Source organism: Moorena sp. SIO4A1 (assembly GCF_010672065.1).
GTDB lineage: Bacteria > Cyanobacteriota > Cyanobacteriia > Cyanobacteriales > Coleofasciculaceae > Moorena.
Genome location: NZ_JAAHHX010000059.1, coordinates 1 through 41,772 on the forward strand (window position 1 = coordinate 1; position 41,772 = coordinate 41,772).

Annotated in this window: 35 protein-coding genes and 2 pseudogenes; 19 read left to right on the plus strand and 18 right to left on the minus strand. The window is 43.8% G+C overall.

Annotation, left to right across the window (positions count from 1 at the left end; all coding sequences use genetic code 11):
* Nucleotides 1-268: 268 nt before the first annotated feature.
* Nucleotides 269-895, plus strand: coding sequence for a class I SAM-dependent methyltransferase (locus F6K53_RS27815; RefSeq protein ID WP_293082881.1), 627 nt, complete (start codon nt 269-271; stop codon nt 893-895).
* Nucleotides 896-1,903: 1,008 nt separating this feature from the next.
* Here F6K53_RS27815 and F6K53_RS27820 read toward each other — a convergent pair.
* From F6K53_RS27820 to F6K53_RS27830, 3 genes and pseudogenes are all read right to left on the minus strand, one after another.
* Complete coding sequence (locus tag F6K53_RS27820) at nt 1,904-3,400, minus strand: radical SAM protein (protein WP_293082884.1); 1,497 nt, start codon at nt 3,398-3,400, stop codon at nt 1,904-1,906.
* 78 nt (nt 3,401-3,478) lie between these two features.
* Complete coding sequence (locus F6K53_RS27825) at nt 3,479-5,014, minus strand: radical SAM protein (protein ID WP_293082886.1); 1,536 nt, start codon at nt 5,012-5,014, stop codon at nt 3,479-3,481.
* A gap of 309 nt (nt 5,015-5,323) precedes the next feature.
* Nucleotides 5,324-5,540 (minus strand): annotated as a pseudogene (locus tag F6K53_RS27830) (IS4 family transposase); the annotation flags it as partial.
* A 405-nt stretch (nt 5,541-5,945) separates the two neighbouring features.
* Here F6K53_RS27830 and egtD point away from each other — a divergent pair.
* The gene (egtD, locus tag F6K53_RS27835; RefSeq protein WP_293082889.1) at nt 5,946-6,977 is read left to right on the plus strand and encodes an L-histidine N(alpha)-methyltransferase; all 1,032 of its coding nucleotides are present in this window, start codon (nt 5,946-5,948) and stop codon (nt 6,975-6,977) included.
* A 74-nt stretch (nt 6,978-7,051) separates the two neighbouring features.
* Here egtD and F6K53_RS27840 read toward each other — a convergent pair whose 3' ends face one another.
* On the minus strand, nt 7,052-7,168 hold the full coding sequence (locus F6K53_RS27840; RefSeq protein WP_366511371.1) for a hypothetical protein: 117 nt from the start codon (nt 7,166-7,168) through the stop codon (nt 7,052-7,054).
* Nucleotides 7,169-7,237: 69 nt separating this feature from the next.
* Here F6K53_RS27840 and ovoA point away from each other — a divergent pair, with 69 nt between their 5' ends.
* The 6 genes from ovoA (at nt 7,238) to F6K53_RS27870 (ending at nt 14,525) form a co-directional block, all read left to right on the plus strand.
* The gene (gene ovoA, locus F6K53_RS27845) at nt 7,238-8,590 is read left to right on the plus strand and encodes a 5-histidylcysteine sulfoxide synthase (protein WP_293082895.1); all 1,353 of its coding nucleotides are present in this window, start codon (nt 7,238-7,240) and stop codon (nt 8,588-8,590) included.
* Complete coding sequence (locus F6K53_RS27850) at nt 8,587-8,808, plus strand: hypothetical protein (protein WP_293082897.1); 222 nt, start codon at nt 8,587-8,589, stop codon at nt 8,806-8,808. The genes ovoA and F6K53_RS27850 overlap by 4 nt, the downstream gene beginning before the upstream one ends.
* 1,685 nt (nt 8,809-10,493) lie before the next feature.
* Nucleotides 10,494-11,642: a choloylglycine hydrolase family protein gene (locus F6K53_RS27855; RefSeq protein WP_293070945.1), complete on the plus strand. Its 1,149-nt coding sequence runs from the start codon at nt 10,494-10,496 to the stop codon at nt 11,640-11,642.
* A gap of 631 nt (nt 11,643-12,273) precedes the next feature.
* Nucleotides 12,274-12,654 carry a gamma-butyrobetaine hydroxylase-like domain-containing protein gene (locus F6K53_RS27860; RefSeq protein ID WP_293042374.1) on the plus strand — a complete coding sequence of 127 codons (381 nt, stop codon included), beginning with the start codon at nt 12,274-12,276 and terminating at the stop codon, nt 12,652-12,654.
* Nucleotides 12,655-12,666: 12 nt separating this feature from the next.
* Nucleotides 12,667-13,395: a TauD/TfdA family dioxygenase gene (locus F6K53_RS27865; RefSeq protein WP_293042407.1), complete on the plus strand. Its 729-nt coding sequence runs from the start codon at nt 12,667-12,669 to the stop codon at nt 13,393-13,395.
* A gap of 914 nt (nt 13,396-14,309) precedes the next feature.
* Nucleotides 14,310-14,525, plus strand: a complete 216-nt coding sequence (locus F6K53_RS27870) for a hypothetical protein (protein ID WP_293070943.1) — start codon at nt 14,310-14,312, stop codon at nt 14,523-14,525.
* Nucleotides 14,526-14,623: 98 nt separating this feature from the next.
* Here F6K53_RS27870 and F6K53_RS27875 read toward each other — a convergent pair whose 3' ends face one another.
* Nucleotides 14,624-15,214, minus strand: coding sequence for a DUF4126 domain-containing protein (locus tag F6K53_RS27875; protein WP_293042386.1), 591 nt, complete (start codon nt 15,212-15,214; stop codon nt 14,624-14,626).
* Nucleotides 15,215-15,356: 142 nt separating this feature from the next.
* On the opposite strand from F6K53_RS27875, the gene F6K53_RS27880 reads away from it, so the two are divergent.
* The 4 genes from F6K53_RS27880 to F6K53_RS27895 all read left to right on the plus strand — a co-directional run bounded on the left by F6K53_RS27880 (nt 15,357) and on the right by F6K53_RS27895 (nt 20,820).
* A complete protein-coding gene (locus F6K53_RS27880; RefSeq protein WP_293070953.1) occupies nt 15,357-16,640 on the plus strand; it encodes a Glu/Leu/Phe/Val dehydrogenase in 1,284 nt (427 codons plus the stop codon).
* A gap of 31 nt (nt 16,641-16,671) precedes the next feature.
* Nucleotides 16,672-16,794, plus strand: coding sequence for a hypothetical protein (locus tag F6K53_RS27885; RefSeq protein WP_293070941.1), 123 nt, complete (start codon nt 16,672-16,674; stop codon nt 16,792-16,794).
* Nucleotides 16,795-16,962: 168 nt separating this feature from the next.
* On the plus strand, nt 16,963-18,234 hold the full coding sequence (locus tag F6K53_RS27890) for a transposase (protein ID WP_293070939.1): 1,272 nt from the start codon (nt 16,963-16,965) through the stop codon (nt 18,232-18,234).
* Nucleotides 18,235-18,738: 504 nt separating this feature from the next.
* On the plus strand, nt 18,739-20,820 hold the full coding sequence (locus tag F6K53_RS27895; RefSeq protein ID WP_293070937.1) for an ABC transporter ATP-binding protein: 2,082 nt from the start codon (nt 18,739-18,741) through the stop codon (nt 20,818-20,820).
* Nucleotides 20,821-21,447: 627 nt separating this feature from the next.
* Here the strand turns inward: F6K53_RS27895 and F6K53_RS27900 are convergent.
* Nucleotides 21,448-22,074: a PD-(D/E)XK nuclease family transposase gene (locus F6K53_RS27900; protein WP_293023895.1), complete on the minus strand. Its 627-nt coding sequence runs from the start codon at nt 22,072-22,074 to the stop codon at nt 21,448-21,450.
* A gap of 367 nt (nt 22,075-22,441) precedes the next feature.
* Here F6K53_RS27900 and F6K53_RS27905 point away from each other — a divergent pair, with 367 nt between their 5' ends.
* Nucleotides 22,442-22,750 carry a hypothetical protein gene (locus F6K53_RS27905; protein ID WP_293070935.1) on the plus strand — a complete coding sequence of 103 codons (309 nt, stop codon included), beginning with the start codon at nt 22,442-22,444 and terminating at the stop codon, nt 22,748-22,750.
* Between the two features lie 38 nt (nt 22,751-22,788).
* Nucleotides 22,789-22,947, plus strand: a complete 159-nt coding sequence (locus F6K53_RS27910; protein WP_293023899.1) for a hypothetical protein — start codon at nt 22,789-22,791, stop codon at nt 22,945-22,947.
* A gap of 187 nt (nt 22,948-23,134) precedes the next feature.
* On the opposite strand, the gene F6K53_RS27915 is transcribed toward F6K53_RS27910, so the two are convergent.
* From F6K53_RS27915 to F6K53_RS27940, 6 genes are all read right to left on the minus strand, one after another.
* Nucleotides 23,135-23,725 carry a hypothetical protein gene (locus tag F6K53_RS27915; protein WP_293070933.1) on the minus strand — a complete coding sequence of 197 codons (591 nt, stop codon included), beginning with the start codon at nt 23,723-23,725 and terminating at the stop codon, nt 23,135-23,137.
* 258 nt (nt 23,726-23,983) lie between these two features.
* The gene (locus F6K53_RS27920) at nt 23,984-25,675 is read right to left on the minus strand and encodes an iron uptake porin (RefSeq protein WP_293042401.1); all 1,692 of its coding nucleotides are present in this window, start codon (nt 25,673-25,675) and stop codon (nt 23,984-23,986) included.
* Between the two features lie 368 nt (nt 25,676-26,043).
* Nucleotides 26,044-27,738, minus strand: a complete 1,695-nt coding sequence (locus tag F6K53_RS27925; RefSeq protein WP_293082900.1) for an iron uptake porin — start codon at nt 27,736-27,738, stop codon at nt 26,044-26,046.
* Between the two features lie 451 nt (nt 27,739-28,189).
* On the minus strand, nt 28,190-28,891 hold the full coding sequence (gene phoU, locus F6K53_RS27930) for a phosphate signaling complex protein PhoU (RefSeq protein WP_293023907.1): 702 nt from the start codon (nt 28,889-28,891) through the stop codon (nt 28,190-28,192).
* A gap of 475 nt (nt 28,892-29,366) precedes the next feature.
* Nucleotides 29,367-30,674, minus strand: a complete 1,308-nt coding sequence (locus F6K53_RS27935) for a PAS domain-containing sensor histidine kinase (protein ID WP_293070928.1) — start codon at nt 30,672-30,674, stop codon at nt 29,367-29,369.
* A 145-nt stretch (nt 30,675-30,819) separates the two neighbouring features.
* Complete coding sequence (locus F6K53_RS27940; protein WP_293023909.1) at nt 30,820-31,566, minus strand: response regulator transcription factor; 747 nt, start codon at nt 31,564-31,566, stop codon at nt 30,820-30,822.
* Nucleotides 31,567-31,878: 312 nt separating this feature from the next.
* On the opposite strand from F6K53_RS27940, the gene F6K53_RS27945 reads away from it, so the two are divergent.
* On the plus strand, nt 31,879-32,043 hold the full coding sequence (locus F6K53_RS27945) for a hypothetical protein (RefSeq protein ID WP_293023910.1): 165 nt from the start codon (nt 31,879-31,881) through the stop codon (nt 32,041-32,043).
* Nucleotides 32,044-32,054: 11 nt separating this feature from the next.
* The gene (locus F6K53_RS27950; RefSeq protein WP_293023911.1) at nt 32,055-32,801 is read left to right on the plus strand and encodes a creatininase family protein; all 747 of its coding nucleotides are present in this window, start codon (nt 32,055-32,057) and stop codon (nt 32,799-32,801) included.
* A gap of 87 nt (nt 32,802-32,888) precedes the next feature.
* Here F6K53_RS27950 and F6K53_RS27955 read toward each other — a convergent pair whose 3' ends face one another.
* The 3 genes from F6K53_RS27955 to radA are packed head-to-tail and all read right to left on the minus strand — an operon-like array spanning nt 32,889 to nt 36,227.
* On the minus strand, nt 32,889-34,091 hold the full coding sequence (locus F6K53_RS27955; RefSeq protein WP_293082904.1) for a transposase: 1,203 nt from the start codon (nt 34,089-34,091) through the stop codon (nt 32,889-32,891).
* A complete protein-coding gene (locus F6K53_RS27960) occupies nt 33,994-34,590 on the minus strand; it encodes an IS607 family transposase (protein WP_293073148.1) in 597 nt (198 codons plus the stop codon). The genes F6K53_RS27955 and F6K53_RS27960 overlap by 98 nt, the downstream gene beginning before the upstream one ends.
* Before the next feature lie 53 nt (nt 34,591-34,643).
* Entirely contained in the window at nt 34,644-36,227 is a 1,584-nt protein-coding gene (gene radA / locus F6K53_RS27965) for a DNA repair protein RadA (RefSeq protein ID WP_293073145.1), read from the minus strand.
* Between the two features lie 204 nt (nt 36,228-36,431).
* Between radA and rpaB the strand changes: the two genes are divergently transcribed.
* The 3 genes from rpaB to F6K53_RS27980 all read left to right on the plus strand — a co-directional run bounded on the left by rpaB (nt 36,432) and on the right by F6K53_RS27980 (nt 38,437).
* A complete protein-coding gene (gene rpaB / locus F6K53_RS27970; RefSeq protein ID WP_293023917.1) occupies nt 36,432-37,163 on the plus strand; it encodes a response regulator transcription factor RpaB in 732 nt (243 codons plus the stop codon).
* 61 nt (nt 37,164-37,224) lie between these two features.
* Nucleotides 37,225-37,869: a cofactor assembly of complex C subunit B gene (locus F6K53_RS27975; RefSeq protein ID WP_293023919.1), complete on the plus strand. Its 645-nt coding sequence runs from the start codon at nt 37,225-37,227 to the stop codon at nt 37,867-37,869.
* A 28-nt stretch (nt 37,870-37,897) separates the two neighbouring features.
* Entirely contained in the window at nt 37,898-38,437 is a 540-nt protein-coding gene (locus tag F6K53_RS27980) for a DUF456 family protein (protein WP_293074034.1), read from the plus strand.
* 72 nt (nt 38,438-38,509) lie between these two features.
* On the opposite strand, the gene F6K53_RS27985 is transcribed toward F6K53_RS27980, so the two are convergent.
* The 3 genes and pseudogenes from F6K53_RS27985 to F6K53_RS27995 form a co-directional block, all read right to left on the minus strand.
* The gene (locus tag F6K53_RS27985) at nt 38,510-39,760 is read right to left on the minus strand and encodes a competence/damage-inducible protein A (protein WP_293023922.1); all 1,251 of its coding nucleotides are present in this window, start codon (nt 39,758-39,760) and stop codon (nt 38,510-38,512) included.
* Nucleotides 39,761-40,053: 293 nt separating this feature from the next.
* Nucleotides 40,054-40,944 carry an EAL domain-containing protein gene (locus tag F6K53_RS27990; RefSeq protein ID WP_293074037.1) on the minus strand — a complete coding sequence of 297 codons (891 nt, stop codon included), beginning with the start codon at nt 40,942-40,944 and terminating at the stop codon, nt 40,054-40,056.
* A gap of 42 nt (nt 40,945-40,986) precedes the next feature.
* A pseudogene (locus tag F6K53_RS27995) lies at nt 40,987-41,400 on the minus strand (diguanylate cyclase); the annotation flags it as partial.
* Between the last annotated feature and the right edge of the window lie 372 nt (nt 41,401-41,772).

Here is a 41,772-nt window from a genome sequence, read left to right on the forward strand (position 1 = left end):
ACTTTTTTCAGAAACTTAAGCAATACAGGGCAATAGCAACTCGCGCTTGATAAAACTGCTCGTAATTTTTTGGGAGCCATTCATCTCGCCGCTTCTGTCATCTGGCTTAACTGACGACATGCCCTAGTTCGGTTGATTGGGTTCAGGGATTGCTCTAAGCAATCGCTATATGGGTGTTTACCTATTTTACAGCTTAAAGTGCGGAATTTAGGTTATGATTAAAGATAGGTGCAGTATTTGATTTTGCAAAAACTTATAATTGTTTAAAATGAACTTAGAAGATAGACAAAAAGAGATATATAGTTCTAACAATTGTCAAGAATTGACTGACTATTATAAGAAATGGGCAAAAGACTACGACCAAGACTTAGTAAATGAATGTAACTATGTAGCTCCCCAGAAAGTAGTGGAAGTATTATCGCCGTTGGTTTCCGAAGATGCCAGGATTTTGGATGCTGGTGCTGGTACAGGTTTGGTAGGAGAAATTTTATACCAGAATGGCTACTCTAATCTAGAGGGGATGGATATTTCAAGCGAAATGTTAGAGCAGGCACGTAAAAAGAATGTCTATACTGCGCTCTACCAAAAAGTTATGGGTGAACCCCTTGACTTTCCCTCAGACTCCTTTGATGCCATTATCAGTGTTGGTGTGTTTACCTATGGACATGCCCCCAGCAGCTCTTTTGACGAACTGGTCCGCATTACTAAGCCTGGAGGATACATTATTTTTACCTTGCGTCTTGATTTTTATCAGAACAGCGATTTTAAGCAAAAGTTGACTGCATTAGAAGAGTTGGGCCAGTGGAAGTTAGTAGAAATTGGTGATCAGTTCTCACCCCTATCCACAGCTAAACCTGATGGTTATTATCGGATCTGGGTATATCAGGTTAGGTAGTCATTTGTGCGATTCAAGCGTACCTAATAAACAGGGGAAACGCATCTAATCGCTAGAAACTAGCTCAAAAAAGCGTTTGAATGACTCTAAAATTTTAGCTGACCTTAAAATTTTGACGGGAACAGATAAAACTGGTATAATATTTGTATCGCTTATACAAAGAGTAAGTATTGTTTTAGATAATTAATATATATTGACAGCATAATATAAAGCTAGATATTTTAGTCTAAACCGATGGCAAATTGCCAAACGCCATTTAGTCAGTAAATTGACTTATTAACTAAAACTTAAACACCTAAAACTTTGAGGAGATAATCGTTATCCCATCCAGCTTTTTTTCATTTAGTTTTAATTCCCGTTGTTTCTGTACTTTCTTGTTTGAATAAATTCAGAGCTATGTCTTGATGCAGTCGCTCATGGTTTTGGGTCTGTGTGCGGAACCTGCGTCCGCACCTTGTAAGCCCCGTGGAAACCACGGCAGTCGCTTATTGGGGGGGGATCCCCAAGACCGCGCTGCATCGCTTTTATTAATTTATACTAATTTATCATAAGCTGTTGCGCATTTAAATTGGGGATTATTCAGTTATAAAAAAACGTCAAACCCTCTCCCCTGCTCCTCATAAGGGTAGGTTTTTTACAAAGACCTCAGGTGTGGGGTGTGGGGTGTGGGGTGTGGGGTGTGGGGGATAAGAAAATATACCATTATTGTCGTTAAAAATCATCATTGTCTTGATGGAACTGCCGGGTTTCCCCCACTCGCGCTCTGGATAAAGACAATATTTCCCCCACTCGTGCTCCGGATAAAGACAATAAAAGTACGTACTCGCCCCTTTGTAAAAAACCTACCCCTGTGAGCTCCCCTGCTCCCCTGCCCCCTTGCTCCCTTGCTGCCAGAACAATTCAATTTAAATGAAGACCAGCTTAGCCACCCTAGGAGAGCCCTAATAACTAGGAGAGCCCTAATAAATTATCTCCGTTAGACCTAGTAGCTGACAGACAGACCACTGGTTAACGAGGTGCTGTTCTGCCCTGAGGCATTGACTGTATTTCCCAAGCATCTGTAAGGTGGCGGAACATACTTGATTGAAAATCTGAAACTTCTTGATAGCTCATGTGATGAGTATCTGCACAACTCGTCCAGAAATTACCGCGAATCGTGGGATCTTCAAAACGCAATAATCCCGACTTTAACAGATTTTGCTCTTGCGGTGTTCCTGTAAGGGGAATTAGACAAAGAGGCATAACAAAAAGAACAAGAGAAGGGTTGATTGCTTTGAGTTTTTGTTTAAGTTCCGACACTGCTTCTTCAAGATAGAGTAAGCTATCGCGGTCATCATCAGGTAGCCCGATAATAAAACCATAGGAAATAATCGGGACACCAGCCCGTACAACAGCACTTACCATGTCACAGTGTTGCTGCCACGGTAACAACTTTTTGTAAGCTTGACGGTTGGCAAAGGGTCTTTCAGCGGGGATGTAAGTCATATAGCAGCCTGTCTTGCCATCCCAACCCCACATTGCTTCTACCAGTTCTTCATCTGGAAGTAAATCCTCTGGAGTGCGCTCCCGTCCACGTCCTCTTGTGGCTTTTTTCAGTTCAATACCATTGTCCCAGGAAACTGGCAAATTCATATCCCGCAATCCTTGGGTAATATCGAGAACTTCTTGCCGTCCTTCGTCTCCAAAGATCACCCGACCCAGGAATTGGTCGGAGTCAGAGACGACACTCCTTGCCCCAGCTTCTTTTTGACGGGCAGCCCATTCCAAGGCTCGTTGGGGAGTCATGCGCAAGTAACCTGAGCCATAGGTCGGGGTTTGGCAAAAGTCACAGGTGCGATCGCATCCGAGGTCAAACATAACAGCGCCGGTTGGCACTAGAGAGGAATTATTAAAGTCACCTCCCCCACCTAAACAAGCCTTGGCAATAGAAGGGGATGGAAGTGGCCAATCCTGTGGGTGCAAGGGATGACGGCGTCTAGGATATTGAGTACCATCAGCAAATAAGACTCCAGATAGTTCTTCTCGTTGGGGCTGTCCCAACACATAGTCAAAAATTGCCCAGTTTGCAGCGCCTGATTTATCTTTTACCACAGCCGTTGCACCAGCATCTAAATAGAGTCGGGGTTGAGCTATAACATCTGAACCTCCGACTATAATTGGTTTGCCTCCTTTTGCTAGATGCTTTATTACTGCAATAGCTAGCTCCCGATGGATGGTAAAATTACTGGTTACCCCCCAAGCATCACAAGTATAGGGATCGACCGAACTAATTTTTCCTCCATACGCAATCTTCCGCAGGGTCATCCCCTTCCAATTTACTTGTCCAAACTCTTCCTGATCAGTAGCATCTTTAAGATTCAACAATTCCACCTCAAATCCCCCTGCTTCTAGATTGGACATTAGGATTTGCTTGCTGATTAGAGGATGTTTGTTATGGTCTGTCCAATCAATGCCGTCAGGGTCTAATAATTTCAGGTGTGGTAACTCTACTAATCCTATTTTCATAATTTCAAATGAATTATAATTTCTTGAAAAAGTCGTGAAATAAAGCCGTTATCTTGAATCAACAATTGTCTTGATTAATTAACTGATAGAAGCCATCTTGGTCAAACCTCCATGATAGTTTATCAATTTAGATTCTGCTTTTCCAATTTGAACTAGACGAAATTGCCACTCAGAAATATCCTCGTAGCTCAGGAAGCGTGTGTCACAACTGGGTGTCCAGAACCCACCAACTATAGAAGGATCGTCAAAGCGCAATAAACCAGACTTGCGGATGTTTTCCCCTTGGGGTGTTCCTGGTATAGGGGAAATGGAATAGCAAGCAACTTGAAATTCCAGGTCTGGGTTAATTTCTCTGAGTTGTTGATGAAGTTCTAAGACTGCTTCCTCAAGGCGGAGTAAACTTTCGTGACTGTCATCGGGAAATCCAATGATCACACCATAGACAATAACGGGAAGACCAGCCCGAACGATCGCCTGCATCATCTCACAATGCTGTTGCCAGGGGAGAAGTTTGCTATAGGATTCTCTGCCAAAAACTGGACGTTCGGCGGGAATGTAACCTAGAAAACCGCCAACCTTGCCATCCCATCCCCAAAGGGCTTCTATCAGTTCTTCGTCAGGTGTGAGGTCTGTATGGTCATAGTTGCGTCCCCTGCCTAAAGTCGCTTTCCTCAGTTCCAAACCATTAGGCCACAAAAGTGGCATTCCCATCTCTCTTGCGCCTTTTGTAATCTCTAGAACCTCTTCTCGACCTCCTGGAAACAGAACGCGACCGAGGAATTGATCGGAACCCATAACTACACACTTTGCACCAGCTTCCTTCTGACGAGCAATCCAATTGAGGGTCGTTTGCGGTGACATTCGGCGATAGCCTGAGGTGTAAGTTGGAGTCTGGCAGAAGTCACATTTGCGATCGCATCCGATGTCAGGATATACGGACCCTATAGGTACGAGTTGTTCTACAAAAGGTTCTTCCGAGTATTCTTCCCCTAAACATTGCCTGGCTAATTCCACTGAGGGTAAGGCCCACTCCTCTGGACTCATCGCTTTAGTACGGGTTGGATGATAACTCCCATCCGCTAAGATTACACCCGTCAGCTTTTCTCGTGGAGTAAGTCCTAGTACATAGTCTAAAATCGGCCAATTGGCTGCACCAGATTTATCAATTACGATGGCTGTTGCACCTGCATCCAGGTAGTTACGGGGTTCGGCAATGGCATCGGAACCGCCAACTACAACTGGTTTTCCTTTACTGGCTAGATGGGCGATCGCCAGACAGCTGACTTGGCGCTCTTGAGTGTAGTTAACTGTCACCCCCCAAGCATCATAAGCTTCTGGATCTATATCCAGAATCCTCTGCCCGACATAGGTCTTAGTCAGATTCATGCCTTTCCAAGTCACCTCTCCAAATGGTTCTTGACAATCACCATCTTTGAGATTGACCAATTGAGCATCGAAACCCCCCGCTTGCAGATCGGCTATCAAAACCTGCTTGCTGATTAGAGTGTTCTTTCTGTATAAGGCAGTCCAATTATTGCCGTCTGGGTCATATAATCCCAGGGCAGGTACTTCTACCAGTCCAATTGTTGGGGCTTTGTCAGATGTTAATGTCATAACAGTCTCCTATTAATCTTTGATATTTTGAGTAATCTAGAATTGTCTGAAGCTTGATTGTTGAGTTCTCCTCTCCGTTCAAGTGTTCATGCCATCTATTTTTTTTAGGTATTTAGCAATCTCAAAACCAGCATTTTGATAAACCTTGCGGCGGAACCAGTTACGACAGGAGCCAGGGGCATAGGTTCCTGTGCTTGCCCCTGGCCCGCCATAGCATTATATTATGATTAGTATCAGATCATGTTGAATGGCGCAAAAAAACTTTACATTTTGAGTTAATATTAACCCTATAAACTATAAATTACTATTTTAGCTTAACCAAATTATTTTTATAAACCAATCTACATAGCTAATTGATTGAGACATATCTGACTGAATATAACGAATTTTATCTAATGCTGTTTTTCCAAACTATTCAGGTATTTATAATTAGTTTTCATATCAAATAAGCGATTAAACAGCCATAAATATGAATTCGGATACCATTTTCATTTTTCGTGATTAATCTATCTAATTTTAAGTTCATCAATACAAGGCTCCCCCATCCTGCGGTTATGTCTTACGGGGGTTTCACCCACTCGCGCTTTGCATTAAGACGCCGTTTTTCATTTGTCAGACAACTCAACTTCTCAAAATTAGTGATGAATTCATTATCTTATATTTCGTGATCAAGTTAACCTGGCTTGTCAATATCACACTATTGCTTATTTGTCAATCTAATTTAGATTAATTTAGATAGATGGGTTTGCCCTGCCCTCAGAATCGACAAAGTATAGCTAAATCCCTGGGTTCGCTGTCCAAAGTAAAAGCTATTCAAAACTGGTAAAAATTATGGTACTCTTAACCGGTGCTAATCAGATCATGTCTTAATCAGTATAAATGTACTGTTTTTAGCAAACTGTTTTTGGCAAACTAAATTTAAAAGAGTATTATGTCAACAACTTTTAAAGAGACCACAAAGAATCTGAGATTCAGTGAGGATCGCCTACGAATTAACTATCTCGGGAGTGCCAACCTGCCTACTGCAACAGATGATGGCAAAGATATCATTGGAGGATTAACCCAAAGGCCGAAATGTTTGCCACCTCGTTACTTTTACGATCAAAAAGGCTCCCAATTATTTGAGCAAATCTGCGAGTTACCGGAATATTATCCCACCCGCACAGAAGCAGAAATTTTACAACAGTATGCTGTAGACGTTGCTCAATTGACGGGAGCTTGCGAATTGGTGGAACTGGGTAGTGGGAGTTCTACCAAGACTCGCTTGTTGTTGGATGCCTATGAAAGTCAGGGATATCCCTTGCGCTATGTTCCTATTGATGTGAGTGGGGAGATTCTTGAGGACAGTGCCAAGCAGCTGTTGCTGGATTATCCCAAGTTAAAGGTTCAGGGTCAGGTGGGAACCTATGAACACGCCCTGAGCCAATTAACTCCAACACCATTACCTAAGCGGATGGTTTTCTTTTTGGGTAGTAGCTTGGGGAATTTTGCTCCTGAACAGTGCGATCGCTTTTTTGAGCAAATCACAGGTTTACTAGCACCAGGAGATTACTTTTTGTTGGGCATTGACTTACAAAAACCGAAGGAGATTCTGGAAGCTGCCTATAACGATAGTCAGGGGGTGACTGGGGCATTTAACCTGAATATGCTAGCACATCTGAACTGGCGTTTCCAAGGAAATTTTGACCTCGATCGCTTTACCCATCAGGCGATTTATAATCAATCAGAAAGTCAGATTGAGATGTATTTACATTGCCAGGAAACCCATGTTGTGCGCTTAGCCAGCCTGGATTTAACGGTTGAGTTTCAAGCAGGAGAAAGCATGCTTACAGAAATTTCTCGCAAATTCAATGTAGAGCAGATGCAGCACTATCTAAACGGTCGGGGACTAAACACAGTTCAGGCTTGGACTGATACCAAGCAATGGTTTGGTTTACTCCTGTGTCAGATACAGACTGTGTAATCGACGTGTAAGCGATCAGCTATCAGCTTAAGCGCTACGCGCACGCTACGCGAACAGCTATCAGTTATCAGCTCTCAGTTATCAGCTAAAGGCTGACGGCTGACCACTGACGGCTGACCACTGACCGCTGACCGCTGACCACTGACTGCTGACCGCTGACCGCTGACTACTGACCGCTGACCGCTGACCACTGACCACTGACCGCTGACCGCTGAATATAGACACCCCTAAGTTTAAGAATAATATTTGGCACTCAAACCATGGATACTCTCGAATCTACTCAATTCCCTCGCCTTGACAGCTGCAGTCGCGAAACCATTATCAATTACTTTAAGAATTCATGGGAACTCGAAGATGTTCTGATGAAAAGTCTGGTTGGGGAAGAAACATTCTATATCAGTCCCGACCCCTTAAGAAATCGTCTGATTTTCTATTTGGGTCACTCGGCTGTCTTCTACATCAATAAATTCCTTGGGGTTGGGTTATTAGATAAACCGATTAATGCTAACTATGAAATCCTGTTTGAGATTGGTGTGGACCCGGAAACTCCTGAAGAACTCGATCAAGCAACCAAAGATATCCACTGGCCGACAGTGGAAGAGGTTTGGCGCTATCGAGATCAAGTGTATGGGGTGGTTATAGAAACTATCGAAAAGACTCCTCTGAATCTGCCAATTCATCAAAATCACCCTCTTTGGGCGCTGATGATGGGAATTGAACACAGTCGCACGCACTTTGAAACCTCTTCGATGCTGATCCGACAACTGCCTGTAGAGCGGCTTGAACGTCCTGAGAGCTGGAATTATGCTGTTTCTAATGACAAGGTTTCCAAGAATGAAATGCTCCAAGTTTCTGGGGGTTCGGTAGAACTTGGTAAACCAGAAGATTATCCTACCTATGGCTGGGATAGTGAATATGGCAATCGTTCGGTGGAGGTTAAACCGTTTTTAGCCAGTGAGTATCTGATTACCAACGGAGAATTTCTGGAGTTTATTAATGATAATGGCTACGATAATCCAGATTACTGGGATAAAGAATCCTGGACGTGGAAGACAATCTATAATATCAAGCACCCTAAATTCTGGATACCTACTAATAGTGGCTACAAGTATCGAGCCATGTTTGACGAGATTGACCTTCCTCTCGATTGGCCCGTTGAAGTTAATCACCATGAAGCCATGGCTTACTGTCGTTGGAAGGGGCAAGGGATTCGTTTGATGAGTGAAGCGGAGTGGAATCTTGCCACTGCTGGCAGGGATGAAAGTAGCACAAATTTCCAACAAGACCCCTTTGCGATACAGGATTACAATCTAAATCTCAAGTTTGGCTCACCTAGCCCAGTGGGTATGTTACAAACTGCTAAAAGTCCTGCTGGACTCTATGACCTGCGGGGGAATGTATGGGAGTGGCTCAGTGATGACTTCAAGCCGCTACCAGGATTCAAGCCCCATCGGCTCTATGAAGATTATTCTGCTCCCTTCTTTGATACCCAACATAACATGATGCTTGGTGGTGCTTGGGTGACTACTGGAACAGAAGCATCCACATTCTATCGTAACTGGTTCCGTCCCTACTTCTACCAACATGCTGGGTTTAGAATTGCTGCTTCTTGACATCCTCCCTCGGTAAATCGCCAAATATCAAAAAAATAGGACTTTTTGGTGATAAAACCGCTATTTTGGCCATTTTCTGGAATTACCCAAGCCAAAACCCCGTGTTTTTAAACCGGGTCAGAAGTTACCGCAAAAATAACGCACCGTCAGTAAAGCGTGATCAACTTGATGGTATACCTGATTTTCCGGCGTTGCTGAACCCAAAAATGGTATACTAAAAATAAAACCATGGAATGCCCTAGATGTCATAGCAATAAAACTCATAAATATGGTCATCAAAGAGGAAAACAAAGATATAAATGCAACGAATGTGGACGACAATTTATAGAGGTTAAAACTGAGCGTGGTTACGATGAAAAAACTAAATTGCTATGCTTAAAAATGTATCTAAATGGCATGGGCTTTAGAGCCATAGAAAGAGTGACTGGTGTTCACCATACCACCATAATAGGTTGGGTAAAAAAAATTAGTTTACGCTTAAAAGATGTATGTTGTTTCACGCTCATAAATCCCTGAAATTACTGAAATAGATGTGCTACAAACCTTTGTTAAAAAAAAACAAGGTTTGGGTGTGAGACGAAACCTTAGAGAGTGGTTTGAAGTTACCGTAAGAATAAAGAAGCCTTATTCCATGAGTTTTATCCCTTTTACCCATAGCCTTTCGCCTATAAAGGCTTCTTTATTCTAAGGTTTCATCTCCGGCCTTATTTCAGATAACTTCAAACTATTACCCATAACCTGTCTCTATAAAGGCCGGAGCTGAATCCTTGAGAAGGGTAGCCTTACTAAACAAGACTTAACCCTTTTACTCACAGCCGACCAACTATAAAGGCTACCCTTCTCTACGGAAACTTCTAGCCACTCTCTTACGGTAACTTCAAAGGACCGCAGCTAACAAGCGCTATCCCGGAATTTTAAACTTTATAGTTGGTGACCGGAGTTCGGAAACTTTTAAAAAGCTTTGGAAGAGCGTAAAGCGATGCAGCGCGGTCTTGGGGGTTTCCCCCGGAGACAAAACCTTAGATAGTGGAGCCTTTATAGTTAGCAGGTTATGCAGAAAAGGGTTAAATATTTTTTAATAAGGCTCCACTATCTTACGGTAAATTCAAACCATGAGCGACTGCATCAAGACAATGTTGGCATAGCTTTTGGTATGTTACTGATAAATATGTTGTCTATAAAATATTTCTTGATGATATTGATCATTTAACTAAGACAACTTATATGACTAGAATATAAAATGAAAATATGAGATTAAAACATTATTTGGCTAGACTACATCGACGCACTCTTTGCTATTCTAAATCATTAGAAATGTTGGAATTATAAATTAGGCTTCTTATTTATTATTGAAAATATCATAAAATCCCCCTTTCAGGTGAAACCATTTCATGATTCAGCAACGCCGATTTTACCACGACTGAGCACCCTGATTCGAGTGGAGTGGTGAACGTCGAATCTATCGGGCTTCTCTGATTGAAGTTTCCCACGAAACTCGCGCTCTTTGTTGCCTCATTTATCGATACGGCTGACGCTTTTGCCAAACGGATTCGAGGCTATTGGGGAGTGGAGAACAAAGTGCATTATGTCCGTATCGGTAACTAAAGGGGAAGATGCTTCACGGATTCGTACCCCACCTAGGCTTACAAATTTGGGCACTGGCACGCAACTTTGCCTCTGAATTTATATCGGGACAATGGTTTTCAAAATATGGCTCAAGCCCAGCGTCGGGCTGGCTTTAGCCTTAACACACTCAAAAACCTATTTAGAATGAAATAGCCCTGGGGAAGTAGGTTAGTCTAAACTTCAGTAGAATGGAAAAATTAGGCATAATTACTCGTTGCCTTCTTCACAGGAAAAAAAGTATAACTTATTGTGTACAGCATCAAAAATTAGCTGAGTGATGAAAAACATAAAATCAAGAGTGCTGACATTGGCTTTAGCCTTTATGTTTTGTTTAATTAGCCTAATGCCTGTTGCTTATGCTTGCACAGGTATCACCCTAACAGCAGAAGACGGTGCTATGGTCTATGGTCGAACACTGGAATGGGGTGTCTTTGATATAGAATCTCGAATATTGATCCTGCCCAGAGGCCACGAGTTTGTTACGGAACTCTCTAACGATAAGAATGTCCATTTGCCTGGTATACAGTGGACTGGCAAATATGGAGTAGTAGGAATAGATGGTCTAAATCAGCCAATTGTCTTTGATGGTATGAATGAAAAGGGATTAACTGCCGGAGTCTTTTATCATCCAGGTTTCGCTGAATATATAGATTATGATTCAATCATCGCAGACAAGTCAATGGCACCGACCGATGTTGCCAACTATCTTCTTTCCACCTGTGCCACATTAGATGATGTTCGTCAGGCAATAAACCAGATCGTAGTGGTCAACGTTGTTGAACCAGCTCTTGAGATACCTGCACCAATTCACTTGATGGTCAGCGATCCTTCGGGTGAACAGATCGTCATTGAATGGTTACAAGGCAAACCACAAATCTTTGATGCGGAACTAGGGGTTATTACTAACGCCCCAACATACGACTGGCATATCACTAATTTACGAAATTATGTCAATCTCTCTGCTGTAGCTCTTCCAGATCAGGAGATTGGCTCAATTAATTTTAGCCCATTAGGTAGCGGTAGTGGAATGATTGGGCTTCCAGGAGATTTTACACCTCCATCACGTTTGATCCGTGCTGTTGCTTTTACTCAAACTGCAAGACCAACCAGTGACGGACTTGAGACGATGTATGAATTGTTTCGTATACTTGATAATTTTAATGTTCCGCTCGGAGCATCCGAGGGATCTGAAGGTGAAGATCTAGACAAATCAGGTATGCGGAGTTCAACCCTTTGGACAACGGCTCAGGATCTCACAAACAAGGTAACCTATTACCATACTCAACACAACCGTCAAGTCCGCAAGATTGATGTTGGCAGCTTAGACTTTGAAACTATTAGTGATGTGCAGACGTTCCCCCTTGATCTGCAGAAGGAACAGAATATCGAGGATCGGACTCCTGGAAAGGAGAGCGTTTCATCCTAACTAGAGTTTAGATTAACCTATCCCCAAGACTTGTCCCCTGGAAGAACTGCTGGTAGTCCTAAATTTGATGCAATCGCTTCTTTTATTCAAGATACTGCGATTGCCGTATCTTGACACTGGAGTTTAGTAAATAGCTCCCAGGCTGTCTAGATAGGGCTTGCTGATTAACTCTCAAAGCATTGACAGATAAAGGTTTTAGCCTTGTTGGGTCGAAAAAAGTGCCAGCTTTTCGGTCGAAAAAGCTCAATAACTTAGCCTTTTGGGCAGACAAGAGCAGAAAAATCATCGGACTTGTCTTCCGACTACCTCCTATATAATTCCCATTTCTCCTAACTCCTGACTCCTAACTCCTGACTCCTACCAATACCAAAAGACTTTTTCAGCAAACCCTAGATAATTTACAGAATCTACTGATGATTACAAAAACCCTTGAATTACCACGTACACCGGATTTTAATACTTAGAGCTGATTCGTAAACTCGCACTAAACCTTGTAGGATAAGGCTTGCGCTAAAATAGAACAATTGAACTATTTAATACCGAAAAGACAATCATAGCAAGGCTTTCAGACTTCTTAAGATTTACTTTACGAATCAGCTCTTACCCATCACATCAGCTCATCACCCAGGCAGTGCTTTTAACTAATGGGGTGGAAGTAACTTGGGATGATGGGTTGAAGAGTCGTTTTCATACCCTTTGGCTACGGGATAATTGTGCTTCCGAACACTCTATTAAACTATCTACCCGCGAACCAATCTTTGAAATCGATGAAGTTGCCAAAAATCTCTCGATTGAATCGGTTTCTGTTGACGACAGTGGGTCTCTAGTAATTCACTGGCAGCCAGAAGATTACATCAGTCGTTACCATCCCGGTTGGTTGCGCCACTATGCCTACGACCTAGAGGGAGAATTGACTCCACTAGTTCAATTTGAGCGCAAGCTTTGGGATCGGGAATCTTTGGGAGCAGTTTCTACCTTTGATGGTCCTACTGTGCTCACCAACCCAGAATAAAGCGCCGCCTGGATTCGAGCAATTTACACAACCGGATTGGGTTTACTGCGGAATCTGCCACCGGAACAACAATCGAGTGCTGACGTGGCTGCCCTAATTGGGTCACTACGCAATTCTAGTTTCGGTTTATTTTTCCATGTCCGTGCTGATATAAACAGACCTCTAGCTGATAGTGTAGCTTACACAAATATTGCCTTACCATTACATACCGATTTGGCAACTCGTGAGTTACAGCCAGGTGTACAAATGCTATTTTGCCTAACGAATGATGCTGAGGGTGAGAAGAATGTTTTTGTGGATGCATTTCGGGTGGCAGAGGATTTGCGTCAGTCAGAGCCAGAAGTCTTTCGCAATTTGTGTGAAACGATTTGGGAATGGAAGTATAGTACCAATGAAGAAGATTATCGTGTCGAAGGACCAATGATTGTCCTTGATCGCTATAATCAGATTCGTGAAGTACGGAGCATTACCTCCCAACGAGGTACGTTACAAGTGCCCTACAATCAGGTCGATGCCTGCTATAACGCTCTGCTTACCTGGTACCGACGTGTCAAAGAAAGTCGCTATCAAGTCCGCTTCAAACTACAACCAGGGGATTTAATCGCCTTTGACAATCGTCGTATCCTTCATTCCCGTACCCACTTTAATCTCAACAGTGGATCGCGGTATCTAATTGGCTGTTATGTAGATACAGATGACTTAATGTCTAAAATGCGAGTTCTCAGCCGAGGGCAAGGTTAAATGTTAAGATTTATTTTTAATAAAAAGCACAATACTATCAGCAATAAAAATGAGTATAACAGATAGAGTCAGTAAAGTTTACAGTTCTAAAAATAATCAATAAATTATCGCGAACTATGACATATGGGCTGAGGAGTATGATCATGATTTTACTGGTTATGGCGACTACGTATCACTACAAAAAATTGCCGAGATTGCTCTCAAGCGCATCCCTGTGCAAAAATTTTAGATGCTGCGGCAGGAACAGGCTTGGTTGGTCAAAGGCTCTACCAGGAAGGCTACCGTCACTTAGTTGCTATTGATCTGTCCCAGTAAATTTGAATAAAGCGCGTCAAAAAAATGTCTATAGGGAGTTATATCAGCAAGTTTTGGTAGAGCATTTAGACTTCTAATCGAATTCATTTGATGCCAATATCAATGTTGGATTATTTACTTATAATCATGCTCCCAGTCATGCTTTTGATGAGTTAATTCGCATTACTAAACCAGAAGGTTATATAATTTTAATGCGCCCTGATTTTTACGAAAGCAGCCAAGATTTTAAAGCAAAGATGGCTAACTTAGAGTCATCAGATCAATGGCAATTAATCGAGCGCGGGGATAAATATTATTCCCACCCTAATACTAAGCAGAAGACTCCTGTATAAATCTGGACCTATCAGGTTCAATAAATTTAAGCATTAATATAGCAATCCTAAATCATTCATTTGTCAACTAAGTGTACTTTTTAAAAACTAGCTCCAACTCTTTTCACTTCTGCCTTCTGCCTTCTGCCTTCTTCTTTAAAGCAGCCCATTTCTTTCACGAATCAGATAGGATTGCTATAGATACTGAAGTCCAGCCAATAAAACTTCATGGCAGCGGACGAGGACTATTAGAATAGAAAAGTACGCTCGACTTGACCGGAGTGTTTTATGGTTTCATCAGAACTAATCTCGACCTTGAGAGAACTGAGTCGCTCAGACAAGTTCTATATCATACAGATTCTGATTTCGGAACTAGCCCAACAAGAAACGGATTTAATTAAACCTGACCAGTCTTACCAAGTCTGGTCGCCTTATGATGCGGTTGAGGCAGCGGATACAATGTTAAAAGTGCTACAGGCTGTCAAAGCTCAAGATCATGGGTAATCCTGAACGATATCCAAAAGACCTAAAAACGGCTCTGCCAAGAGACCCTCACCAACCACGAATATAGCGCAGGAATTCTCGCCTAAAAGTTATCCGCGTCAGTCAGGATTCTGGTCATGGCTTTGATCACTGATACGGGAACGCTTACCTCGAAAATACCAACGATACCAATGCTTAGCACTGCGAATGGCTAACCACAGTAGCAGTAAAGCGATTAATCCTCCTTGTTCAGGAGCATCAAAAGCCAAAATTATCAAAACTACGCACAGAAAATCCTGAAGAAACACTACCCACAGAGGTAAGCCACGCAAACGGTAGAACCATCCCACTTGAACTAACTGGAGTACAAAGGCTAATAAGCCGCCGACAATACCCACCACCCAGACAAATCCCGTTAGTTCTTCAGCAAACTGAGTCACAGCAATACCAAGAATTGCCCCTACTAGAGGACTTAAAAGTAGCTGAACTATTTGCAAGACTCGCTGTCCTAATAGATTTTTGGAGGCAAATAGCTCCACCAATGACCAAATTGTCAAGATAGTCAGCAAGACTGGGGGATGAATCTGTGACAGTAACGGTACCTTCGACCAGAGTTGGTCACTGTGGAGCAAACCAATCACCAACAGGGGCAGGGCAATTCTCATTCCTGCCGCAGCGGAAGCTGAGAGGGCGGCGAGGAGTGCAATCATGAGCGTCGTGAGTTTGGCAAGAGGTTTAGTCTAAACCAGTAAAGCTTAGCATAATGTAACAAAATATACACTTTTTCTGTGATTAAATTAAATAACCAGGACTGGGTAAATGGTAAATTTTGTTAGCTGGAGAAATAAGGCCATGTCTGAGTCATTATTTGCTGATGCCAGTAAACGATTGCATAAATCACTGAAATATGTGTCAATTTCGGAGGATGCGATCGCACGCTTAAAATATCCCAAATCTAGTTTGAGCGTTTCCATCCCAGTCCGCATGGATGATGGCTCGTTACAGATGTTTCAGGGCTATCGGGTTCGCTATGACACCACCAGGGGACCAGCAAAAGGGGGAGTGCGCTACCATCCCAATGTTTGTTTAGATGAAGTCCAATCCTTAGCCTTTTGGATGACCTTTAAATGTGCTACCTTAAATTTGCCTTTCGGGGGTGGCAAAGGGGGAATTACTCTAAATCCTAAAGCCTTATCGAAGCTGGAGTTGGAACGGTTAAGTCGTGGTTACATCGATGCGATCGCAGATTTCATTGGGCCTGATATTGACATTCTCGCTCCCGACGTTTACACCAACTCCATGATTATGGGTTGGATGATGGATCAATACAGCGTCATTCGCCGTCAAATCAGTCCAGGGGTCGTCACAGGTAAACCCTTGGCCTTGGGAGGAAGTATTGGTCGCGATACCGCTACCGCCACTGGCGCGTTTTTTGTGATTGAATCCATTTTGCCCAAATTTGACCAACTGCCTCAAAATACCACCGTAGCCGTGCAAGGATTTGGTAATGCTGGTGCTGTGATAGCGCAACTGTTAGCTAAAGCTGGTTATAAAGTTGTGGCTGTCAGTGATTCTCAAGGGGGTATTTATGCCAAAAAAGGCTTAGATATTCCTAGTATTCGCCAATATAAAACATCGAGTCAAGGCATTAAAGCCGTTTACTGTAAAGGTAGCGTTTGCAATATTGTTGAGCATGAAGTCATTACTAATCAAGACCTTTTAGCCTTAGATGTGGATGTCTTGATTCCTGCTGCTTTGGAAAATCAAATCACTGAAGAAAACGTTGATAATATCAGAGCAAACTATATCTTTGAAGTAGCGAATGGACCAGTAACCTCGACAGCTGACAATCGTTTGGAAGAAAAAGGCATCTATGTTTTTCCTGACATTTTGGTTAATGCTGGAGGTGTCACCGTTAGCTATTTTGAATGGTTACAAAACCGGAGTGGACACTATTGGAAGCTCGATGAAGTCCATCAGCGTCTGAAAGAGAAAATGGTGGAAGAAACCGAAACAATTTGGTCACTTTCTCAGGAGCTAGCGGTTTCCATGCGCACAGCTGCTTATGTTCATGCTTTGAATCGCCTGGGAGACTCCCTGGATGCTAAAGGAACTAGAGATTATTATTGTAAATAAATCCGAAAGGGGTGCATCTCCTAAAAGCTGTTTGAGCTGGTGGGTGGAATGGGCATCTTGGTGGAACGGGCATCTTGGTGGAACGGGCATCTTGGTGGAACGGGCATCTTGCCCATTTCATTCCCGGACAGAATGTGCCAACACTGGCTACTAATAAAATCAGGGTGAGCGGCTTCCTAACCTACCCTACGCCACATTTACCTTAAATGTCGGAATTCATCTCCCGCCATAATCTCTGATTTGGCGGTGAGATGAATTCCGACCAATAAAAAAGAATGCAGTATCTATGTTTATCAGGGTTTGTTTATGATAAAATTTTATCATGATTGTACGCGAAGCTAAATTATTAAACGGTTCTCAGTCTCAATATGCAAGACTTGACTCAGCTATAAGGACTGCACAGTTCATTAGGAATAAGGCAGTTAGACTATGGCTAGACGAGCCAGATGTGGACAAATCTCGTATCTCTCGTTTATGCAAAGAGTTAGCCCAACAATTCCCTTTTGCTAAAAAGCTTAACTCAATGGCTCGTCAAGCTTCAGGAGAAAGGGCTTGGAATTCAATATCTAGCTTCTATCGTCGTTGTCGTGAAGGAGCCAAAAACAAAGGTTATCCTCAGTTCAAAAAGTATTCTCGATCAGTTGAGTATAAAACCTCTGGCTGGAAACTTTCAGAGGACTGTTTAACCATTAATTTCACTGATGGATTTAAAGCGGGTCGGTTTTCTCTATTCTGTAATCATCAAACCAGAGAGGACTTATTCAGACTTAAAATTAACCGGGTACGAGTGGTTAGACGGGCTGATGGATATTATGCTCAATTCTGCTTTGATGCCAGTCGCTTTGAAGCGGGAAACTATACTGGAAATGTTGTCGGTATTGACTTAGGGTTGAAGTATTTCTACAAAGACCAAAATGACAATTCTGCCATCTATCCCAAGTATTTAAGACAAGCTGAGAAGCGGATTAAGAAACTACAGCGGCGGCTGTCAAGAAAGTTTTTCAAAGGCAAGAAGCCTCAATCAAACAACTACCACAAAGCCAGAATTAGACTGGGTAAAGCACATTTGAAGGTTCAAAGGCAGCGTAAAGACTGGGCAGTGAAGTTAGCTCGGTGCGTAGTCCACTCTAACGATGTGGTTGTCTATGAAGACCTCAAGATACAAAACATGGTCAGAAATCATCACTTGGCTAAGTCAATTTCTGATGCTTCGTGGTATCAATTCACTCAATGGTTAGACTATTTTGGGAAAGTTTGGGATAAAACAGTGATTGCTGTTGCACCGAATTATACATCTCAAGATTGTTCACATTGTGGTCATCGAGTGAAGAAATCTCTCAGCACTAGAACTCATCAATGTCCTAAATGCCAGACAGAAATTTGCCGTGATACAAATGCAGCATTAAACATTTTAAAGAAGGGCATGAAGATTCTAGGCATTGAGTGGAATACAGGTACTGAAGGGCATTCAGGAACCTCCGAGTATTCGGGAACGCTTGAGGAGACTACCACCTCTGCTGTAGATGGGCAACCTGAAACAGTAAGTGGTGTCGCTGAGTCAAGAATCACTGTTTGTGAGAATCCCGCGCTGTAATCTCTGATTCAGCGCCGGGAGTATGTCAATATAGCATTTCCAAATATATCATAAAAACTTATCACCAATCTAGTGATAAATCATGATCAAATATTTAATGGTTTGCTAATTATAACGTTTGAGACTTTTATAATTTTAGGAAGGGCGTTATCTAGTTAGCGATCGCATACAGCCCAGCAGAGCATATCGCCAACTTTTACAGACAACGATCAAAGGTTAATTTTCCCTCTGGTAGAGAAATGCAAATTACCAAATAGCAATCACAGCAAGACCTTGGTGATTTAATTAAAAATTATCAACAAATCCTTGACAAACCTCTTTTATTCAAAAGCACCTCAAATACCGTGCGCTATGGACATAAGCTGAATACTTACTTCCCAGGTAGCAGCCAGATCGATCTGATTGAAGATAGAAAACAGCTGATAGCTGACGTAGGGAGTAAACCCTAGAGTCAAGTTTTGTATGATTTAAGTTAAGTCTGCTAACTTAATCCTCTTGAATGCCATGACTGACAATGTTCTTGACGTCCGTAATCTGAAAGTCCAATTCCAAACCGATGTAAAACAGGTCACAGCCGTTGACAGCATTGACTTTCAACTGCGTCGAGGACAAACCCTAGGAATTGTGGGGGAGTCAGGTTCTGGGAAATCAGTCACGTCTTTGGCCATAATGGGTTTGATCCCCTATCCTGGTAAGGTTACCAATGGCGAGATTTATTTCCGACCCTCAACTCGGGAAAAAGGGGTGGATTTACTAGGGGTGAGTCCTGATCAAAAACAGTCCTACCGGGGTGGTCAAATCTCGATGATTTTTCAAGAACCGATGACCTCCCTTAACCCAGTTTATACCTGTGGGTTTCAACTGACAGAAGCAATTCTGCAACACCAGGATGTTTCCCTAAAAGAAGCAAGGCGTCAAGCCATGGCTCGTCTTCAAGAGGTCAAGCTACTCCCTAGCGACCAACAATTGAGGGAGACTTTTCTAGAGGAATTCCGTCGGGAGAACCCTGGTCAAGCTATACCGGGGGAACGGCTAATTAATCGTCACATTAACCAGCAAAAACGGGAAATATTAAAGCGCTATCCCCATGAACTGTCTGGTGGTCAATTGCAGCGGGTCATGATTGCGATCGCAATTTCTTGTAACCCTGATGTGTTGATTGCTGATGAACCCACTACTGCTCTCGATGTTACCGTACAGGCAACCATTCTGGATTTGCTCAGGGAGTTACGGGATACCCGAGGGATGTCCATGATTTTTATTACCCACGACTTAGGCGTGATTGCGGAAATTGCTGACAGCGTAGCGGTGATGTACCAAGGCAAAATTGTGGAAAGGGGTGATGTCTGGAAAATTTTCTCTGAACCAAACCATCCCTACACCAAGGGATTATTAGCCTGTCGCCCAACTCTCGACCAAACTATAACATACCTACCGACTGTTTCTGACTTCATGGAGGTGGTAACTACTCCTAGTGGAGAACAGGTGATCCGAGAAAAATCAAAAGGGTTGAATGTTGACCGGTTCCAGCTTCAAACTTCCTCAGATAACCTACCCTACGGGAACGCTAAAGGCGAACAACCTTCAAGCTTCCAACCTTCAACCTCCCAACCTTCAACCAAACAACCTTCAACCAAACAACCTTGGCCAAAAGGCCACGCTACGCGAACAACCTTCAACCAAACAACTACACCACCATTAGTTTCGGTGCGTAACTTACAGGTAGGCTTTCCCATTCGAGGCGTATTTGGCGGGACGAAACGCTATCTGATGGCAGTGAATGGAGTATCCTTTGATGTTTATCCTAGTGAAACCTTGGGCTTAGTGGGAGAATCCGGTTGTGGCAAATCTACCTTAGCACGAACATTGCTGCGCTTGATTGAACCAATGGGTGGAGAAGTAAACTTTGATGGTCAAGAAATTACCAAAATCAAGGGTATGGGTTTGCGGCAACTACGCCGTGAAATGCAAATTGTGTTTCAGAATCCCTTTAGTTCCCTCGACCCACGACTGAAGATTGGAGAAGCAGTGATGGAACCCCTATTGATTCATGATGTTGGGGGTAATAGTAAGGAAAAACGCGATCGCGTGGCTGAGTTGTTGGAGCGAGTGGATTTAAATCCTGACTGGATGAATCGCTATCCTCACGAATTTTCTGGAGGTCAGCGCCAGCGGGTATGTATTGCTAGGGCACTCGCTCTTAATCCTAAGTTTATCATTTGTGATGAATCCGTTTCTGCTCTAGATGTTTCCGTACAGGCACAGGTTCTGAATTTGCTGAAACAATTGCAGGAGGATTTCGGCTTAACCTATATCTTCATTTCCCATGACTTGAGTGTAGTCAAATTCATGAGCGATCGCATTATGGTAATGAACCAGGGCAAAATTGAAGAAATTGGTCCCGCTGACAATATTTATCGAGAACCGAAACAGGATTATACTCGTCAGCTGATTGCTTCTATTCCCACTGGTACTCTTGATCGGATTCAACAGCAGCAACACAGACGACAAGCTATGGAAATACCTGAGATTAGTGATCCATGGTCTGTTAATTCTGAGATTAGTGATCCATGGTCTGTTAATTAAGGGAAAGGTGATTTTTTTTAATTCAAAATGCTAAATAAAAATTCAAAATTACATAAGCTATCAGCTATCAGCGTGTCGCGTATCAGCTATCAGTATCGAAGTCTGTGCCACGAGTCATGGAATTTTCCCCAGACTCTCAATTCTCATGAATCTGGAATTATTAAATTATCTCGTTCTAGGTTTATTTTAAGCACCTCAAGTAGCGTGAGCTAAAAGCTCACGGCTGACGGCTTACAAAATTACTAGCCTTATAATTTTGAATTGTTGACAACGGATACAAGCCCCTGAATTCATTTCGGGGGTATTTTTTAATTTTGAATTGATAATTTATGGAGTTTAGACTATAGCGGTTTTTAGCCTAATGAGGTACACATTATTTTTTACCTGTTCCCTCTTCACCTCCTGGGAGGGTTTAGGGGTGGGTTAATCTTCCCTGTTACCTGTTCCCTAAAACCAGTAAATCTGTACCTCACATAATTGAAAAACGCTATAAACTACTTCAAGGACTTGCCCCCTAGTTCATCAGCTTGTAGGGTGGGCAAAAACAGTTTGGTTATTTTGAGTATTTTAGATAATAGAACTTTGCACACCCTACTTTAATTAGTATTTTTTTGACTATAGCTACTTTTAGTTAGAGTGCTCTTGCAGCCAGTTGAGTAAGTCATCACTGGTCTGAAAATCCCAGATGGCTTCTGATAAACCTTCTAGGTCTTGGTGGGTCAAGGCTTCGATTAATGCCAAGGCATTAGTTGTGAGTTTACCAAAACGGCTCTCAAGCAGTCGCAATAGTAAATTTCTTTCCCCTTCTTCTCGTCCTTCTCTTTTCGCGAAACTCAATGCACCTCGCGCGTCCTCCAAAGCCATCTCCTGTTTGCGGAGTTTTTCCACTTCTGAGACATTCAACCCCGCTTGATTTGCTATAGTTAAGGCTTTTTCTAGCTGTGGGATTTCCCTGAGCTGGTCAGGAATAATTTCTAAGTTGGGCGCTTCTTTGATAAAATAGATCCACTTATCTATCACACTTTCCAACTCTTCCAGTTGCTTAGTAAATTTCGGAAGTTCCACAAACACCAGCTTGTCTTTTAAATCCACTACATCCCCAGCACTATAGGGGTCAATAATTTCTAAATCCTGGATGACCGAGTTACCGGAGTAGATCATGGCATTTAGGAAAGAAATCAGAATATCCTTACTCTGATCTGAGCCAAAGATTTTCTTGAAAGCAAAGTCAGTTTTCGGGCTGATGAATCTCATGGTTTTACCGGGTTACAAGGTTTATATAGGGAGGAGGGAGTAGGGAGGAGGGAGTAGGGAATAGGGGGAATATAGCGCTACGCGCAAGGCAATTCGTGTGTTCACAACCCAGATACAAACGCTAAGTACCTGGACAAAAATAAACCTCACTTCTTGATGCAAAGCGCGAGTGGGGGAAACCCCCTGTTCCGAAGCTGCATCGCTGTATTAACTTGTGTAAAGTTGCCAAAAGTCCGTCTGCTCCCTGCTCCGAAGTCCCTGCTCCCTATTTCAACAGTTAATTTTACTTGTGTCCTACTACTTATATATCATAGTAACATAGGTAAAAGAGTTTACATTATGGGTTTAACTCCAGGATAATCTGATCATGAACAAGCAATTATTTTCTATAATTAAAATAACATCTATTATTTTGATTACTTGCGCTTTATGTCTAGAAATTTGGTATATTTATTTACAGCTAAATGATGGCTCTATACCAAGTAACCTCTATTCTGCATTGTGGCTAGCAAGTATCGCTTTAATCTCCCATTTTATTGAAGGTTTAATCGCTGCTTTTAAAGCTGACAGTTGTGATAAAAATCCTATAACCTATGGCATTTATACGTTTTTTGTCGGGTTTGTTGGATTGTGGGAATTATTTAATCCAACTTCAGAAAGTTCTAGTTATAAATAAACCGTTGTACTGGCTTATTCCCCGATCTCAAGAAAAAAATGATTAGTGTAACTGACCACTTAGAATTAAGCGACCGTATTTTAGCAAGAGCCATATCCACAGGGCAAACGCATCTTAAGATATGGGATGATGCACCTTGGCTGCATCATCCCATATCTTACGAACTAGGGCGCTCTAGCGGACGCGATCGCGAATAGTGCCCTTTTTCCCGACAGGTGGTGCTCGCGCCGCTAAGCTTGAGGTGGTTATAGGTAAAGATCGGGTGTTGCTGAATCAAGAAATGCCTTATAATTATATATAAGATGGGGTTCTTATAGTAATCTTGCCCCCCACACTCCCGACTCCCGACTCCCGACTCCCGACTCCCTTCTTATTAATACTCACCTACCGTGCCCGTAATTCTGTTTCTAGTTTCCCTAAATCCTCTTTCAGGAAAACCGTAAGTTGTCCAATGAAAGCCTTGCCGCTATCATTTTGGGTTATTTCTATCCAATAGCCGTATTGTTCTCCTAACAAAAGTTGACCCTGTTCAGCTGACCACAGTGGTAGGTTTTTTCGCCGTGATAAATCTAAGATTTCAGGAGTTGGATAGGTATATACAAACTGAGCGCTATTGTAATCTCGATAAATCTGTGGACCATAGACAGTGCGCAGAGATTCCTCCAGGCGTTCGAGGGTTACCCCATTAACTTGGTCATGGATAGCAATGCGTTCACTGCGAATCGTACTCCGGTCTTTTGGATAAGAGATGGTACCAGGAGGCAAGACCGTGGCTTGAAAGGTAAATCGTTCCCCAGCCGTATCACTTTTGCGAACTACTAAGCCATCTCCAATACCAGGCCGTAGAGTGGGGTGACCGTTAATCCATGCAGCAACTTGATCAGTTCTCTGACCAGGCAGGGCATTAACCGGATTGCCAGTTAGTGCGAATATAATGCCCAGTGATAGAAATGATCCTATTTTAATAACATTCATTGAGAGCACCTGTTAGCTGAGTTTTGGGTAAATCCTAGCATTTTGATACTCAAACAGAAAAACCCCGACCTCCAAAAGAAGTCGGGATGATTGTTACTAAAGAAAGATGGCTTTTAGAGCTGGTGGTGCGTTACGGGACAAGCTATCCCAACCCTGACTACCGTGAAAATGATGGCTAGCAGGTCCCTAACGCACCCTACGCACTATCTGCTGATAACTAACAGCTAATAGCTAATAGCAAACCCTAGAATCTATTACCTAGAATCTAAAGGTGGTACGGATGGCTCCGACCCAAATCGTATCATTGTCATCATCGTGATTAGGATTAAAAATCACGTAGGCTCCTGGAGTAATCGTGATGTTCTTGCTAATCGGGAATTTGTACTGTGCTTCAATCAGGTAAGAAGTATCATTATCTTCATCAGCACCATCAATTTCCGTAGCCTTAGGTGGCACACCTCCCGCAAAACTCAGCACAGCTCCCTCTTTGCCTAAATCCAGGAAAGACAGGTTAGCTGACCAAGTTAAGATTTCAGCATTGTCACCTTCTTCCACCGCACCATTATCATCTTCTGCGATCGCATCAACATAACCAAACCAACCGCCTAGGTGAATTTGTGAGCTCAGGCGAAGACTAGCTTGTGCTCCAAAGCGATTAGCAGAGGTAGCCGTCTCCCCAAAGGGTTGCTTGGCCAGGTCACTACCAGTGCTACCGGAAAGGTTGACATCCTCTCCTGGCTGGTAGCTACGGACGTAGGTCAAAGATATCTCCAAGTTATCAATCGGGGAAATACCCAATTGAGCGCCAGCGCTATAGGCACCATTGAACAATCCATCTCCCTCAGCAGGACTAGGCGCATCGCCATCATCAGCTAGATAAAGTAGTGATAGATTCAAGGCATCACTAAATTCATAGGTTAAACCGGCACCAGCCCCCTCTGGTCCGCGATGGGTTACAGGGTTACGGCGGACAAACCGCGATAAGCCACCAGTGCCACTGCTTTCCAGGAAGGGGTTTATCGGGTCAAAAGGGTCATCCAAGGCAAGCCCAGATGTTCCCACATAAGCCGTGGTTTTTGTACCAATGGGGAAACGGTAGAACACGTCAGGAATTTCAACATCGTTGCCACTATCCGCATCATGACCCAAACGAGCCATGTCCGTACCGGTCACATCACTGAGTTGAGTAAAGTTTCCTGCCTCCAAACGAATTCTCAACCGGTCTTTCCCGGTGAAGCTGGTATTTAAGTTCAAACGTACCCGGTTGCTTAAGGTAATGTTTTCATCAATATCATTCCCACTACCATCAGCTTGTTCATCCCCAAAGGCACCAGCGAAGGTAAAGATCACCTCCCCTTGTAGTTTGGTGGTAGTTGAGAACTGATGGTCTTCTAGGAAAGCCACCCGACCTTCTAAGTTATCCACCCGTGCCCCTAGGGTAGCCAATTCGGATTCAAACTCTTGAATCAGCCGTTGCAGGGTTTCCAGGTCCTCCCGGGTAATAAAATCCGCCGTGCTCGCCGCAATTAACCGCTCAATCTGGTTCAAGCAAGCATTCAAACCAGCCGCAAATTCATAACGGGTAGTTGCCCGGTTTCCACGGAATGTGCGGTTAGGATAACCAGCGATACAACCATAGCGTTCTACCAGAGAGCGCAGAGCTTCATAGGCCCAGTCACCAGGAGATACGTCCCGCAGTTGGGAAACACTGGTGACCTGGTCGATGGAATCGACATCCGTGCCCTCGTTGTTGTAGATATTGATTTGTTTTAAAATTTCCGAGTTAGACTCACTGGTAGCCTGGGCAACGGTTAGATCTTGTGGAGCCAGTTGAGTTTCAGTAGAAGATGCCTCAAGGCTGGGAGCACCATAGGCACTGTTAGCGACCAGCAGTGAAGCCCCTAGCAAAGCGGGGCTATATTTGATCGTATTCCAAAAAATTGTTGACATGATTTCTCAATCAACCTCACACCTAGTAGACGACACGATTTGACTCAACTGAGTCCGCAATTTTTTCCTTATAACCACTAAAATTAGTTAGGTCTAAGACAACTCTGGATTAAGATATCATTTTTTGTGTGATTTTTCGAGAAAGATACTCATCCTCGATTTTAGTCACTTAAAATACCAATTTTCTTAAGCAACAGAGTAATGGGTTTCTGTGGGAAGTGCGATTATAGGGAGTAAGGTTGAAGGGGAGGTAAGGCTTTCTCTTAAACTAGTCCTAAACTAGTAAGGTATCTGCTGATCACTGACAGCAGATACCTTACTAGCAAACCTTAGAATTTTTACCTAGAATTTTTACCTACAATGTTTCCCTAGAACTTAAAAGTGGTACGGATTGCTCCAACCCAAATCGTATCATTGTCATCATCGTGATTAGGATTGAAAATCACGTAGGCTCCTGGAGTAATCAGGATGTTCTTGGTAATCGGGAATTTGTACTGTGCCTCAATCAGGTAGGAAGTATCATCATCGTCACTAGCACCATCAATGTCGGTAGCCTTAGGTGGCATACCCCCGGCAATACTGAACACAGCTCCCTCTTTGCCAAAATCGATGAAAGACAGGTTGGCTGCCCAAGTGACAATGTCAGCATTGTCACCCTCTTCCACCGTACCATTATCATCTTCCGCTTCAGCATCAATATAACCAAACCAACCGCCGAGATGAATTTGTTCGGTCAGGCGAAAACTGGCTTGTGCTCCTAAGCGATTAGCCGAGGTAGGCACGCCATTGCCGAAGGGGCGCTTAGCTAAGGGACTACCAGTGCTACCGGAAAGATTGATATCCCCTTCTCGCTGGTAGCTACGGACGTAGATCAAAGATAGATCCAAGTTATCAATCGGTGAAATAGCCAGTTCAGCACCAGCACTATAGGAACCATTGAACAATCCTAAGCCCTCACCGGGATTAGGCGCATCACCATCATCAGCTAGATAAAGTACTGATAGTTTCAAGGCATCACTAAATTTATAGCTGAAACCGGCACCAGCTCCCTCTGCTCCGCGAAGGGTTAGGGGGTTACGGCGGACAAACCGGGATAAGCCACCACTGCCACTGCTTCCCAGGAAGGGGTTGGTCGGGTTGAAAATGTTATTCAAGTCAAGGCCAGAGGTTCCCACATAACCCCTGAATTTCTTACCAATCGGGAAACGGTAGTACAAGTCATTAATCTCAACATCGTTACCACCACCGGCATCATGACCCAAGCGAGCCATGTCGGTACCAGTCACACCAGCGAGACTAGTAAAGTTTCCTGCCTGCAAACGAGTTCTCAACCGGTCTTTACCGGTGAAGCTGGTATCGAAGTTCAGACGTACCCGGTTACTTAAGGTAATGTTTTCATCAATACCATCTCCACTACCATCAGCTTTTTCATCCCCAAAGGCACCAGCGAAGGTAAACAGAACCTCCCCTTTGAGTTTGGTGGTGGTAGAGAACTGATGGTCTTCTAGGAAAGCCACCCGACCTTCTAGGTTATCCACCCGTGCCCCTAGGGTAGCCAATTCGGATTCAAACTCTTGAATCAGCCGTTGCAGGGTTTCCAGGTCCTCCCGGGTAATAAAGTCAGCGGTGCTAGCTGCAATTAACCGCTCAATCTGGTTCAAGCAAGCATTCAAACCAGCCGCAAACTCATAACGAGTAGTTGCCCGGTTTCCACGGAATGTGCGGTTAGGATAACCAGCAATACAGCCATACCGTTCTACCAGAGAGCGCAAAGCTTCATAGGCCCAGTCACCAGGAGATACGTCCCGCAGTTGGGAAACACTGGTGACCTGGTCGATCGAATCTACATTTGTGCCCTCGTTGTTGTAGATATTGATTTGTTGTAGAATTTCCGAGTTAGACTCACCAGTAGCCTGGGCAACGGTTAGCTCTTGTGGAGCCACTTGAGCTTCAGTAGAAGATTCCTCAAGGCTGGGAGCACCATAGGCGCTGTTAGCCACCAGCAGTGAAGCCCCTAGCACAGCGGGACTATATTTGATCGTATTCCAAAAAACTGTTGACATGATTTCTCAATCAACCTCACACCTAGTAGACAACACGATTGGACTCAACGCAGTCCGTCACTTTTTCCTACAACCACTAAAATTCGTTAGTTATAGGACAACTCTGGATTAGCATATCATTTTTTGTGTGCTCAGAGGAGCTAGCTTTTCGAGAAAAATACTCGATTGTAGTGACGTACGATACCAATGTTTTTAAGCAACAGAGCAATAGCTGTCTGTGCGCTCTAGATTTTACCGGTTGAGGTTGAAGAGGAGGTAAGGCTTTGGTAATACTCAGGTTAAGAAGGACGCTTTTATGTTTACGGCTAGCATATTATCTGGCTAGAATATGGTATAGCAATCCTAATTGCAACGTCAACAAGCAAGGGGAGCAAATTCTTACCCATTGTTGCCCTCTTGGTTTGTTATGGTATGTAAAAACTCAGATTGGATTGCTATCTAAGCAGTGAACCTAACGGCCAGGAGTAACTCCTGAACGTTGACCAGTGACAATATAAGAGACTCGTTGACCGATATTGGTAGCATGGTCAGCCATTCGTTCTAAATGGCGAATCACTAGTCCCAGTAAAAGAATTGGTTCAACAACACCCTTGATATCCCTTTGACTGGCCAAGGTTTGATAAACTTGGTCATAGGCATCATCGACTGTGTCGTCCAGCTTTTTGACGGTTTGCCCAGCAATGGCATCTAAATCCGCTAGGGCTTTTAAACTTGTTGCCAGCATAGCTTGGGCATGATGAGACATCAGTTCAACCTCTGGCATACAGGGATGGGGTGGATAAGGAAACAGCTTGATTGATAGTTCTCCCAGGTCTTCAGCATAATCACCAATGCGCTCTAAATCTCGTACTAGTTGCATAAAGGCACTCAGAAGCCGTAAATCTTGGGCAACGGGAGATTGCAGAGCCATTAGCGTGACACATTCCATCTCAATTTGGTGATAGTAGCCATCAATGCGCTTATCAAGAGAGGCAAGATGTTGGGCAGTCTCGAGATTGCGCTCAAAGAGCGCTTGATGGCTGAGTCGAAAAGATTGCTCTACCAGAGCCCCCATACGCAGAACATCTTGTGCCAAACGCTTCAGAGAGCGCTGGAAGTGGGAACGCTCAGACATGTTGCTGACAGAACTAGTAGGAGAAGATAAACTCACCATAAAATAGGGGTTGGTAAGGGAAGGCTGGAAGCCCCTGTCCTTTACATTTATGCATGGGTAAGAAAGCACTTAACATAAATAACTGCCCAACAGGACATCTTGATTAGATGCGTTCGCGTAGCGTGGCCAAAGGCCAATCGCGCTTAGCCATCCTTCCGGTGAACAAATTAACAGGCAGTATTTCAATGAAAGTTTTAGGGGTTACAGGTTAGCCGAATACAGGTTAGCTGGTTAGCTGGTTAGCTGGTTAGCTGGTTAGCTGGTTACAGGTTATTAAACCTTGGCCTATTGGCCACGCTACGGGAACAACCAAACAACTTTTAACCTTTAACCTTGGCCTTGGCCTTTGGGCTACGCTACGCGAATGGCCACGCTACGGGAACAACCTTTAACTTTCAACCTTTAACCTTTAACCAAACAACCTACCAGGGCGAGCAGGATAAGACACTATAACACTAAGTAATAGCAAATTGAATCAACCTTTGGTGGTATCTGGAAGTGCAATTTCTATACAGGCACCACCTGTTTCCCAGTGATTGCTGGCTAGGATAGAGCCACCGTGAGCTTCAATAATTTGCTGCACAATGGATAGTCCTAGACCACTGCCACCACGAACAGGTAAGGAGTCTCCATTACTATAATTAGTCTGCTCTCTGGCTCTTGACTGATCTCCCCGGTAAAGTCGCTCAAAGACACGGGGTAAATCTGACTCGGCAAAACCATCTCCTGCATCGATCACCTTAATTTGAATCCAAGTATCGCAAACAGCCGCCTTCTGGGAAGATATAGCATTAACCTCAACTCGAATGGCAGCCTGAGATGGGCTGTGTTTAATACTGTTGTCAAATAAATTCAGAAACACCTGAGTCAGGCGAGAGGGATCAGCTTGCAGATACACTTGATTAGGTCCATTATAGGCAAGGGTTAAGTCTTTCTGTTGGGCTAGGAGTTCTAAGGTTTGCCAGACCCTAAAAATTAAACTCTTTAGTTCTATGGATTGACAGTTAAGATGTAGAGTGGGGTCTTGCTTGAGTTTACTAATTTCCAGCCAATCTTCCACAAGCTGAATCAGCCGTTTGACTTCTGCGAGCATTTTCTCGACCCAGCGGCTTTCCTGAGGCTCCAGACGGCTCTGTAAGGTTTCCGCCACTAAACTAATGGAGGTTAAAGGGGTTCTTAGTTCGTGGGCTAAATCCCCAAACCACTGGTTGCGAGACTCAGCCAGTTCTACCAAAGGTTGTTGGTTTTCCAGAAACACACCAACTTGTTTATGGGGTAATGGCCAACTGGAAGCTCTTAGATAAAGCGATCGCATTTCACCCATGGCCTCCCCATTTAAGCAACTGGGGTGAAATACCCATTCACAGATCCCAGGTTGCTGCTGCTGACGGGTAGTTTGAATCAGCTGATCTAATTCGTAGGAACGCACCCACTCCAGGAATAACCGGATTTCTCCTGATTCCCAGTGATGAATATGTAATAACTGACGCGCTTGCTGGTTGCACCAGAGTAACTGGTTTTCTTCATCCACCAGAAAATAACCTAAGGGTGCTACCTGAACTACTCCCTGCCACGTTTGCAGTTCTTGCTCGATCTGTTCTCGTTGATGATTGGCTCTTGCGATCGCTTGCCGCAAACGAGAAACTGCCGACAACGAGTTGCTGGTAGCATCCGCCTGTAGTGTTCCCAGCATTTGCTGTAGCCGTCGTTTGAGTTGGTGCTGCTGCCACAGCCACAGCCCAATTCCCAAAGCCAGACCTAGTAAAAATGCTAGGATTATCATAACAAAAAAACAATATGAAGTATGAAGGACTTCGTACTTTATACTACTTTATCCTTTATCTATGCTTCATATTTCATTCATTATTTATCCTTGATTCTTGATATTTTCTCTATCCTTTCTCTATCCTTTCTCTATCCTTGATTATTTATCCAAACCGATAACCAAAACCGCGTACAGTGATCAGGTATTCTGGTTTACTAGGGTCTTCCTCTAATTTTTCCCGTAACCAGCGAATATGAACATCGACGGTTTTAGTATCTCCCACAAAATCCATTCCCCATACTTGATCAATTAATTGCTCCCGAGACCAAACTCGGCGGGGATTATTGATAAATAACTCCAAAAGTCGAAACTCTTTGGGAGATAAATTAACGTCTTCTCCCCGAACCATCACCCGACACTCTTGGGGGTACAGCTTGATCTCTCGGAATTGCTGCACTGGTGTTGGAGTCATACCATTCAAGTGTTGGCGACGAATTAAGGCTCGGCAACGAGCAATCAACTCCCGCATACTGAACGGTTTAGTGAGGTAGTCGTCTGCACCAACTTCCAAACCTAAAACCCGATCCGTTTCACTAGCTTTGGCACTCAGAATCAGGATAGGAATGGGATTTCCTCGATAACGTAGCAACCGACACAGATCTAAACCATTAACCTGAGGTAACATTAGGTCTAATATGAGCAAATCCACAGAGTAACCAGTTTGATCGGTATCCTGAAGCATACTCAAAGCTGTAGCACCGTCCGCAGCACTGAATACCTCGTAACCTTCTTCTTCCAGGGCTAGGACGATCATTTCTCGGATTAGTTCTTCGTCTTCCACCACTAAGACTTGTTTAGCCTTTGTCAGCTCAGAAGTGGAAGTACTGTGGGGTATGTCGAGAGCAAGCATAAAGTAAGAAAAGTTGGTAACTGAGGTTACACGTCAAGATATACAAGTAGTACCACGCATCTGTCAATCAGAATATTGACTTAATCATCAATTAACCTTATTTTTACCACAATCTTATCTGGCTGCGGATAGATTATGGAGCCATTTTGCCTAATTGAGAGAAAATTAACCGAAAATCCCAGGTAGTATAGCGCTACGCGCAAGTCAGCAAGGTTCTTGCGTCAGAAGTCAAAAGTAAGCTATGACTAAGTTTCGGAGTTTAGGAATGTCCTAATATTAATGGGTAGTGCTATATGATATGCAAACAAAACCTTGGCCTATTGGCCACGCAATCGCGTTCAACCTTATAACCTTCAACCTTATAACCTTGGCCTATTGGCCACGCAATCACGTTCAACCTTCAACCTTATAACCTTCAACCTCTACACCTACTTGAAACGAGAGGTTTGGCAGATATCACAACTACTAACCCTCTAAGAGGATTAACCATGCTGTTACACTTGAGTACTTGGACAGAAATTGAAGCTTACCTAAAGCAATCACCAGGGATTATTCTGCCCATTGGTTCAACGGAACAACATGGACCAACTGGTTTGATTGGCACCGACGCAATATGTGCAGAAGCGATCGCAAAAGGTGTCTCTGAAGCAACCAATGCCCTAGTTGCTCCAACCATTAATGTCGGGATGGCGCTACACCACACGGCTTTTCCCGGTAGCATCAGCTTGAAACCTAGTACATTAATTCAGGTGCTCAAAGACTACCTGACTTGCTTGACTAGAGCTGGGTTTACCAAGTTTTTCTTTATCAATGGTCATGGGGGTAATATCGCTACCCTTAAAGCAGCGTTTTCTGAAAGTTACGCCCACTTGAGTGATTTACAGATTCCTAATGGGGAAACGGTTCAGTGTCGGCTAGCTAATTGGTTTATGTGCCGTTCTGTATATAAATTAGCTAAGGAATTGTATGGGGATCAAGAAGGTTCCCATGCTACTCCTTCTGAGGTAGCACTTACCCAATATGTCTATCCCGAAGCGATTAAACAAGCACCCCTCTCAGAAACCGTTGCGTCTGGACACCCCATTTATGGAGCCGCAGATTTTCGTCGCCGTTATCCCGATGGTCGTATGGGGTCTAATCCAGCCTTAGCAACACCGCAACATGGTAAGCAGTTTTATGAGTTGGCAGTCAAGGAGTTGAGTGGTAGTTATTTGGAGTTTCTGGCTGCAGAGTGAATCGGAATTGGGAATCGGGAATCGGGAATCGGGAATCGGGAATCAGTTATATAACTGGACTTGATCTTAGATCTGATCCGATACTTTTTAGCTACCAGAATCTACCAAAAGTAAATCTTGGCTCACTAATGCAAGTTGATTTCTCAACCAGGGTGTATCTACCAAGGCTCGCAAGAATATCCCACGAGCGCCGTTAATGTCCCGATCCATCCTTCGGCCATCAACTAGTGATTTAATAATGCGACTTCCGCCTATATTTACCAATTCACCTGTCCAACTAACAGTCTTACTAGTATAGGCTTCACAGACATCCACCACCGTCTTCCCGGTCTCTTGAGCTTTGTGCTTCAAGAATTCCTTAAAGCGATAGTGGGCGAATGTCAGCATATTGCGGACAGTCTTAGATCTGATTTTTCTATTACCTTTTTTCGACATCTGAGAAGTCTCGAAGGTGGGAAGTAAGATTATATCAAAATTGTCAACTAAGAACCTAGCTGTCTTATGATGAAGCTCGTTGATTAGGTTTTGAATCTTGATTACCATCCTCCGAGCGGCCTTTCTCATCCGACGTTTTTGACCACCACAAGCTTGGCTTATTTTAGATAGCAAATTATCTAGATGTTGGCACAATCGTTGAATACCAGAAAAGTCTCCATTCCCAATCTTTCCTACAGATGTCTCACTAAAAAAGGTAATAAAAGTTCTGACCCCAGGGTCTAAAGCGACTACTCTACCTTGGTTTTCGGTTTTATTTTTAGTCTCTTGATAGGGGACGACCAAATAGTAATCCCCATTCCTGCTGGTCAGTCTACTGTCGCAAATATTGTCAGGAATGGTCTCGGAATAAGCTATCTTGCCCAGTTTAGTGTGATATACCCCCATAGCTGAAACTGCCGATTTAGGGATATAACAAGACTGGGTAGGATTTTTCCTCGATCTAAACCTTACCCTTTGAATTTGCGAAGTCTTTTTGTACTTCTTTTTGGCCTCTCTGACAGCGGTGCAAGCATCCTTAACCGCTATCGATTTTATCTGATAAGGTACTTCCTTACACCACTCGGGAAGGTCGTTTAAAATGCCAGTTTTAATGGCTTTCCAGTTGGCTTTTATTTCGCCATCCTGGAGGATTTTGATGGTTTTATTGAACACATACCGGGAAACCCCAAACCATTTACGGGCAAGGGATCGCTGCTCAGAGTTTAGGAACAGACGAATCTTCTTGGATTTTTTTACCGTATTTCCTGAGTCCGTGAACCCGGCATGAGAAGAGGTGAATGATGGAGAGAAGATCTGCGGTAAGTTCTGATTCTGGGCAGCTCTGAGGCTGGTCGAGAACCAGGATTTTTCCACCGTTGAGGCCGACCAAGTACTCAATGAGTTCAAACCCGAATCGGGTAAGTCGGTCTCTACAGGTAACAACAACCGTGAGCTTATCTCCCGACACAACTCGTTCCAAAATGGCTCTAAGTCCTTTTCTTTTGTAGTTGAGACCTGAGCCGATGTCTTGGATGATTTCTGCTTCCGGGAAGAGGGAGTGGAGGTAGGCGACTTGGCGGGCAAGATCCTCTCGCTGCTTTGTACTGCTAACTCGGCAGTAACAGATGGTATAACAGCTTGATCTGTCAGACTTTGGAGCTTTTCCAAAACGGAGAAGATCTGTTGAGTCAAAGAGTCTAGTTCCGCCTGGTGTCCTTTCGCATCTGAGTGTCCCATTGTCTGCATACTTCCTTAGTGTGTTTTTGGAGAGTCCCGTAAGTTCGACCGCCTTACGGAGTGGTATTAATGCCATCCCATTAATCTACCATTATTTGACAGTAATTGGTAGATTAATGGGGATTTTTGTTAACTATCACAAGCCTCAATATCTTCAGGGAAATCCTGGCGTAATCCTCCAGGCAAGGCAGCAATAATCGCATCTAGTACTCTAGATACTTGAATAATTTCAATACCAAGATCAGATAAGGTTTGACCTTTGGGTATGATCGCTCGCTTGAACCCTAACTTGGCAGCTTCTTTGAGTCGGAGTTCCATCTGAGAGACTAGTCGCACTTGCCCGCCTAAGCTGATTTCACCAATCATAACGGTGCGAGGATCGACAACGCGATCGCGAAAACTGGCTACTACCGCAATAGCCATTCCTAAATCAGCTGCTGGTTCTTCTACTCCTAGCCCTCCTGCTGTTGCGACATAAGCATCTAATTTGGATAGGGGAATCCCGACTCGCTTTTCCAAGACTGCCAGAATTTGTTGTAACCGGTTGTAATCAACTCCAGTCGTTGAGCGGCGGGGTGCCCCATAACTAGCAGGACTTACTAGCGCTTGCAACTCTACCAGAATCGGACGAGTACCTTCACAAGCCACGACAGTAGCAGTACCAGGACTCATTTCATCCCGGTTACCCAAAAACAGATCAGAAGGATTCAAGACTTCCTGCAAACCGTTGCTGACCATTTCAAAAATACCGATTTCATGAGTAGCCCCAAAGCGGTTTTTCACAGAACGCAGTAGCCGATGGGAGGCAAAGCGATCGCCTTCGAAGTACAATACAGTATCCACTAAGTGTTCCAGTACCCTTGGTCCTGCGATCGCGCCTTCTTTGGTCACATGACCCACAATTAACAGAGTAATGTTTGACCGCTTTGCTACCTGCATCAGGGCGGAGGTACATTCCCGGACTTGAGCAACAGAACCAGGAGCAGAGGTCAAGGCCGGAAAATAAAGGGTCTGAATACTGTCAATCACTGCTACCTGAGGTTTCAGGGACTCCAACTCTCGCAGAATTTCCTCTAAATCGGTTTCTGGTAAGATATACAAATCAGCGTCTTTAGACTCAGATGTAGACTCAGAGTCTTGAGCAGCTATTGGAGTTTTTGATGATTTTGACTTAGAAGACTTAGACTTAGAAGACTTAGCCTCCTTTTTCACCCTACCGTTATTAGATTCGAGATCAGGGGTTTCTGCTGATACCACACCCAGGCGAGATGCTCGCAGCTTTACCTGCTGTCCTGATTCCTCTGCACAAACGTATAGAATGCGATGCAACTTAGCAAGTTGATTGGCAACTTGAAGCATTAAGGTTGATTTGCCAATCCCTGGATCTCCACCAATTAATACTAAAGACCCAGGCACAACACCACCTCCGAGGACTCGGTCAAGTTCTCCATAGCCTGAGGGGAAGCGGATCTGGACAGTATCAACAATTTCTGAGAAGGTAAGGGATGATCTTGGTTGAGCCGGTCCAGTGTTAGGCTCGTGGTTATCGGAATAAGTATTGGATTGCCAACCCCCGCGACTGATTTTGACCGGGGATGGGGGAGCTACCTCATCCAAGGAATTGTAAGTACCACAGGCAGGACATTTGCCGAACCATTGGGAGGACTCAGCACCACAGGCATTACACACATAGAGCGTTTTAGGCTTCGGCATCCTACTTGAAAAGTCTTAAAAACTCTTAAAAAAACTCAATAATTAAATTAACATTAATGAAAGTCAAGAAAGACTTCACCAGCAAGGAAAATATAATTCTCAACGATAAAACCAACTTTGTAAAGCGTTAGATTAAAGAGATAAACTACTGATAAATTAATAAATCATTAATCTTACTTCACCATTTCGGGAGTATAACGTCAATTGGAAACTCATAAAGAAAAAATTCTTGTTGTCGATGACGAAGCCAGTATCCGTCGCATATTAGAAACTAGGTTATCCATGATTGGCTACGAAGTAGTCACAGCCGCCGATGGAGAAGAAGCCCTAGACACATTTCGTAATCAAGAGCCTGACCTAGTGGTGTTAGATGTGATGATGCCAAAGCTAGATGGTTATGGTGTTTGTCAAGAATTACGCAAGGAATCAGACATTCCCATTATTATGCTAACTGCTTTAGGGGATGTAGCTGATCGGATTACCGGTCTAGAGTTAGGAGCAGATGACTATGTGGTCAAGCCCTTTTCTCCAAAAGAATTGGAAGCCCGTATTCGCTCCGTACTGCGGCGCGTTGATAAAGTCGGAACTGGCGGTATTCCTAGTTCTGGCGTGATTCATGTTGCGAGTATCAAAATTGACACCAACAAGCGGCAGGTCTACAAAGGGGATGAGCGCATTCGGCTGACTGGAATGGAGTTCAGTCTTCTGGAATTATTAGTTAAACGTTCCGGAGAACCATTCTCCCGTTCTGAAATTTTGCAGGAAGTGTGGGGCTATACCCCCGAACGCCATGTAGATACCCGTGTAGTAGATGTCCACATCTCCCGGTTACGAGCCAAGTTAGAGGATGACCCGAGTAATCCTGAGCTAATTCTGACTGCACGAGGTACAGGTTATTTGTTCCAACGGATCATTGAACCGGGGGATGAAAAATAGTAACACCTTGATGTTTCCTTTCAGCTGCCTAAGTACTGAACTAACAACCAACAGGTGAGTGATGGCTAAACCCGACCAAAATGATGTACTGCGGCTGCTGCCATTTGCGGTTGGAGGATTGGCAGGGGGTCTGTTGCTGATTAACCGTTTATTAACCTCCCAGCTAACCAATTCTCAAGCTCGTTCTGATGCTGTAGGGGTAATTGTTTGTGCTGTATTGATTTTGACAGGTTTACTGTGGCAGCAGGTACAGCCCAAACCTCCTGATGCAGTTAAACTGATTGGCGAGGAGGGTTTGGAACTCGCTCCAGAACTGCCAGATCAGGTAAAAACTGAATTAGCCTGGGCATCCCATCTATTACTAACTAATACAGTAACGCGATCGCTTGTGGTGGTATACCAAGGCAAAGTCCTGCTGCGGCGGGGGATCTTGGGCAAAAATCCCCAAGTCGAGCCTGGAGCTATTCTCAAGCGGGTTCTCGAAACTCAAAAAGCCGTCTATCTGGTTAACCTAAAGCTCTATCCAGGGCGACTTGAATTTGACTACTTGCCACATAACACACAAGGTGTAATATGTCAACCAATTGGCAATCAAGGAGCGCTAATTTTGGCAGCCAATGCTCCCCGAAGTTACACTAAACAAGATGAAAATTGGATTGAGGGGATTGCTGATAAACTCGCCAATACTCTCTCTGGTCATTTATAAGATGTGGGTACTGCTTCGAATTTAAATAATGTGGTTAATCATTTTGTACTGGTTCCTGATTCTGCTGATGCTAGTAGGCATTATTGGTTCGGTTGTTCCTGGCATTCCCGGTGCCATGTTGATTTTAGCTGCCACCATAATTTGGGGTATTGCTGAGGGCTTTAGTAGCGTCACCTGGCCATTGGGCGTAGCAATCTTTGTGTGGCTACTCGGTATGGGGGTCGATTTTTTAGCCGCTTACTGGGGAGCCAAAAAAGCTGGTGCTAGTAATTGGGGACAAATTGGTTCCATAATCGGCTTGTTATTGGGGGTTTTTGGTCTTTTACCCGCCTTGCCCTTCGGCGGACCGTTACTAGGGATTGTGCTGGGACCGTTGTTAGGGGCGTTTGTAGGTGAGTTTCTCTATCAACGGAAGTTAAAGTTACAGCCTAGAATTAAGCAATCCTTTAAAGCTGGCTTGGGGATTGTGGTCGGTTCATTGGTAGGAAATTTGATTCAGGGAATGCTTGCGATCGCTACTGTGGTGGTGTTTATTTTCACCACCTGGCCCCCAGGTGCAGGGATTTAGCTTGAAATTTAGATTGAAAAGGGTTATGGGTGCACTGCTTGCTAATTAACCCTAACAAGCTAACTAACAAGTTCACCGACTCAGCAATTTGCACCGTAGGCGATCGAGGGCATAGCAGGCGCTGATGTGACGTAGGTCAGACCGACTCCGATGTTGACCCAAGGTGTACTTGTAGCATTCTAAAATGCCATCTGGTCCGGCTAGACCAATGTAAACTAGACCCACAGGCTTGGTATCGGTATTGCCTCCAGGTCCAGCTATGCCTGTAATACTCAGTGACCAGGTTGAAGAAAGAAGCGATCGCACTCCTGTTGCCATTTGCTCTGCTACAACCTTACTTTCCGCCCCCATCGCCTTCAAATCTGAGGAATTCACTCCCAGTACACCAGTTTTGACAGCGTTATCATAAGCAATGATACCCCCCAGAAAGTAATTAGAACTCCCCGGGACACTGGTTATCATACTGCCAATACCGCCGCCAGTACAGGATTCTGCTACACTCAAAGTTTCTGAGGCACCCGTCAATAGCTGACCCACTACAGAGGCTAGGGTATCGGTGTCAGTACCGAAATAGTTAATTCCCCCGATCTCCTGTAATTTTTGGGCTACTGGTTCAATTAACTGTTGCGCTTCATTTTCTGAAGCCGCACGGGCAGAAACCCTTAACCTCACCTGTCCCTTACTAGCATAGGGAGCAACGGTGGGGTTGGTAAGGTCAAAAAAGGGAGCAACTTTCTCAGCCAAAGCCGATTCTCCAATCCCCCAAAACCGCAACATCCGGCTATAAACGATTTCTTTACCCCAGCCTTGGCTTTTGAGATAGGGAACAGCCGTGTCTCGCCACATCTGGTGCATTTCCCTAGGAACACCAGGAAACGTGAGAATGGTTAAATCAGCACGGGGTTTCCAGATGATACCAGGAGCTGTTCCGTTCAGGTTGGGTAATACTTGTGCCCCTTCTGGAATTAGGGCTTGCTTGCGGTTATTGGTAGTTAATTGACGTCCCCGCCGGGCAAACTTCTGAGTAATGTCCTCTATAACATCCGGTTCTTCAATCAGAGGAGCACCAAAAAATTTAGCGATCGCTTCCGTGGTCAAGTCATCGGGCGTCGGACCAAGACCACCAGTAAATATTAGGATAGTGGAGCGCTCACTAGCAATTGCCAATACTTGCTGTAAACGCCCGATATTATCTCCCACTACTGTCTGATAGTAGTGAGGAATCCCCAATGCCGCTAGCTCCTGGGCTAAAAACTGAGCATTGCTGTTGAGAATATCCCCCAGCAGCAGTTCAGTACCTACACAAATAATTTCTGCACTCATCGATTATGCCTCAGGGGCAAGATAACATTCATTTCTTTCGGATCTTATCTTATAATCTCACACTGACAGCAATTTTAAAACTATAGCGTTTTCACAAAAAAGGGAACAGGGAATAGGGAATAGGGAATAGGGAATAGGGAGTAGGGAGTAGGTAATATGGCATCAAAAATTATCCTAATTCATTTATAAATGAATTAGGCTTATGATTATGACATTTATTTTGTTATTAAAAAAAATGTCATAATCTATTTTTAAATTATATATTCAATATCGATTAATAGCGTTTTTAATAGTTATGAGGTACACAATATTTTTTCCCGATTCCCGATTCCCGATTCCCGATTCCCCATTCCCGATTCCCGATTCCCGATTCCCGATTCCCGATTCCCTAATTCCCTAATTACCCGCTTGGATAACACTCGAAGCGGCTTCAGCATCCATTGGTTCCGATAAAAAAAACCTTGCCCATAATCACAGGTTAACTCTTGCAAGCTTGCCATTTGTTCAGGAGTTTCGATGGCTTTCGCTGTTACTGTTATCCCGAGCTGGTGAGCTATAAATATGATAGTTTTAACAATAGCTGCATTTTTGGGGTCAGACTCCATCGTTTGGATAAAAAAAGGGTCAATTTTAAAGATGTTTATCGGCAGATTCGTTAAATGAGCCAGACAAGAGTAGCTACTGCCAAAATCATCTAGGGCTAATTGAATCCCCTCAGCTTGGAGTTGGTTTAAGTCTATACATCCGTCGGCTTTTGCAGTTATTAGTGAATTTTCGGTAATTTCTAATATTAAATTACTCCCAGATATACCAGTCTCCTGCAAAATTTGTTGAAGCTGAGGCAGGAAAGTGGGATGGCACAGTTGTTGTGCAGAAAGGTTGACACTGATGAACAATGGTATAGTATTCCGCAGATGCTGCCATTCATGCAACTGCCAACAAGCAGTACTCAAAACCCACTCCCCCAGGGGAAGAATCAGTCCGGTTTGCTCAGCAATCGATAGAAACTGGGATGGCCTGATCAGTCCCTGCTTGGGGTGCTGCCAACGCACCAACACCTCAAACCCCAGGATTTGCCTGGTCTCTAGGGACATAATTGGCTGATAGTTTAGTATAAACTCATGCTGCCCTACTGCCCTATACAATTCCTCTTCTAATTCTTCCTCTAACTTTCCCAAACCCAACCTATCGCCCTGGCCTTGGTTGGTACATACTGCGTAGCCATCGCCACCTGTGGCTTTGACTTGATACAGAGCTCTGTCAGCCCTAGCGATTAACATTCCTGGTTTTTGATCCAGTTTAGGAATCTCGCTGGCGATTCCTAAACTCAGGGTGAGCTGCTCGCTGATCGGGGAACTGTAATTATTACTATAATTATTACTATTATTAATAATGTTGAGACCTTGCACCGCCTTTTGAATCAAGTGGGCAACCTGTGTAGCCCCAGAGGCATCGGTATTGGGCAAAAGTACCGCAAACTCATCACCACCGTAGCGCGCGACTAAATCAGCTGGACGTTTGACCACATCACCGATAGCTTTGGCGATTTCTTGAAGACATTGATCACCGTTTTGGTGACCATAGGAATCATTGTAGCGTTTGAAGCTATCCACATCAATTAAAATTATAGCCAAAGGTAACTGGTCTCGCCGTTGTCACCCCCTCAGCTCCCTGCTCCGAAGTCCCTATTCCCTGACATTCCCCCTCAAAACCAATTGATCAATTTACCTCTTCCATTAAGAGAATCACACCCTGACGTTCCCCCTCATATCAAGTCTGGTTGAATACCCATAATTAAAGAGAGGGTGGGGAGGGTGGGAGGTGTGGGGAGATGGGGAGATGGGGAGATCGGAATATGGGGAGATAGGGAGATTTTTATTAAGGGTAAATCGGGTAAGTCAGCGGGATTGCTCCCGCTTCGTCCCCAAAGCACCGTGCGAACAAGTCTCCAAGTACACGGCGCAACCAATTCCAAAAGAACTCACTTATCATTGCTACTTCTTTTCCTTGAC

Coding starts and splice junctions, on each gene's coding strand:
- F6K53_RS27815 (WP_293082881.1), top strand. CDS start 269: ATGAACTTAGAAGATAGACAAAAAGAGATATATAGTTCTAACAATTGT.
- F6K53_RS27820 (WP_293082884.1), bottom strand. CDS start 3,400: ATGAAAATAGGATTAGTAGAGTTACCACACCTGAAATTATTAGACCCT.
- F6K53_RS27825 (WP_293082886.1), bottom strand. CDS start 5,014: ATGACATTAACATCTGACAAAGCCCCAACAATTGGACTGGTAGAAGTA.
- egtD (WP_293082889.1), top strand. CDS start 5,946: ATGTCAACAACTTTTAAAGAGACCACAAAGAATCTGAGATTCAGTGAG.
- ovoA (WP_293082895.1), top strand. CDS start 7,238: ATGGATACTCTCGAATCTACTCAATTCCCTCGCCTTGACAGCTGCAGT.
- F6K53_RS27855 (WP_293070945.1), top strand. CDS start 10,494: ATGAAAAACATAAAATCAAGAGTGCTGACATTGGCTTTAGCCTTTATG.
- F6K53_RS27870 (WP_293070943.1), top strand. CDS start 14,310: ATGGTTTCATCAGAACTAATCTCGACCTTGAGAGAACTGAGTCGCTCA.
- F6K53_RS27875 (WP_293042386.1), bottom strand. CDS start 15,214: ATGATTGCACTCCTCGCCGCCCTCTCAGCTTCCGCTGCGGCAGGAATG.
- F6K53_RS27880 (WP_293070953.1), top strand. CDS start 15,357: ATGTCTGAGTCATTATTTGCTGATGCCAGTAAACGATTGCATAAATCA.
- F6K53_RS27890 (WP_293070939.1), top strand. CDS start 16,963: ATGATTGTACGCGAAGCTAAATTATTAAACGGTTCTCAGTCTCAATAT.
- F6K53_RS27895 (WP_293070937.1), top strand. CDS start 18,739: ATGACTGACAATGTTCTTGACGTCCGTAATCTGAAAGTCCAATTCCAA.
- F6K53_RS27900 (WP_293023895.1), bottom strand. CDS start 22,074: ATGAGATTCATCAGCCCGAAAACTGACTTTGCTTTCAAGAAAATCTTT.
- F6K53_RS27905 (WP_293070935.1), top strand. CDS start 22,442: ATGAACAAGCAATTATTTTCTATAATTAAAATAACATCTATTATTTTG.
- F6K53_RS27910 (WP_293023899.1), top strand. CDS start 22,789: ATGATTAGTGTAACTGACCACTTAGAATTAAGCGACCGTATTTTAGCA.
- F6K53_RS27915 (WP_293070933.1), bottom strand. CDS start 23,725: ATGAATGTTATTAAAATAGGATCATTTCTATCACTGGGCATTATATTC.
- F6K53_RS27920 (WP_293042401.1), bottom strand. CDS start 25,675: ATGTCAACAATTTTTTGGAATACGATCAAATATAGCCCCGCTTTGCTA.
- F6K53_RS27925 (WP_293082900.1), bottom strand. CDS start 27,738: ATGTCAACAGTTTTTTGGAATACGATCAAATATAGTCCCGCTGTGCTA.
- phoU (WP_293023907.1), bottom strand. CDS start 28,891: ATGGTGAGTTTATCTTCTCCTACTAGTTCTGTCAGCAACATGTCTGAG.
- F6K53_RS27935 (WP_293070928.1), bottom strand. CDS start 30,674: ATGATAATCCTAGCATTTTTACTAGGTCTGGCTTTGGGAATTGGGCTG.
- F6K53_RS27940 (WP_293023909.1), bottom strand. CDS start 31,566: ATGCTTGCTCTCGACATACCCCACAGTACTTCCACTTCTGAGCTGACA.
- F6K53_RS27950 (WP_293023911.1), top strand. CDS start 32,055: ATGCTGTTACACTTGAGTACTTGGACAGAAATTGAAGCTTACCTAAAG.
- F6K53_RS27960 (WP_293073148.1), bottom strand. CDS start 34,590: ATGGCATTAATACCACTCCGTAAGGCGGTCGAACTTACGGGACTCTCC.
- radA (WP_293073145.1), bottom strand. CDS start 36,227: ATGCCGAAGCCTAAAACGCTCTATGTGTGTAATGCCTGTGGTGCTGAG.
- F6K53_RS27975 (WP_293023919.1), top strand. CDS start 37,225: ATGGCTAAACCCGACCAAAATGATGTACTGCGGCTGCTGCCATTTGCG.
- F6K53_RS27980 (WP_293074034.1), top strand. CDS start 37,898: ATGTGGTTAATCATTTTGTACTGGTTCCTGATTCTGCTGATGCTAGTA.
- F6K53_RS27985 (WP_293023922.1), bottom strand. CDS start 39,760: ATGAGTGCAGAAATTATTTGTGTAGGTACTGAACTGCTGCTGGGGGAT.